This is a genomic window from Enterobacter sp. 168J2 (assembly GCF_034107265.1).
In the GTDB taxonomy this organism is placed as follows: domain Bacteria; phylum Pseudomonadota; class Gammaproteobacteria; order Enterobacterales; family Enterobacteriaceae; genus Enterobacter; species Enterobacter nematophilus.
In genome coordinates this window covers 57672-115342 of the sequence record NZ_JAWNEB010000011.1, presented here as the reverse complement: position 1 = coordinate 115342, position 57671 = coordinate 57672, and the positions used below count along the sequence as shown (strand labels likewise).

Below are 57671 nucleotides of genomic sequence, written 5' to 3'. Positions count from 1 at the left end.
CCATGGTCTGAAGCCAATCGTTGTTATCAACAAAGTTGACCGCCCTGGCGCGCGTCCTGACTGGGTTGTTGACCAGGTATTCGACCTGTTCGTTAACCTCGACGCGACCGACGAGCAGCTGGACTTCCCTATCGTTTACGCTTCTGCGCTGAACGGTATCGCAGGTCTGGACCACGAAGACATGGCTGAAGACATGACCCCGCTGTATCAGGCGATTGTTGACCGTGTTCCTGCGCCAAACGTTGACCTGGAAGGCACCCTGCAGATGCAGATCTCCCAGCTCGACTACAACAACTACGTTGGCGTTATCGGGATTGGCCGTATCAAGCGCGGTAAAGTGAAGCCTAACCAGCAGGTCACTATCATCGATAGCGAAGGCAAAACCCGTAACGGTAAAGTCGGTAAAGTACTGACTCACCTGGGTCTTGAGCGTATCGAGAGCGACATCGCTGAAGCGGGCGACATCATCGCAATCACCGGTCTGGGTGAACTGAACATCTCCGACACCATCTGCGATCCGCAGAACGTCGAAGCGCTGCCAGCCCTGTCCGTTGATGAACCAACCGTATCCATGTTCTTCAACGTCAACACCTCTCCGTTCTGTGGTAAAGAAGGTAAGTTCGTTACCTCGCGTCAGATCCTTGACCGCCTGAACAAAGAGCTGGTGCACAACGTTGCGCTGCGCGTTGAAGAAACCGAAGACGCTGATGCGTTCCGCGTATCCGGTCGTGGTGAGCTGCACCTGTCCGTTCTGATCGAAAACATGCGTCGTGAAGGTTTCGAGATGGCGGTTTCCCGTCCGAAAGTAATCTTCCGCGAAATCGACGGCCGTAAACAAGAGCCGTTCGAAAACGTAACGCTGGACGTAGAAGAGCAGCACCAGGGTTCTGTGATGCAGGCGCTGGGCGAGCGTAAAGGCGACCTGAAAAACATGAATCCAGACGGCAAAGGCCGCGTACGTCTCGACTACGTGATCCCAAGCCGTGGCCTGATCGGCTTCCGTTCAGAGTTCATGACCATGACTTCTGGTACGGGTCTGCTGTACTCCACCTTCAGCCACTACGACGATGTTCGTCCGGGCGAAGTGGGCCAGCGTAACAACGGCGTACTGATCTCCAACGGTCAGGGTAAAGCGGTTGCGTTTGCGCTGTTCGGTCTGCAGGATCGCGGCAAGCTGTTCCTGGGTCACGGTGCTGAAGTTTACGAAGGCCAGATCATCGGTATTCACAGTCGTTCTAACGACCTGACCGTAAACTGCCTGACCGGTAAGAAGCTGACCAACATGCGTGCGTCCGGTACTGACGAAGCAACGGTTCTGGTTCCACCGATCAAGATGACTCTGGAGCAGGCTCTGGAATTCATCGATGATGACGAACTGGTAGAAGTGACTCCACAGTCAATTCGTATCCGTAAACGTCACCTGACCGAGAACGATCGTAAACGTGCTATGCGCGGTGCGAAAGAAGACTAATACGGTCAATCCGTAATAAAAAAAGCCGCTGATCCCTCAGCGGCTTTTTTATTAGAACGAATACCGTAACCCCAGGCGGATCCGGTACTGCTCGCGGTTGTAGTCATTCCATCTGTCCAGCCACTGCAGTTCGAGGTACGGCAGCAAGTTTCTGTCGATCTTATAGCTGAATTTATTGGTAATTTCCCAGTGATGGTCTTTGCCATTCTTGCTGTGGTAATCATTCACCCGCTGGAAAAAGTGCGGCTCAAAGGTGTAGAAAAACGCATCCGTCACTTTGAAATTCCAGTAGTTGGCAAACTCGTGCGTGTCGTTCTTGTCCATCTGCCCGTTATAGTCCGGCGTATCGTAATTGTTATGGTTATAGCGATAGCGGAACGTCAGATTAAACCCGTCCGTAAATTTGTAGTTGGTATCTAAATATACCGCGCCACCGGACCCCGCGCTGCTGTCGTTAATCAACCCGCCGGGCTGGAAGGTGAGTTTGTCGGTCGGTTTAAAGAGCGGATACCACCCCTCTATTTCGTTATAGCTGTGCTTAAGCTCATCCCATTTGCCCACGTTATAGGCGTTGGTGAACATCAGCCCCGCGCCCATATCAAAGTTATAGCCCGCACGCAGGATCACCTCGTGCAGTTCAGAAGCCGTATTGTAGGCTTCGCGAGTTTCGACATAGGCCCCGGCAAAAACCGGGCAGGACACAGACGACACGATCAGTACAGTGATGATTCTTTTCATAATTTGTCCATGTATCAGGTACAGAAAGGCCTCCCTCCTGATAAACAGGAAGGACATAATGGCCGGATTTATAGTTATAAAGTGACTGCTGACGCTTTATTGTTGGTGGTTATCTCAGGGGTATTCGCGGTTTGTTTTTTCCGTTTTCCAATCTCCTCGATAATAAAGGCGAAGCGCGCTTCGTTGAGTTTATAAAACAGCCCCATGGTCACGGCGGCAACAATCGCCAGACCGCACGGCCAGAGGAAAATCAGCTGGCGCAACCCAAGCAGCGTGCCCGCGCTCTGCACCGCATGGGGAACGTAGCCGATCTGGGTCAGCATGATGCCGGGCAGGAAACCGGCGAGCGCGGCGGAGATTTTGCGCGAGAAGGTATAGCCGGTATAAACCGACCCTTCTGCGCGAATGCCGGTTTTCCACTCGCCGTAATCAACGGTATCCGGCACCAGCGCCCAGTTCAGGCTGTTTACAAATGCGGTGCCGAAAAAGGCCATGCAGGAAAAGAGCACGAACAGCAGGGAGCTGGTTCCCCAGAAGAAGTTCAGCACGTCGCCCACCGCCCACAGCGCCAGCCCGCCCAGATAGACCGGCTTCTTGCCAAAGCGCTTCACCGCGCCGGGCACCAGAAACACGCCAATCAGAATGCAGCCCATGCTGAAAAAGCCCATCCACGACAGTAAATGCAGGTCGTTCAGCACGTACTGGGTGTAATAGACCTGAATCGCCAGCTTGATGTTAAACGCGGCGAGAGTGCACAGGTTGGCGATGCACAGCACCAGCAGCGGCGGATTGCGAAAAATCGCGCAGAACGATTTCAGAATGCCGGGCTTATGGTGATCGGGCGTGATCTCCACGTAGCGCTCTTTTACCCCGCTGTAGCACCACCACATGCAGAACAGGCCGCCGGTGACGAACGCCAGCGCGGCCACCAGATAGCCGAGGGAGGGCTGGCTGACGAATAGCGCCTGGATAGGCATAAAGCCGACGGTGCAGAGCAACAGCCCCACCGTTGCGCCGCCCTGACGCCACGCCGCAAGCTGCGCGCGCTCGTTCGGGTTTTTGGTGATGGCCGGGACCATCGCACCGTAGGCGCAGTTCATCAGGCTATAGCAGAGGCCAAACATCATGAAGAGCACGGTGGCGAGAGCCGTTTTCACCGTCAGGCTAAAGTCGTTGGCCATAAACTGCGCCGTCGCAACCAGCGCCACCGGAACGGAGGCGTAAAGAATGAACGGCCTGAATTTTCCCCGCGCGCCGATGTTACGCCGGGAGTCCAGCAGCACGCCGGTCAGCATGTCGGTAAACGCGGTAAAAAACTTTGCCACCAGGAAAATAATGCCGCCATAGAACGCCGGCATGCCCAGTTCGTCGGTGTAAAACTTCAGCAAATACAGCGTGCCGATACACAGCATCAGGTTCGAGCCAAAATCGCCCATCCCGTAGGCGCACTTCTCTCGCAGGCTCAATTTCAGGGTTAACGGATCACTGTTATGTGTCATGGTCGATCCTCAGAGCGCCCAGCCGGGCGCTCTATCTCGTCATTTAGGCCGTACGTTTGCGCAGCTCGATCTCTTCAACAATGCGCACATACATCTTCTCGTTGAGGTTATAGAAGCAGCCCATCGCCACGATGGTGATGACCGCCAGCAGGCTCGGGTAGATAAATATCAGCTGCCGCAGCCCTTCAACCGTTCCGGCGGATTGCACCACGTTGGGCACATAGCCGATCTGGGTGAGCATGATCCCCGGGAAGAAGCCCGCCAGCGCCTGGGATACCTTCCTGAAGAAGGTAAAGCCGGTATAGACCGTCCCCTCGGAGCGCACGCCGGTGCGCCACTCGCCGTATTCCACGGTATCGGACACCAGCGCCCAGTTCAGGCTGTTCACAAACGCGGAGCCGAAGAACGCCAGGCAGGAGAACGCCACAAAGCTCACCGAGCCGCCGCCGAAGAAGTAGTTGAGCAGATCGCCCGCTACCCAAATCATCAGCCCGCTGATGTAGACCTTTTTCTTGCCGAAGCGCCGCACCGCGCCGGGCATCATAAAGACGCCGATAAAAATGCAGCCCATGCTGAAGAAGCCCATGTACGACAGCAGGATCGGGTCGTTCAGCACGTACTGCGTGTAGTAGACCTGAATGGCGAGCTTGACGTTAAAGGCACCCAGCGTGCAGAGGTTAGCGATGCACAGGATAAACAGCGGGCGGTTCCCGGCGATGGCGCGAAACGACTGCAGCAGCCCCGGCTTTTGCGCCGGATTTGCAGTCTGCGTCTCGACGTAACGCTCGGTCACGCCCTTATAGCACCACCACATAAAGAACAGCCCGAACAGCGAGAAGAGGGTGGCGGCAAAGATATAGCCGAGCTGGTCGTTGCCCTCGATCAGGTTCATCACCGGCACAAAGCCCACGGTACAGAGCAGCAGGCCCAGCGTGGCGCCGCCCTGACGCCAGGCGGCCAGCGAGGCGCGCTCGTCCGGGTTTTTGGTAATGGCCGGCACCATCGCGCCGTAGGAGCAGTTCATCATGCTGAAGAACAGGCCGTACAGCATAAACAGCACCGTCGCCATTACCGTTTTACCGGTGATTTCAAACGGCGTGCCGACGAAGTTGGCAATCGCCAGCAGCGTCACCGGAAACGCCGCGTACAATACGAACGGGCGGAATTTCCCTTTCGGGCCGATCTTGCGCCGGGAGTCGAGCATGATCCCGGTGCCCATGTCGGTGAAGGCGGTAAAAAACTTCGCAATCAGGAAGATGATCCCGCCGTAGGTGCCCGGCAGGCCCAGCACGTCGGTGTAGAACTTCAGCAGGTACAGCGTGCCGATATCCAGCAGGATGTTAGAGCCGAGGTCGCCCATCCCGTAGGCGAGTTTTTCTTTAAACGGCAGGCGCAGGGTTGCCGGATCGGAAGTATGTTGACTCATTATTGTTCTCCGTCTGCCCGCAGGTTTCCCTGCGGGCGAGCCTTATCAGATATGACGTAAGGTGCTAAACAGATCTGCCCATTCGCTGTGCTGGCGGTAGAAGACCGGCGGCTTGCCGAGCGGGGCATCAACGGTCACGTCACCGCCCTGGCAGATTTCCCCGGTCCACGCGTTGACCCAGCTGTCCTGCGGCAGATAGAGCGTCCAGTCGCGGCGCCCCTTTTCATGAACCGGCGCTACCAGCAGATCGCGGCCAAACAGATACTGATATTTCAGCGTGTAGGCGCGCGCGTCGTCTTCGTAGTGCAGGAACAGCGGGCGCATCACCGGCAGGCCGCTTTTCGCGTTCTGCGCGACGGCGGCTTTGATGTACGGCTTCAGGGTGGTGAAGACGGTGGTCATGCGCGCGAAGTGCGCGATGGTTTCCGCGTCGCCGTCGAACTGCCAGTTATCGCCAGGGCGGTTGCCCTCGTGGGTGCGCATCATCGGCGTAAAGGCGCTGAAGTCGCACCAGCGAAGCAGCAGCTCTTTGCTGCGCTTCATCTCGAAGAGCGTCGTATAGCCGCCAATGTCGCTGTGGTGCAGGCCGTGCCCGGTCATCGCCAGCGAAAGGGCCGCCGGTACGACGGACGCCAGACCGTCGTCCAGGCTCCAGTCGACGTTCTGATCCCCGGCCCACATCATCACCGAGTGCTTCTGGCTGCCGGTGTAGCCCGCGCGCATGAAGAACAGGATCTCCCCGAGCTTGCCGGTCTCCTCCAGCGCCTCGTAGTTACATTTCGCCCACAGGGCAGGCCAGGCGTTATGCATGATCTCCGCGCTAACGCCGTTGTGCAGGAAGGTGTCGGTCGGCAGGTATTCCCCGAAATCGGCCATCCAGCCGCCGCAGCCCAGCGCGATCAGGTTCTTTTTAATGACCTCTTTGTACCAGCCGTAGGCTTCCGGGTTGGTCAGGTCGATAACGCCCGCGTAGAACTCGCCGAACTCGACGTGGTAGTCCCTGCCGTCGGCGTCTTTGGTCAGATAGCCGCGCGTTGACGCCTCTTCGCATAAGTCGCGATCGCTGGCGACGTACGGGTTGATATAGGAGAGGAACTGCACGCCCTCCTGTTTCCACTGCGCGATACGTTCGTCAAGCTGCGGATAGAGCTCGCTGTTCCATTTCCAGTTCCACATCACGCGTTTGCCGAAGGAGGTCATGCGAATGCCGGACCAGTCCTGCGCCCAGATGCCGTTCACCTTCACGCCGCCCTGGCGCATAGCGTCGAGCTTCTGCTGGCACACCTCGGTGCCGCCCTGAATGCCCAGCGTCACGCCGTCGTAGACCCAGTCCGGCAGCTCTGGCTGGCGCCCCAGCAGGCCGGTGAGTTTTTCCAGCAGATCGACGTAGGTTTCCGCACATTCGAAGCGCAGCGTGGCGTTATCTTCCCAGAACGCCAGCTCGTGGAAGTCCGGCGCGCTGAAGTCGAAGTTCATGTAGCAGCTGTTATCCACGTGGCAGTAGTACTTCTGGGTGCTCACGAAGGTAGGCTGCGGGAAGAAGGTCCAGTAGTAGTCGCCGCCCGCGTTCTCTTTGCAGTCGGCCTGCCAGGTGACGTAGGTCTGCTTATTGCGACCCACGCCCTGCTCGCTGGTCCACAGCGGGAACGGCTTGCCGCGCAGATCGAAGTACGAGAACTGCTCGCCGCAGCCGTAGATATGATCTTCAGGCCGGGCCGCCAGCCGCAGCCAGATTCGGTTATGGCCGGGAGCATCATTTTTAAGCTTCAGCTCCAGACGGCCTTGTGCATCGACGCCCACCAGCAGCGTCGCGCTCACCGCATCGCCGCGGGTAAAGCGGATCGCCCAGCCCGCGCTTTGCTGCGTAACGGTCGCGTCCGTCAGGGCAATCTTTTCGTTGAGCTTGTCCTTAATGCTGAAATTGCCGCGAAACATCTCAATATCGGCCTCGCCTGCGCCGATCCACAGGCAGGGGGCATCCGCGGAGTGGGACAAAATCAGGCGGTTTTCCCAGCTGAGGGTGAAACCATTTTCATTATTTTTCAGATTTATATTGTGTAGGGTACGCATAAAAACTCCGTCTTTATTATTTGGCCAGGCTGTCCAGTAAACCAGCGGCTACGGCAGGGGCTAAGCCCGGCGCCAGCGGCAGGCGGGGGATCACCAGGCAGTGCAGCAGGTGGTAAATATCCTGCTTGCCGTCCCAGACTTTGGTGGTCACTTCGTTATTGGTGTCCAGCTCTTGCCACCAGGAACCGTTCTCGTAGTCCATCAGGTACTTGATGCAGTAATCCCACCACTTCTGATACCAGGCTTCGTACTGCGCCTCGCCGGTCACGGTGTAAAGCGCATATGCTGTGCCCATCGCCTCGACGATTGGCCAGCGCACGCGTTCGCGCACGATTGGCTTGCCGTCCCAGCCCACGGAGTAGACGAATCCGTCTGCCCCGTCGGGTGCCCAGGCGTCGCGGATAGTGGCGTGGAACAGCCCTTTCGCATCTTCCAGCAGCCACGCCGGCGGGGTTTCAAAGCGCGCTTCCAGGGCGGCGCGCAGGTGCAGCATCAGGCGGCCCCACTCGATCCAGTGCCCCGGCGTGCCGCCGTAGGCGCGGAAGCGGTGGGCAGGGTTATCGATGTTGTAGTCGCGGATCGGGTTCCAGCTGGCGTCGAAATGCTCGTTAACGCGGTACTCCCCGTTGCGCGCCACGTCGTGAATAATCACCGAGGCGATGCGCAGGGCACGGTCGAGCCATTTCCGGTCGTGGGTCACGTCATAGACGATCAGGAAGGCTTCCACGGCGTGCATGTTGGCGTTACCGCCGCGGTAATCTTCCGTTTTGCTGAAGGCCTCATCCCAGGACTCCAGGCACATCTGCTCCTGCTCGCTCCAGAAGTAGCGCTCAATCACCTCGATGGCATCGTCCAGCAGCCTGCGCGCCTCCGGGTGACCGGTGGTAACGGCGCTCGCCGCGCCCAGCAGCACGAAGAAGTGCTGATAGCCCTGCTTGGAGGCATCCATCACGCCCTCATCGTTAACGCAGGCGTACCAGCCGCCGTGCTGTTTGTCGCGCAGCGGGCCGTTCAGGGCATTGATGCCGTGCTCGACCAGGGCATACGCGCCGGGACGGCCCATGTTCGCCGCCACCGCGTACACGTGCAGCATGCGGGCGGTGATCCACAGATGGGTGCCCATATCGCTGCGAACCTGCCCGTTATTGCCCAGCCAGCCAAAGCCGGTCGGCACGGCGGCGTTTTTACCGAAATCGAGAATGCGATCGGTCTCTTGTTCGAGCCAGCGGTTATGGCTCAGGGTGTTAAACCATTTCATGTTTGGATCCTTTCTCAGCGGCGAGCCATCATTTCGTCGACGATCTCACCCAGACGCTGCAGTTTGGGTACAGATATATCGCGGAGCATCAGTTCGGTGTCCGGCAGGCCAATCACCGATGACCACACGGCGCGACCGGCTAAAAAGCCCGACGCACCCGCCTGCATCGCTACGCTCACGGCGCGCGGGAATAACTTTTCGTCCACGCCGGAGGAGAGGATCACCCACGGCATCGCGATGTTCTCGTTTAACCTTTGCGAGGCGGCCAGCAGCTCCTGCTGCGTGCCTTTGCCAAACAGCGGCATCTCCACTTTGTAGAGGTCGGCGCCGCTGTCGCCCAGCTCTTTCGCCGCGTCGATAATCGCCTGCTCGCGGTTAAACGCGGCGCCGCGACGCGGGGGACGCACCACCGGCTCGATAATGCTCAGCAGCCCGTTGTCGTGGCACAGGGTGTTGAACGCCTTCACCATCTCCAGACGCTGCTGCGGATCTTCATCGCTGCGCCACAGCACCAGCAGCTTCAGCGCCTTGCCGCCATCGCGTTTGACCGCCTGCGCGTCGATGTTCTTGTCGATCGCCACGCTGTCGACCGGAATACCGTTCCCCGGAATAAACTCGTCGGCGGCCACAATCATCGCGCAGCTTTCGGCAACGGCCTGCTGCTCCACGATCTGGCGATAGCAGAACTGCTGGTCGACGAGAATGGCAGAGGCGTACGGCGACAGAATCTTCGCCGCGTTAACCTTAAAATCCGTCAGGTGCTGGTCGGTTACCGGCACCGGCGCGCCTGCCGCGGCAAACATCAGGCGCATTGCTTCGCGCTGGTCCACGGCCAGCATCGCAAAACCGCCGGAAGGTCGGGTGATATCTTTCAGGGTGTACATCGTCATTCCTCAGTCCTTTCGTATCAGTGTGTTTTTTTCAGCCCGGCAGATGCGCGAACCTGTTCAAGAATGGCCGTCCAGTCTTCGCGCCCGCGCCCGGCGGCGCGTGCCTGGTTGTAAACTTCTCGGGAAGCCGCGCCGAGCGGCATCGGAACGTGGAGCTGGTTGGCCACGTCCAGAGCGATCCCCAGATCTTTATGCGCAAGGTCGATCATGAAGGCGGGAGAAAGATCCCCTTTTAGCACCTTGTTCGGCCATGAGGTGATAAAGTGGCCTTTACCCGCCGGCGTGCCGCTCATCACCTTCAGCGCCACGTCAAAGGAGAGGCCGAGCGCTTCACACAGTACCGCCGCCTCGGCGGAAAGCGCGTTCAGGGCGATGCTCATGTAGTTATTGATAAGCTTCACGCGGATGCCCATGCCCGGCCCGCCGGCGTTAATAAGCTCATTACCCATCGCCATTAATACGGGAGTGGCGCGCTCAACCTGCTGCGCCGTGCCACCCGCCAGCAGAAGCAACGTACCGGCGATGGCGTGGTCAGACGTGCGTCCGACGGGCACGTCCATCAGGCTAAAGCCGCGTTCAGCCATGTCGCGGATCAGCGCGTCGGTTTGTAGCGGGTGAATGGTGGACATATCTATCACCAGCGCGTCGGGGGATAGCCCCTCGCACACGCCGTACTTACCGAACAGCACGCTGCGCACCAGATCGCCGTTTGGCAGCATGGTGATGACGAATTCGGCGTCCGTGGCGGCCTGCGCGGGCGTTGCCGCCGCCTGTGCGCCGCTCTCCACCAGCGCCTGCACTGCCTGCGGGTTTACATCAAAGACGTTAAGCTGGTGGCCCTGTTTCAACAGATTCTTCGCCATTGGCGCGCCCATCTGTCCTAAACCGATAAATGCGATTGCTGACATGCCTCTCTCCTGTCACATCGTGTCAATTTTTGCGCGTTTGTAGTGTCTGTTTTTGATCGTATTTGTAATTTATAGTCAAAAAATTGACACGGGTCACTTTTTAAACATTTGATGAAATTAAAATGAAGACATCCGAAATCGCAGAAGGAATCACCATGACTCGCATCGTTTGTGTCGGCATAACCGTGCTGGATCGCATCTGGTATCTCGATGATTTACCTAAGGAAGGTGGGAAATATGTCGCGAAAGACTATACGGAAGTGGGCGGCGGCCCGGCGGCAACTGCGGCGGTGGCGGCGGCAAAACTGGGCGCGGAAGTGGATTTTATTGGCCGGGTGGGGGACGACGATACCGGCAGACGGCTGCTCGCGGAGCTGGAATCCCTGGGGGTGAATACCCGCTACACCCGCGTCTTTAAAGGCGCCCGATCGTCACAATCCGCGGTGCTGGTGGACGGCAGCGGAGAGCGCGTTATAGCGAACTACCCCAGCCCCGATCTCCCTGCCGCGGCAGACTGGCTGCGTGAAATCGACTTCTCGCAATGGGATATCGTGTTAGCAGACGTGCGCTGGCATGACGGGGCAAAGCAGGCGTTTACCCTCGCCCGTCAGCGGGGCGTGCCGACAGTACTAGATGCGGATGTCACCCCGCAGGATATCGCGGAGCTGATCGCCTTAAGTGACCACGCGGCCTTTTCCGCGCCGGGACTGCGTCGCCTTACGCAGCTGGACGAAACAGAAAATGCCCTGAGAAAAGCACAAACGCTCACAAATGGACATGTGTACGTCACGCAGGGGCGAGACGGCTGCTTCTGGCTGGAAAATGACGCGCTGTGCCATCAGCCCGGCTTTGAGGTGAACGTCACTGATACCACCGGCGCGGGCGATGTTTTCCACGGCGCGCTGGCGTTCAGCCTGGGACAGCATTCCACCGCCGCAGACGCCGTGCGTTTTGCCAGCGCCGTTGCAGCCCTGAAATGCACAAAGCCCGGCGGGCGCGCGGGTATACCCGACTGTGATCAAACCCGCTCTTTTTTGTCACTTTTTGTATAAAATGCGGGGCGTGATGGTTTTCAGAGGACAGCCCATGAGCCTTACCGAACTGACCGGCAACCCGCGTCACGATCAGCTGCTGACGCTGATTGCTGACCGCGGATATATGAACATTGACGAACTGGCACAGCTGCTGGACGTGTCGACGCAAACGGTGCGCCGGGATATCCGCAAGCTCAGCGAGCAGGGGCTGATCACGCGTCATCACGGCGGCGCGGGCAGGGCATCCAGCGTGGTGAACACGGCGTTCGAGCAGCGCGAAGTGTCGCTTACCGAAGAGAAGCGGGCGATAGCCGAGGCGATTGCGGACTATATTCCCGATGGCTCGACCATCTTTATTACTATCGGGACCACCGTGGAGCACGTTGCCCGGGCGCTGCTTAACCATAATCATCTGCGCATCATCACCAACAGCCTGCGGGTGGCGCATATTCTTTACAAGAACCCGCGCTTTGAAGTGATGGTGCCGGGCGGCACGCTGCGCCCGCACAACGGCGGCATTATCGGGCCTGCGGCAACCGCCTTCGTGTCTGGCTTCCGGGCAGATTACCTGGTGACCAGCATCGGGGCGATTGAGCACGACGGCGCGATGATGGAGTTTGACGTTAACGAAGCCAGCGTGGTGAAAACCATGATGGCCCACTCCCGCCACATTCTTTTAGCGGCCGATCATACGAAATATACCGCTTCTGCGGCCGTTGAGGTGGGTAACGTCTCGCAGGCTACTGCGCTCTTCACCGATGAGATGCCCGGCTCGGCGCTGCAAAATCATCTCAAATCCAGTAAGGTTGAAACGGTGCTGGCCTGTACCAGCGACGATATCGCCTGAAGCAAAAAAGCCGCTGATTTCTCAGCGGCTTTTTTGTTATTTGAAGCTGTATTTCACCCCCAGCATCCCCTGCGTATCGCGGTAGCCTTTGTCGCCTATCTGCTGAGCCACGTTGCCCCATACGCTAAGCTGCGGGGTAATCTGCCCCTCAACGCCCGTCTTTAACTCACCAATATTGCGCGTACCGCGCATCTCATTGCTGACGTCATCCATGCGAATGCGCGTGGTCTGGGTATTATGGATCCAGTTCGCCTCGATAAACGGCTGGAAGTTTCGTGATTTACCGTCATCCATCGCGTTATGTCCGCTGATGTAGGCCTTCACGCCGAGACGCGTCATCAGGTTCCCCTGGGTTTCGTCTTTCACCCGCGTACCGTTACGCTCGCGATGGTCGTCAGCCTGCACGTCCATCCAAACGGCCTGCGCCTTCGGCTGGATCCAGTAGCTGTTGCGACCGCTTTCTCCCACCTTAAGGCTATAGCCTGCTTCGACAGAGGCGGTCACGCCGCTGGAGCGATAATTCTCAGTGGCCTGATCCTGCCCCATGACCTTATTGTCAAACCAGTTATACAGCACCCAGCTATCTACGTAGGTGCCGCTTTTATCGGCTTCGTTTGCGTACCAGGTACCGTACAGACCTACGCTATAGCCATTCACTTCGCCACGTGAGTGGTATCCGGTCAGGCTGGAAGCGCTTCGGCTCTGGCTGTTACCGTAGCCTGCCATCAGGCCAAGATGCCAGCGGTCCAGGCCGTCGCTGCTCCACTGGGCGACATCGCCGCCCAGCTGCAGCACGTAACGGTTAGCTGTCGTTTTTAGCTGGCCGCTGCCGTCGTTGAAACGCGCATGCCCGCCGACGTTACGCATCCACAGGCTCGTCACTTTTTGCTCGCCGGTGAGCATGTCGGTGTACTGCGTTTCACCCAGACGATCGTGCAGGCGGGTCATAAACAGCGTATTTGCCGCATAGCTGTTTGCCTGATAGCTGCCAAATTCCGGACGATACTGATGCTCGCTTTTCGGCGGCGCAGGTGGCGGTACCGGTTCTTGCGGCGGAATCACCGGGTCGACGGGCGGATCTACCGGAACGACAGGCGGGTCGACGGGGTCAACAGGGGGATCCACCGGGTCAACAGGCGGGTCGACGGGGTCGACCGGTGGGTCTACCGGGTCAACTGGAGGATCTACCGGGTCGATCGGTGGGTCAACGGGTTCAGCCAGGCTGGTCAGGAACCAGTTCTTACCTTTCTGCACAACGTTATAGTCATAACCTCCCGCCACGATACGGCTGGCTTTTTCAAACGTACCTTCCGAGTTGCCGCCAACGCTGACAATTTCAATCCCTTCAACGGTTTGTGCGCCAGTACCGCCAATGTTATTCACTTCCACCTCGGTGTGACCGGAGGTGTTGCCTGCAACGATAAGTTTGTCCGTTTCTGAGGTATCGTCAAACAGCACGGTATTGAAAACCAGCTTGCCGCCGTTGCCGATGTAATCCTCGTTGACGGTCAGGGTCTGCCAGGCCGCGTCCTCAGCATGCTGGAAATTTATCGTGCCGCCCGCATTCAGGGTCAGGCTGGTCAGCGTTGAGCTGTCGCGCATATTCCAGACGGCGTCATTCATCGTAAGCGCGAGAGTACCGGTCCCGGCAGCGTTGCTCTCTATGTAAGACGCTCCGTTCCACAGCGAGCTGTTACCCATTGTCAGCGTAATGGTACTGTTTTGTGCCGGAAGGGTACTGGTGGCCGCGACGCCGCCTGCGGCGAGGATATCGCCGTTAAGGATGAATTTTCCGCCCGTGGAGGCATCAATAATTCCACCGTTGCTGGCGTTCAGGGCATAGCTACCGTTGTCGCGCTGGCCTGCGGTGGTAATGGTTGCCCCACCGTCGAGCGTTATCACGCCGCGTGACCAGGCATACATCCCGTGCGGCGCCTGGGCGGAACTGCTGGTTTTCTCGCTGCTGTTGACCGCAATGGTGACGTTATCTCCCACATTTACCGCTGCTGTGTACGCGTAGATACCATGCGCGCTGGCACCGTTGGTGGTGATGGTTGCACCTTCATCAAGAGTGATGGTTGACGAGCCGGTAGAATACACCCCGGAGGCACTGGCTGCGTCGGTGGTAATGGTCGCTTTTTTTCCCAGCTCGATTCTGGAGGCAGAACCCGCATACAGGCCGTAGGCCGAGGTACCGAACGTTTCGATGGTGGCCTCATCTCCCAGACGGACGGATGAGCCGCTCTGGTTAGTACGTATCCCCTCGGCGTAGGTACCCCGCGTTACAATATGCGCACGATCGCCGACGATAATGTTATTTTTAGCTTTCGAGGCGTCATTCAGCGCATAAGCGCTAATACCGCGACCGGTACTGCCGGTGGTTTCGATATAAAGATCGTCACCCACATAAATATTGGCGGAGCCGAGAGAGCCCTGACTGAAGGAGCTGTACCCGGCATTAATGCCATCGCCGCTTTGGCCATTAACGTAAATGTGGGTGCGGTCGCCGGTAATGATAAACACCGGGTTATTCGGCGTGTTCATACCATGGGTACGAATACCGTCGACATCTTTACCGTTATTGGCGGCCACTTTTGACTGGGTACGAATAGTCAGGTCGTCACCAAATATCACTCCCGGGCTGCCGGACGTGGAGTTCTGGATAACGGTCACGGAGTGCTCGAAGGCTTCCGCTCCCGGCCCTTCAAGGGTAATCCCATCCCCGTAGACTGGAATATTGCCCGGACTATACTGGTAGACATAGTTAGGATCGCTGGTATTTTTGCTAAAGTTCGCGTTGGCCGTTGCAGGAATCAGCGCCTGTATTTCCGCAGGCAAATCCGTTACTGCTCCGGTGGCAGGTAAATTAGCAAAATCGATAACTGCTGCATTCGCGGTAAATAGCGCTGACGAGAGTGCCAGCGAAATCGCAACGGCGACAGGTGAATGTTTCAATAAATATGGCATAACTGCCCCCTTTCTTTCAGGCGTAAAACATCCTCCACACCATTAAATGTGGGTATGTTAATAAATTGAAATTACAAAATAGAAACGAGTATTTTATGAATGCTGGTGCCTAGCTTCCTCTCTAATCGTATTTTATGAACATAAATTTTTTTCACATCAATGCTGGTTGTTTTTATTATCTCCTGGAGGCTCATTCCTGACATAAACCTTTTAAGTAAAGTGAATTCAACAGCGTTCAGGGTATTTCCTCGCCTATTGTTCACTCGCCTGCCGGAAAAAAGATGGTTAATTTTTTCATGCAATAAAGCATCATTGTCATCAGAATAAATAATTCCCTTTATTTCACTGCGGTGAGTGAAGAAGTAATGAGCCAACGCCTCCAGTTTACGGTCCGTGATAAGCACGATGTGCATGTTAGTCATCGCCAGATGGTCAATCCATTGCGGATCGACAAGCAGGCGCAGGTTGTACATCGAAAAATCTACAAAAATAAAGCCGCGTAATAAGTGATTTGTGTTTCCAGACAATATTTTATTTTCAACTGCAAGTTGCAGGAAATGATTTCCCACCGGCCAAACTGCGAAGGAGGCGCTGCCACAGTATTGTGAGCGCACTGTGTTATCCGGGAATAACTGACAGGACAATTCGCAGCTTATACAGCGGACAACCTTTTGCGACGATGTTATCATCCAGTCCACTCCAGTCTTATTTTCATTATCAATATTTCACTGCCTTTCAAATGTGTCAATCTTGAAACATATCCAGCAATCCTGACGTTTTTATGAGAAATAATGGCAGGGAATATAAATTCCTGGCGGTATCTATTCTTGCAGGCCGTAGACATAGCGACATAACATTGGTTGCCTGGTGTTATCCAGGAATATTCATTAAGCCATTAAGATTATTCGGCAAAAACAGCCCCGGAGGGAAATTCACTGAATAGCACTAATAGCTAAAGATTTGTCACCTCGATCTGCCTGAACGTCAGTCGTTTCTCAACGTGTGGCTCAATATAATTATTTAGCCTGGTGAAGTGTAATGAAATCTCATTATGTCATTTTAGCTGAGGCTCACCTAAGAAAATCGTCTTGTAACAGATTGAAAAATAATATGATGTTTCTAATCTTAGGTAGGGAGGTGTCGTGTCCTAATCCTTCTGACCTATACTGTTGTTAAATATACGTATGATTTTTGGGTGTGCGTGGTTAAATATTGTTATTGCAGAGGAAAGTAAAATTGTATCTCATTAACAAGGTAGTCGAGTACGACCCGGAAAATAAAACCCTGGTGAATCCTATTACCGGGCGCACGATACTATTACAGCTTCCTGCCAATCTCTGCTTTCTTTATCTCGTCACCCATCCTGGCGAAATAATTTCGCAAAATCAGTTAATGGTTGTGGGATGGGGTGAGCGTAACGACGTCACCACGCCGAATACCTTTTATCAGGCCATTTTGACCTTGCGCAATGCGCTGGCTGAGGTGGGTTTACCGCGCGATACGGTAAAAACGATTTCACGTCGCGGGCTGACGCTTTCCGAAGCCACCCAGGTTGACGTTTTTACCCCAACCGCTGAGCCGGTAATTGCCGATAAAGACGCGCCAGTAGCCGAGGGCAGTGCGATGAAGAAGCCGGCGTGGTTGATAATAGCCACCGCTGCGCTTTTACTTATCGCGCTTATTAACGGGGTCATATTATATAAACATCACCAGAACATGCCGTTTAGTCACTACATTCCACTTTCAACGGGCAGCACGACCAACGCCTGCCAACTCTTTTATGCCCCTAATGAACATATGCAGGACCAATACCTGCGCTTGTTAAAAAATTACCCTGGTCTGTGTGCCGGAAACCGATACGTTTTTCTCATCGGCTATAGTAAAACGGAGCGAATCGCGGCGTTTGTCTGTAATAACGATGCGCGACATGACGCGGCAGCGTTATGTACCACGCATTATTTTTGGGCACATGAGCAATGACGACACTCGGAAATCGTATTATTTTGCTGGCGGCGTTTCTGGGAGCTGCTATTACCAGCGGCTGGTTAGCGTATTCGCATTTTTCGAGTGCGCCGATACGCTGTACAGGTGATGTGGAGTGGACGATTGGTAAAAACCGATTTGTAGGTACGGTTTCCTGGCGAATGCAGCATCGGGAAGGAACCGCTGTCATTAACGGTAAACTGTTTGGTCACGTGGTTTCTGAAGTCAACCGTACCATCTATTTCCACTACAGCGATCACCAGAACGCGCGCGTATTAAATAACGATCGTATTGTTAAAACCTTCGCCGATAGTGCGGATGAGGCTGATATCAATGCAACGCTACCGGGCTTTTATCGTACGCCGGGAAGAGATCTGAGCCTGATGATTGATGAGTACCGTGGAGCGTGGCTTTTTGCCGCGTCGAACGTCCCTTCGCTGTACTGTCGTAAAAACGCGCCGTAAAAATCGATCGCGCACCTTAGATGGCACGCATAGTCAAATCTCGTGATTCCCGCTACAGTTATCTCTCCACGGCGAAAGGAGATAAACATGCTTTATATCTTTGACTTAGGAAACGTAATCGTCGATATCGATTTTAACCGGGTGCTGGGGGCCTGGAGCGACTTTAGCCGTGTGCCGCTGGCGACGTTAAAGCAGGATTTCGCGATGGGTGAAACCTTCCATCAGCATGAACGCGGCGAGATTAGCGATGAAGAGTTTGCTGAACGCTTCTGCCAGGAGATGGGGCTTTCGTTAAGCTACGAACAGTTTTCCCACGGCTGGCAGGCGGTATTCGTCGCGATCCGTCCGGAAGTGATCGACATTATGCACAAACTGCGCGAGCAGGGGCATCGGGTGGTTGTGCTGTCGAATACCAACCGTCTGCACACCACCTTCTGGCCAGAGGAATATCCAGAGGTTAAGGCGGCGGCAGATAAGATCTACCTTTCACAAGAGATGGGTATGCGTAAGCCGGAAGCGCGAATTTATCAGGCTGTTCTGCAGGCAGAGGGATTCACCGCGGCCGATGCGGTCTTTTTCGACGACAACGCCGATAATATAGAGGGAGCTAACCAGTTAGGCATCACGTCAATTCTGGTGACCGGAAAAGAGACGATACCGAACTACTTTGCGAAGCAGTTATGCTAAAAACCGTTCATCAAAAAGCCACGCATCATACTCGCCCGCTGAGGGCCTGGCTGAAGCTGCTCTGGCACCGCATTGATGAGGACAACATGACCACGCTGGCGGGTAATCTCGCCTACGTGTCGTTGCTCTCATTAGTGCCGCTGGTGGCGGTTATCTTTGCGCTCTTTTCTGCCTTCCCGATGTTTGCGGACGTCAGCCTGCAGCTTCGCCATTTCGTCTTCGCGAACTTCATCCCGGCCACCGGGGATGTTATCCAGAACTACATCGAGCAGTTTGTTGCCAACTCCAGCAAGATGACGGCGGTGGGGGCGTGCGGCCTTATCGTTACCGCGCTGCTGTTGATGTATTCCATCGACAGCGCGCTTAACACCATCTGGCGAAGCAAAAAAATCCGTCCTAAGGTCTATTCCTTTGCCGTCTACTGGATGATTTTAACGCTGGGGCCGTTGCTGGCCGGGGCGAGCCTGGCAATCAGTTCATATCTTCTCTCCTTGCGCTGGGCGAGCGATTTAAACAGCGTAATTGATAACGTGCTGCGTATTTTTCCGCTGATCCTGTCCTGGCTCTCGTTCTGGCTGCTCTATAGCGTCGTACCGACCACGCGCGTGCCTAACCGCGATGCGGTAGTGGGGGCGCTGGTGGCTGCAGTGCTCTTTGAACTGGGTAAAAAAGGGTTTGCCCTTTACATCACCATGTTCCCCTCTTATCAGCTGATTTACGGCGTGCTGGCGGTGATCCCCATTTTGTTTGTCTGGGTTTACTGGACCTGGTGTATCGTCTTGCTTGGCGCCGAAATAACTGTCACTCTCGGCGTATACCGCGAACTTAAAAAAGCAGCAGAAGCTGAAAAACAATTAGAAGCAGACCAACCATGATTGCATTGATACAGCGCGTAACCCGTGCCAGCGTCACCGTGGAGGGAGAGGTGACGGGTGAAATTGGCCCAGGACTTTTGGTGTTGTTAGGTGTCGAAAAGGAAGATGACGAACAAACAGCGAACCGCTTATGCGAGCGCGTGCTGGGCTACCGCATATTCAGCGATGCGGAAGGCAAGATGAACCTGAACGTCCAGCAGGCGGGCGGCAGCGTGCTGGTGGTTTCCCAGTTTACGCTGGCAGCGGATACCGAGCGCGGCATGCGCCCGAGCTTCTCTAAAGGCGCCGCGCCGGATCGTGCAGAAGCACTTTACGAATACTTTGTTGAGCGTTGTCGCCAACAGGAAATGAATACGCAAACCGGACGATTCGCTGCAGATATGCAGGTCTCGCTGGTGAACGATGGCCCCGTCACATTCTGGCTCCAGGTATGAGCCAACTGGCGGCGTGGCCGCGGGTAACAAGAGAGAGTACAGCTATGTATCACCTTCGAGTACCGCAAACGGAAGAAGAGTTAGAAGCGTATTACCAGTTCCGCTGGGAAATGCTGCGCAAGCCACTGCATCAGCCAAAAGGCTCTGAACGCGACGCCTGGGACGCGATGGCCCACCATCAGATGGTGATGGACGAAGAGGGCAACCTCGTCGCCGTTGGGCGACTGTATATCAACGCCGATAACGAAGCGTCGATTCGCTTTATGGCGGTTCACCCGTCAGTGCAGGACAAAGGGCTGGGGACGCTAATGGCGATGACGCTGGAGTCCGTCGCCCGTCAGGAAGGCGTTAAGCGTGTCACCTGTAGCGCCCGGGAAGATGCCGTAGAGTTTTTTGCCAAACTTGGTTTCGTTAACCAGGGTGAAATCACCGCTCCGCAAACCACGCCGATCCGCCACTTTTTGATGATCAAACCCATCGCCACGCTGGATGACATTCTCCACCGCGCGGACTGGTGCGGGCAGCTGCAGCAGGCCTGGTATGAACACATCCCGCTAAGTGAAAAAATGGGCGTGCGCATCCAGCAGTACACCGGACAAAAATTCATTACCACCATGCCGGAAATCGGCAATCAGAACCCTCACCACACCCTGTTTGCCGGCAGCCTGTTTTCCCTGGCGACGCTCACCGGCTGGGGGCTAATCTGGCTCATGCTGCGCGAGCGGCATCTCGGCGGCACCATTATTCTGGCCGATGCCCACATTCGCTATAGCGCACCGATAAGCGGCAAGCCGAGCGCGGTGGCGGACCTTGGCGCGCTGGGTGGTGACCTTGACCGTCTGGCGCGTGGCCGAAAAGCACGCGTGCAGATGCAGGTTGAGCTGTTCGGTGATGAAACGCCGGGCGCGGTGTTTGAAGGAACTTACATCGTTCTCCCTGCGAAGCCGTATGGCGCGTATGAAGAAGGGGGGAACGAGGAGGAGTAATCGCCTGTTCACTCTCGTCGGATGTGATGAATCCGCCATGCGATATCCCGGATAACGTCTCGCGCTGACTGGCTAATTCCACCAAGCTGGAAGAAGCCGTGGATGACACCCAGCCAGCGCTGAGCGGTACACGTCACCCCTTGTTCCGTGAGGCGTTGGAACAGCGCCTCTCCTTCATCGCGTAGTGGATCGTACTCAGCGGTAATGATATGGACAGCCGGCAGGCCGCTGAAGTCTTCTCGCCACTGCGGGCTAACTTCAGGGTGCTGACGGTCGGCTCCAGCCAGATATATTTCATAGCCGCTCAGCAGGGTATCGCGAGTAATCACGTAATCCATGCCGTTGAGGGTATAGCTTTCAAAACTGGCCGTGGCGTCGAGCATGGGGTAGATAAGGATAAGCTGCGCAGGTTGCCACAGCCCTTTAGCCTTAAGCCGCAGCGCCGTCACCAGCGCCAGATGTCCCCCCGCGCTGTCTCCACAAAGGGTGATCTGATTCCTATCCACGCCCAATTTGTCTGCATACTTCCAGATCAGATCCGCACCTTTTTCGGCATCGTCATGTGCGGCGGGGAAGGTATGCTCCGGTGCCAACCTGTACTGAACCGCAATCACCCGGCAATTGCCGTAGCAGGCTAACTGACGGAGTTGGTTATCATGGGTATCAAAGCCGCCGCTGATAAAGCATCCGCCGTGATAGTAGATGGCAGCAGGCAATATTTCAGGCGCATTGAGAGGTGAAAACACGCGAATGGTCATATTTTCAATAACAAGCGTTTTAATCTGGACGCGCGTTTCTGTCTTCCCGGCAAGACCTGTGCTGAGAACATACCCCGCTCGTCGTAACTCAATAGTCTGACGACGTGATGAGGGGCGACCTGCAGCGATAAATCCTTTAACAAACCGTTCAATACCCTTTTCCAGTGCCATGAAAACCCCCTTAAGCTGTATGGATGTACAGTTTTATAGCCTGGTTTGATTCAAAAGAAAACAAGAATATTGTCGAGGATTATAAGCTAGAAAGCGGCTCGCAAGGGTGAGTGTTGTTATAAGCTGCGCTGTTCTCGCTCCTTATCGAAGAGGGTGTTGATGGTGCCGTTTGCATTTTCCGTGTCGCAGGAGAGGGCGGCAGTGTCCTGCGTCTAATTTGCTTTATTACGCACCACAATACGCACCAGCGAGTTATTCTCCACCACGCTTTCCCCGGTCTGCGCCTATGCCAACGCAGATGCCGTGCTGTCGCCCGTCATTTCGCCAGGTTTGGCATACCGATTCTGATGGGCCTTCATTACAAGTTGTCATGTCAACACCATGCTGACGTGACCACATAACTTCACTCCGGTCATATCCCACAAATTTCTGAAGCGAAAGTGATCATTTTTTTAGCGAATTAGCAACCCATAACATTTAACCAACAAAGCTACCTATACTTACACTTAATTTGATTAACAAAAGAAAAAACCTTGATGAAAAAGACATTTGTATCCCTCTATAAAAAAAGAAAAAAAACTCCCCACATATATATAAAACCACCCCTGTTAGAAAAATTGACACTATGCTAAAAGCAATCAAAAAAAATAAAGGGAACATGAAATTTAGTGATTTCATTTACCACCTCCTGCTTTTTTCATTTTGTATTCTTTATATGTACCGCCAACTTCTGAAGATATACTATCTCCAATGTCGCCAATTGAACTGGGAACATTACTTGGCACCATTTCCTTTGAAATCCAGAAATCTCCTTTTATTTCAGTCAGCTGCATTAGCTCTGGGTTGAATTTCGGATCCCATCCAACTTTCCACCAGTTTGCACCAGAGTTTATTCATCACGAAAGGCCCTTACCGATACCATAGCCTGCGACAGAACCCACACCATTGATTAATGCGCCAGACAACGGGACTTTACCATCAATCCAGTTACCCAATGCCCCTCCGGCGGCATTCCAGCCCACAGTACCTACTGCGCCATAACCCCTACTGATTACGTTTACCCAGCCAGCAATAACTGCATTTGCCGGATCAATTGTGCCATCAAACCAATAACTTATACCTGCATTCGCTCCAGCCCCTAATGCCCAAAGTGCCAGTGCCTCCCCTGAGAGAAAAGCCGTTCCTCCAGATGCAATCGCCAGTGTGACAGCATCCCGCTCATTTATTGCTTTCTGACATGCCGCCCCGGACGGGTTATCGGCACATGACGCCATATCCGTTCCGTGTTGTCGTAACCACGCCGCCTGTGCATCTTCATTCCCGGCCATCAGGTTATTCTCCACCGTCGTCTTCCCGGCCTGCGCCCCTTCCACCGCAGATGCCGTGCTGTCGCCCGTCAGCCCGCCCGCGATGCCTGCGGCGAGGGTCGCCAGGGCGCTGATGGTCTGCTTTTCCCTTTCGCTCAGCGCACTAACATCCTTCCCGTACATCTCCAGCGCGAGCGTGCCCGCCAGCTCTCCGGCCGCAGCACCCGCTGAACCCGCAAGCGCGTCTTTCCCCTGCATTGTTGCCAGTGCGGCATTTGCCACCGCGTGGGCAGCGCCTTTTTCCATCCCGTCGTCCAGTCCGGACCGGTGACCGATAATCTCCGCCACGTACGGTGCGGCGGCTCCGGCCAGCGCGGTGGTCGTAACCACGCTGCCTGTGCATCTTCACTCCCGCCCATCAGGTTATTATCAACTATAATTTTTCGTTTTTATAATAAATATACCAGCATCCAATGCCAGCAATGATTGCTCCAAAAGAAAACCCTTTGATTATCCTAAAAAAGCCAGGGAGATACGTACCAAAGGGAATATCGCGAACAAAATAAAGATATATTTTTGCAGCTAAATATATAAAACAACTAAGTATAAAAGATGAAAACATAAAACTTAGCACAAGAAAAATCAGTAATGATAGCCATTTTAAAAATAACATTTTTATTGTTCTCCATTAACGGTATTTTTATTGGGATCAACTAAAACATTAAATCCTTCACCTGCACCACCACCAAAGAAAGTGCCTGTTATACCGGGGGTAGGATTCAAATGTGAGGGCTGGGACATTCCCACCCCAATATCATCCCACTGTAATACTTTCCATGTTGGGTTAATGAAATCATCTAAAGCAGGGGTAAGTATTTTATTACCTAAGCCATAACCGATAGCACCACCGACGCCACTAATAGTGCCATATAAGAATGGGTTTTTTCCATCGATAGAATTAGTTATAGCGCCACTGGCCGCATTTATTAACACAGTAGATTTGTAGCCAGTATTTCTGGTTAAAACTCCAGTCCAGTATGCTGCTATGACATTTTTAGGATCAACTGAACCGTTAAAACCAAAGTCGATAGCACTAACTGCGCCAGCAGTTATAGCTCCAGAAATAACCATCGCTTCAGGAAGAACACCTCCTGACATCACGGTTCCCATTGCAGCCACAGCCATTTGACAGGACATTGGCGTATTCCCACTACACGCCTCCTTAATCGCAGCCTGCTGCTCTTCCTGCCACTTATCTACCGTACCTGATTTATTCGCCTCTGCCGCAGCAAGTACATGCGCCAGCGAGTTATTCTCCACCGTCGTCTTCCCGGCCTGCGCCCCTGCCACCACAGATGCCGTGCTGTCGCCCGTCAGCCCGCCCGCGATGCCTGCGGCGAGGGTCGCCAGGGCGCTGATGGTCTGCTTTTCACTTTCGCTCAGCGCAGTAACATCTTTCCCGTACATCTCCAGCGCGAGCGTGCCTGCCAGCTCTCCGGCGGCGGCACCCGCTGCACCTGCAAGCGCATCTTTCCCCTGCACTGCCGCCAGTACGGCACTGGCCACCGCGTGGGCTGCGGCTTTTTCCATCCCGTCGTCCAGCCCGGACCGGTGACCGATAATCTCCGCCACGTACGGTGCAGCCGCTCCGGCCAGCGCGGCGGTCATATCTCCGCCCGCCAGCCCCTGAGCCGCAGCGGTGGCGGCCTGGATGGCCCGCTGGATGTCGCTGCCCGTGCCGGACTGTGCCTCCCCGTTCAGCTCGCCCTGCGTGCGGGCGATATCAGACACCTGGCTCCCGATGTCGCTGATAAGCTGCGCCTCGTCGAGCCTGCGCTGCTCTTTTTCCTTATCGAATATCGTATCGATGGTGCCGTTTGCATTTGCCGTATCGCGGGAGAGGGTGGCTATGTCCTGCACCTGATTCGCTTTATCACGGACAATCACCGTGCCATTTTCAACTGCAGCACGCGTGGTGCCTTCCGCGCTGCCGCTGCTGTCTGCCCCGCTCAGCATGCCGTTTGCCATATTCCCGGCAAACTGTCCCGCAATGCTGCCGCCGGTGCTGATGCCCGCGCTCTGGTGCTCCACGCTGTATTCGGCTGTGTTATGGATATCCCGCCAGCCGAGCGTGCCGGTGTCGAGGCGGTTTTTATCCGCCGTGGCCGCAGAGGCCATCACGCCGCCGTCCAGCTGGGTGTGGCCGCCCACCGTGACGTCAAACCCGCCGGAGCCTGCGAATATCCCGCTCTGCTCCCGTACGGAGGCAAAATCGCTCTCCATTTTATCGCGGCTGTAGCTGATGCCGCCCGAGCCGGTCATGGTGCCGAAGCTGAAGCTGCCGCCTGCGCTGACGTTCTTCTGGCTGCTGTCGTAGTGGTCGGTGTCCTGCTCGCTGGTAATGGTCAGATTACGCCCGATATCGGCCAGCACGCTCTCCCCGCTGACCTGCGCCCCGGTGAGATTCGCATCGCGGCCGCTGATAATCGTGAACGTATCCCCAGCGTTAACCGTGGTTTCGGTGTGGGTGAGGGTGGTGCCGTTTTCTTTGCCATAACCAGCGCTCACGCTGGCGGAAACGTTGATGCCGGCACCGCCGGAGCCAAAGCCAATCCCGATGCCCGCGCTGCCGCCGTGGCTCTCATTTTTGCCTTCAAGCGTTGAGGTGTTTTGTGCCGATATGAGGTTTACGTCGCGGCTGGCCTGAAGCAGCAGGTCGTTTCCGGCATCAAGCTGGCTGCCCTGCACCAGCACATCCCCGTCCGTCGCCACCACCGAAAGGTTATTTCCGGCGAAGAGGCTGCTGCCTTTCGCCGTGGTCTCCTTCATGGTCTGCGTCGATGTTGAGGACTGGCTGCCGTAAGAGAGGCTGATACCGACGGTGTTGTCGTTGCCCGCCTGGTTGCCGGTGGCCTGGTCGCTGAGAACCGCCTGCGCCCCCTGTCCCAGAGTCAATGCACCTTTTACCGCCTGCAGCGCGGCCAGCCGATCGTTATCGGTCTCCCGGGCCTGTTTCAGGATGCTCACGCTGGTGTTAAGCGCGCTGCCTGCGGAACCGGAGAGGGCGAGCGTCAGGCCGGAGGACTTCTGCTCCACGGTATGGCTCTGTGCGCTGCTGTTCGCGGCGGCGGTGATGCTGACATTTTTCCCGGCAAGCGTCATGTCCTGCCCGGCGATCAGGTCTGAGCCGTGCACCGTCAGGTCATTACCTGCGCTGAGTGAGACATTGCCGTTTACGGAGCCGACGGTGCTGCCGCGATGGGTCACCTCCTGCTCATTATCCGTTACCTTCAGGCTCTGGCTGCCGTAGCTGATACCGATGCCGCCCGTGCCGGAAAGGCCGGATTTTTTCTCCTGTCGCTGATGGTTCTCCTGGCCGTGCTCTTCTGCGGTGGTGACGGTCAGGTTGTTTCCGGCGGCGAGCCGGACATCGTTATCTCCGACAAAATCGCTACCCTGAACCCGTAAATCATGTCCCGCCTGCAGGGTGACGCTTTCGCCGCTGAACAGGGAACCCCGCGCCGTCTCGCTATTTACCACATCGTGCGTTGTCACGGTTTTTTTCGAGAACGCGCCGCTGCTGCCGGTGGACTGATGGTGTGATTCAAATTCGCTGCTGTCGATGGCGGCGGTGATGGACATGTCACGACCTGCGCTGACGGCAAGGCTACTGCCCGCTTCGACGGTCACGGCCTGAGCGCTAACGTCGCGGCCCGCCATCATCGAGACATTGCCCCCGCCAGCCACCTCGCTACCCACCTGCTGCGTGGTGGACTGCTTCAGCCAGTTATTTTTATCCCAGGTCAGGTTATCGCTGGCGGAAGTAGTCACGGTGGAGAGGTTCAGGTCACGTCCTGCGTTCAGCACCGTCTGGCTCTCGCTGCCGCTGTTAACAACCTGCGCCCCGGTCAGGTTGAGATCGCGCCCGGCGTTAAGCACAAGCTTGCCGTCATCGGCCTGAACGTAGATGCCCGCTACACGCTCAAGGGTGGTGCGCTCAAAGCTGTTTTTCCCGGCAGTGCTTTTGGCGCTACGGGTCGTGGTGGTGAGGTTGATATCCCGCCCGGCGGTTGCCAGCACTGAATTGTTACCTGAGATCGTGCCGCCGATGTTGTTAATATCCGTGCGGGCCAACAGGCTGACATCCGCACCGTGAATGGTGCCCGCGCGGTTGGTGAGGGAGTCTGCGCTCAGCTGAACCCTCTCCTTGCCGTGGATCGTGCCGCTATTGACCAGATCGCGGTTCAGGTTCATCACCACGTTCTGACCGCCCATCAGCGCGCCAGCGCCGTCAACGTCACCCGGCTGTACGCGAATATAAACCTGCGGCACCATCACCGTCTGCCAGCTTCCGTCCGCAAGCTGGACGCGGGTGTTGACCAGCCAAACCATATCTTCCGTCAGCAGACCCATCTGCTCGGCGGTGAGCGCTACTCCCGGAACAAGCTGATGCGCCTTGCCGGAGGCAATACCGGCATCCATTAGCGCCTTGAACTGCGTTTCGTCGTCACGGTGATCGCCCAGGTAACGCCCGCCGGTAAGCGCGATGACCTGCTCCCGCACCAGACGCTGCTCGTAATAGCCGTCGCCAAGACGCTTGTGCATGTTGTCATGGTCCAGCGCGAACGCGTCCTGCATATAGTCGCTGCCCAGCCACTCTTTATTGTTCGTGAACCGCGGGTCGGTCTCGATCAGGTAGCGGGCATCGGGTGCTGGCAGCGTGTTGAACAGGCTATTGTCCGGCAGGCGGATGTCAGGGGCGATTGCGCGGATCACGTCGCCCTCTGCTCCGCTGGCAGGGGTTTCAATCCATTTCCCTGCCGTATTGCCTGCAGGTAATACAGGAGCAAGCTTTTCCTGTTCCGGTGAAGCCTCGTCCACGCCGACGGACAGGCTACCCGTCCCACTGAGTGCGGCATCTGTTACGTGTGCGGTGGCGGGCGAAAGGGTCATGCCGCTGCCCTCGGCCTGGCTGTATCCTTCCATTTTCCCCGGCGACAGGGTGATAGACTGGATCACCACGGGCGGCAGATAGTCCGAGGTGCTTTTTCCCTGAGAGTCGCCGCCTTTTTTGGTTTTACGGCTGTAGTGTGTGACCGAGCCAGCATCTGTTATCCACCGGCTGCCTTCCGGCATGACGTTATCGACCGTATCGGCGAAAATACCGAGCGTCCCTCCCGCGACAATCTGGCTTTTGTCGTTCAGAACGTGGTCCGCGCTGATGGTCATTTGCCCGCCGGAGAGGATTTTGCCAGGGTCGCTCTCTGCGATGACCTCCTCTTCGACGGTGCGGGTGTAGCTGTATTCGTAAAAGTTGTCGTTGTTGGCGCCGGTATCGTCCGGCGTGTTGAGGTTCAGCAGGTCGTCGGACGAATTGTGGTCGACAAACACCCCTTCATCATCGGCGCTCCAGCGATTGGGCGACCCGCTGTGCTGGTATTCGTGGATCTGCTCCGTGGAGATCCACGCCACCTCGGTGCTGAAATGGTCGTTGATGTTATTAAGCTGGCTAACGGAGAGCGCCATATCACCAGCGGATTCAATGGTCGCGCTGTGGTTGTTCAGCGTTTGCGCCTGTCCGGTTGCAAAGCCGTTTTCATCCACGCGTCCACCGATGGCGAGCACGCCGTCGCTGTAAATCAGCGCGTGGTCACGGTTGTTGATCGTCCCTGCCCCGATGTCCACGCGCTGGCGTCCGGCAATGGTTGCTGCCGTACCGTCCTGGGCGAGGTTATTGAGCGTTGTCGCCTGAAGTGAAAGATGGTCGCCATAAAGTCTCCCCGTTCCGACGTTGGACAGCGTGTCAGCTTTGATCCATGTCTGGCTGCCGTCGATAAGACCGTAATTACTGAGTGAAGAGGAGACGGTCAGCCAGGTCGCTCCGGCGGCAATCTCACCGGACGCGGTATTGAGCAGGCTGGCGGCGCTGAGGTCAAGTTTTGCCCCTGCCAGCAGGTTACCGCTATTGGTCACGCTACCCGGCGTAGTGAATGTCATGCTGCCGTTGGCGATGACGTCGCCCGTATTGTTAAAGCTCTCCTGCGTGCGAACCATCATGTCGCCGAGCGAGAGGATCTGGCCATCGCCGGTCAGGGAGTCGGCTTCAAGCGTGACGTTCTCGCCGCCAATCAAGACGCCGTCTGTGTTGATGAGGCGCAGAGCCGCGCCGCTCAGCGACAGCGTGCCCGCGGCGGACAGTTCGCCCTGAGCGTTATTAAGGGTTTCGGCGTGCGTGATGTGCAGCGTATCGCCTGAAATCACGGTTCCCTGCGCGTTATCAAGCTGCTGGCTGACGATGGCCACATCCAGCCCCTCAATCCCTTTCTCGGCGGCCTGGGTGTTACGGTTGATCAGGCTGGCGGCGTTGAGCGTCACCGTTGCGCCGCTGCGCATCAGCCCAAGCGTATTGTCGATAACCCCCGAAACGGCGTTGACCATCAGGTTACCGAAGGATTGTATTTGCCCCTCGTGGTTATCAAGGCGTTCGAGATTTAACGCGATCGCCTGCTCGCTGACCACGCGCCCGCCAGCGCGGTTATCCAGCGACGCGGCGTGCAGCGTGATATCGCTCTTTGCGCCAATCGTGCCATTCTGGTTATTCAGGATGGCAGTCGCCAGCTGCATTGACGCCAGGCTGTAGAGCGTGCCTTGCTGGTTATCCAGCTGATATCCGTGTGTATCCAGGAAAATGCCGTTGCCCTGCATCACTCCCTGACGGTTATCGGTATCGCTGCGCGTTGCAAGCGTGAGCACGTCCAGCGCCACCAGCGTGCCAGCGATATTGCTAAAGCGGGTAGTGTCTAACGTCGCCTGTTTCCCCGCCAGCACAACTCCCGTATCGTTTTGCACATCGGCGGCCTGGATCGTTATGTTACCCTGGCTGACGAGCCCGCCGGTGTCGCCGCTTTCGCGGTTGCTGATGTGCTCAACGTCCAGCGTCAGATCGCCGCCGCTCTGCACCAGACCGCCACCGTCGTTATCCAGCCGTTGCGCCGTCAGCGTAACATCGCGTTGGGCGGCGATGAGCCCTCCCTGATTGACGATTTGCGCGGTTTCTATATGTGCGTCGTCACCCGAGACCAGCGTTCCCTGTGTATTCTCAAGCGTCCCGGTACGTGCATTAAGCGCTCCCGTCGCGCTGACCGTACCGAACCGGTTGTCAACGGAGAGCGCATCCAGCTGCAGGGTGGCTTCAGAGGCCAGTGTGCCGTTGCGGTTATCCACGCGGGTGGCCTGAATCGTGCTCTTTTGCGCACCGGCCAGCATGCCGTACTGGTTATCAATGGTGCTGGCACGAACGTCCAGCTCGCCAAAGCTGACGATGCCCCCCGTGGCGAGGGTGTCCTTGTTTGAAATCGCATTGCCGCGCGTGTTGATGGACATTGCCGAACCGGACTGGATAAGACCGGAATTATTATTCAAGGCACCGCTTTCGAGGGACAGCGTGGTGCGGGCGGCGATTTGTCCGCTGACGTTGGTAATCGGCTTAACGCTGGCGAGCGCGACGCGGCCCTTTTCCGCGCTAATAAGCCCGCTGTCATTGAACAGCTGGTCTGCCGTCACGCTAACGCTTTCTGCGGCGGCCAGAACACCTTCGCGGTTATCCGCCGCACCCGCGGTCTGTAACGACAAGCTACCCGCATCTGCCGCCAGGATCTGGCCTTTACGGTTATCCAGCGCGGCGGCACTAAGGGTTACAGCGGCGTTTGCGGCAATAGTACCGTCGCGGTTATCTATACCGTCCCGGTGGTTAAGTTCCAGCGTCTGCGTTCCGCTCTGGCTTATCTGGCCTTTCTGGTTTTGCAGCTTTTTCGCCGTGAGCGTGACGCGGTCGGCGGCAAGCAGGCCGCTGCTGTTATCGAGGGTGCCGTACGTGGTGACGCTGAGCCGGTCATTCGCGACGATTTGCGCGCTGGTGGTGCTGATATCGCCTTGTCCGGCATTGAGCGTAATGTTTTTTGCCTGCGTCAGGCTCCCGGAGGCATCAAGACCCAGCCCGGATGCGCTTACGTTTCCGCCCGCCGCGTTCAGGCCATGCATCTCAAGTTTTCCGCTGGCGTTGAGCGTTATGTCGCCGTCGCGGCCTAATGTGCCGTCCGGCTGTACGCCTGCGGCCAGCGTGCCGGTGCTGGCAATCGTGTTGCCTGTCAGGCTGACGTTACGCTGAGCCGCGATGGATCCGCTGTTTTGCATGGAAGCGCTGCCGGAGAGGGCAACGTCAGTGGAAGACCAGATTGCACCGCTGTTTTCGATACGGCCATCGGCTGAGAGAGTAACCATCCCGGCCTCTGCGCCAATATTGCCCGCATTACGCACGCCGACGCCTTTTTCCGTCCCGCGAAGGCGAATTTTGCCGGCGTACATGCCGCCCACCTGCGATACGTCCAGCGCCAGGCTGGGCTTTGCCGTGCCGTTATCCGCGAGCGCAGCGATCTGTTCATGAGCGGCATCCACGCTGTTTCGCCCGGTCGTAACGCGTAAATCCTGTGCATGAATGGCAGCATTTATCTGCACCGCTCGGCCAATGATATCGGTGTGGCTCTGCCCGGTAGCGTTCATTCCGTTACCGCTGATGTGGATTTCACCCTGCTCGACCCGGTAGCCCGTTATCTGACCGTTCTGCATTTGCGCCGTGCCTGTGGTGAGCGTGGCGCGCCCGGCGTTGATAAATCCGCAGCCGTTGCAGGTAATGCCCGACGGGCTGGCGATGACGACGTCCGCCTTTTGTCCTGCCACTTCGATAAAACCGTTAAGGTGGCTCGGATCGCGGGCGTTAACCTCGTTGAGGATAATTTTCGCTTCGCCTTTTGCCAGCCATGGGTTGGCTGCCACCATTCCGCCAAGCTGGGTGGCGGCATTTTTATGGGAGTTGTTAAGAACCACACCACTCTGGTCAACGTCGAACTGACTGAAGGTATTGCGGGAAACGCCGCCCGCTGAAGGGGTCTGGATATTCACCTGCGGCGTACCGTTGGCGGTGCTGATGATGGTAGGCTGCTGTTTATTGGGTGCAGATTTATCCGCCACAATCCCTGCGGCCTGTACCGTTACTGCTCCGCCTGCCAGCCACAGGCTGAGGCTAATCGCCCCGATACGGCAGATAAGCCGCTGGTGGCAATGTTGGATACCGGAAGAGGGCGCGCTGCCAGAACAGCCGCGAGCCAGCTCCGATACCACCATCAGCATGCCGCGAGCTTTGTTAAAGACGATACGGTAAAGGCGTTTGTTCATGTGAAAATCCTTTTATGTTTTATCCGTTCAGCGGGTGCGTCTTTTTCCAGTGCAGCAACGCGTCGCGCGTGACCCGTTTGCCGTAAAACGTTTTGATGCGGCGTCCTTTTTCTTCACCGCGATGCCAGAGAGAGCGGGCCATGTGATGCGGGAAAATCTCTTCGCGTAACAGGCGGAACATGTCCCGCGCGTGGCCAAAGGGAGCGATAAAGTCGCGAAACCACAGGCGATCGCCGCTGCACCAGTCTTCCTCCGGCAGAAAAATTGCGGCTTCGTTGAGGTAGCGGCGTTCAGCCTCTTCGTTCATCCACGCCCAGCTCAGAAAAAAGATCGGGCGACCTTCTTTTTCTACCAGTACGTACTGCTGGCGTTTGATGATGGGCAGAAGAACCACAGGCAGCACGTGCAGCGGCGCATCCCGGTGGTTGAAAGAGTGCATCCAGAGCCAGACCGATGCGCCCAGCGCTTCTGCTTCGTTAAGGGTTTCACCCAGCATGAACGGACAGTGGACCGTGAACTCGCCATATCGCATCGTCAGAGATCCATATTCAGGTTGAAGCCGAAGGTGGCCGGGCTGGTTTTGAAGCCCTCGGGGCGAGAAAATGGTACGCCTGCAAACAGGTCGAAGCCGACTTTCCAGAACGTGCCGCGTAGCCCGGCTGCGCCGCCGGCCAGATGATTTCCCGCCAGGTATTCCGTTCCGTTACCCGCCACTTCGCCGTAGTCGGCTGCCAGATAAAACTCGGTGCCTGGGAGAGGGGTTTGCCAGGAGAGATCGTTTCGCACCAGCCAGCCACGATCGGCATTCAGGGTGCGTTCGCCATCAAAGCCGCGCACTGTCCAGCGTCCGCCAATAGAGAATTGATCCTGCGAGGTCAGTGGAGTGGTGCTGGTCTGGCGCTGCCAGGCTATGTCGTAGCGGAAACGCTGGTCGATCAGCTCAAACGGCAGGCTCAGACGGGCATCCGTGCGAAGAATGCGCGTCAGCGCCGTGGCCTCATCGAAAACTTCTTCAGGCGCAGGCTGCGCGCCAAACCAGCGAGTACCGCGCTGATAGCTTATTCCCGCATCCAGCGTTGCCGGGCCGAAATAGTGACGGTGCGAAAGCCCTGCTTTCCAGGAGGAAACGTGGCGGCGTTGAACCTCAATTTCGGTGTCGCTGATGTAGTTTCGCGTTGTCCGGCTCTCAACGTCCCAGGTGAATGCGGTTTTTTGCGCGCTGTTGCGGTGCAGTACCCGGCTGATCTGGGCAGCCAGGCTCTGGCTCTTCCCGCTGTAGCGGTAATCACCGCTCAGTCCGGCGACCGTCTGGTGATAGTGGTAGTCGCTGCCGGTCAGGGAAAACCCCCACCAGCCAACCGGAACGGACCAGTGGGCGCTGAGGTTCTGGTTGCCTTTCTCCGGCCCGGTTTGCAGGTCGTGGTTAATGGAAAACCAGAAGAGATCGCTCAACGCCAGCGGGTTATCCAGTGAGAGGGTCAATCCACCCTGATAGCGCCCGGTTGATGACGAACCGGCGTCGTCAAGCGACAGGCCAAGCCGCCAGAACTTGCGCTGCTGGCGGGAAATGACAATATCGCTCTCGCCGGGCTGTTCGGCAGGAACAATCTCCATTTCCACCTGCACGGTGGGCAAACGCTGGAGGTTCTCAAGCCCTTGTTCAATGTCCCGTAAATCGAGCAGATTGCCGTCATGCGCCGGGAAGGCGCCGTAGAGCCAAATCCAGGGGCTGCTCTTGTCGGTTAAGGTGACGTGACGAATTTTTCCCGGTATCACGGCCAGTTTTAGATTGCCGCTTTTTATATCCTGAGCGGGGGCCAGCACGCGTGCGGTCGTCCAGCCGTGGGAAATCAGCCGGTTCTGAAGCGTGCTCATGAGGTGATTAATCCCTTTCGCGCCGAGGCATCTTCCCACCGCCCGATCCGCGAGGCGTTGCAGCGGAAGCCAGTGTGGCAATGCCTCCTGTCCCGCGAGCGTGACGTCGTGAATAACAAAACAGGGTGTCTCGGCTGGGAATGTCGTGGTGATGGCTTTTTCGGCGGGAGGCTGCAGGCGAACGTCCGGTGCCTGCGGCGTCAGCTGGGCTTCCAGAGCCTGCTGACGCTGTTGCTGAAGGATAAATTGCTCATCTGCCGGTGCGGCGACAGCCGCCGATGAAAGGCTGAGAACAGCGCAAATGAAAAAAGCGGTTCTGCCCGTCGTAAACAGTCGAAATTCCATTTCAACACTTTCCCTTACAAATAGTCATGTTTTGTTGCGAGGGATAGTGACGAAGTAATAGTGAGTTTTCTACGCGCAGCGCCTAAATAAAATCTGAAATGTCGCGCTATGGCAGGGGCTTGAGACGTGGGGAGGCGGATTTAAAAAAGCGGGAATTTACAGGCCGGGCAAGCGTGCGCCGCCCGGCACTGTCACAGGAGGCTACTCCCCTTCACCCGGGAACAGGAACGGGTTAATCGAGCTGCGGGCAAAGCCCTCTTGCTCCATCTTCGCGTCCAGAATCAGTGAGGCGAGATCGTCCGCCACCGCTTCGACTTTCGGGTCTTTTTCCTGATACAGAATCTTCAGGTAGGTTCCGCAGTCGCCGCAGCTTTCGGCTTTCACCGCCGCGTCTTCATTTTCCAGCGACCAGTAGTTGAGATCGCGGGTCTGCTCGCAGTTGCTGCACTTGATGCGCACCACGTGCCACTCGGTTTCACACAGGTTGCAGTGCAGGTAGCGCAGCCCCTGCGTGGTGCCAATCTGTACCATGCTGGAGACGGGCATTGAGCCGCACACCGGGCAGAACTGGCGCGCTTCGCCGTATTCGGCGCGGGCTTTACCGGGGATCAGGCTCGCCATTTGCGCCCAGTAGAGCGACAGCGCGGCCCAGATAAACGGCGCTTTATCGCTGCTGACCAGCGAGAAGTCGGACGCGAACAGCGCGCTCGCCATCTCTTCCAGCTCCTGATCGGAGGCTTTTTCCAGGTTCTCAATGACCGCCAGCGCCGTGCCGCTCATCTCCGGCTTCAGCTCGGCAATCAGCGAATGCAGCAGCTTATGCCAGTGCTTGTCGCGTGGCAGGACGTGTATGTCCAGCGGCGGCTTGCCCTGCGCGTTGGCTTCTTTGATGCGTGCGGTCAGGTCCATTTGCAGCGGGTGGTCGTACAGCACCACTTCCTGCGCGTGGGCGACCAGCGCGGCAAAACGCAGAAAATCGCCCAGCGGGTTGTTCTCTGCCAGCTCGCGCAGACGCTCTGCGCGGCGGTTGTAGAGGTTCTTGAGTCTGGGGAATAACAACGGCGGAATATACTCCGCCGTGCGTTTCTCGCTCGACCCCAGCTCATCTTGCGGGATTATGCGAATACTCATTCAGATGACTTTTCCTGTTTCTGGCGGACTTCACGGTACCAGCGCGGGTGATGTTTCTTCGCCCACGTACTGGTTACCCATCCTTCCACCATCGCGGTAATGGTGCCTTTCACCCAGAGGGCGGCGTAAATATGCACCATGATAACCACAATTAACGCCACTGCGGCAAATGAATGCAGCATCAGCGCAAATCGGATCACCGGGATTGAGAAAGCAGGCGCAAAGTACGGACGCCAGATGATCACGCCGCTCACCAGCAACAGGACCAGGAAGATAATCGCCGCCCAGAATACGCATTTCTGGCCGAAGTTATAACGCCCGGTATCACCTACTTCCTCGTTGACGACGATCTTACGAATATTCTTCGCCCAAAAGATATCATCCCGATTGATTAGGTTATGGTGCCAGTAGCGGAAAAACATGATGATAAACGAGGCAAACATCACCACACCCACGAATGGGTGAAGGATGCGCGCCAGCTGCGGCGTGCCCAGCACCTGCATCAGCCAGTTGAAGGAGGGGAAGAAGAACCCCAGCCCGCTTATCGCCGCCAGCATGAAGCAGAAGGCGGTGACCCAGTGGTTGATGCGTTCCGGTGCGGTGTAGCGCACGATGGTGTCACGTTTTCTCATTTGCGCACCTCGTCTTTCTCTTCATGCAGGTTGTCGTCTTCCTCTTCCGCGCGGTTCGGACCAACGCCGACGTAGTGGAAGATGCTCGCTGCGAAGGTGGCAGCAAAACCTACCGCTGCCAGCGGTTTCCAGATGCCTTTCCAGAACTTCACGGTGGCGCTGATTTCCGGGTTCTCCGGCAGGCCGTGATACAGGTTCGGCTTGTCGGCGTGGTGCAATACGTACATGACGTGCGTACCGCCAACCCCGGCCGGATCGTACAGGCCCGCGTTGTCGTAACCGCGGGTTTTCAGCTCGCCTACGCGCTCTGCCGCCAGCGTTTTCATATCCTCTTTAGAGCCAAAGTGGATGGCGCCGGTTGGGCAGGTCTTCACGCATGCAGGCTCCTGGCCCACGTTAACGCGGTCAACGCACAGCGTACATTTGTAGACGCGGTTGTCTTCCGGGTTCATGCGCGGCACGTCGAACGGACAGCCGGCGATGCAGTAGCCGCAGCCGATGCACTGCTCGGACTGGAAGTCGACGATGCCGTTGGCATACTGAATGATAGCCCCTTCTGACGGACATGCCTTCAGGCAGCCCGGATCCGCACAGTGCATACAGCCGTCTTTGCGGATCAGCCATTCCAGCTTGTCGTTCTGCTCCACTTCCGAGAAACGCATCACCGTCCAGGACTTGGCGGTCAGGTCCGCCGGGTTGTCGTACACCCCGACGTTGTGACCCACTTCGTCACGGATGTCGTTCCACTCTGAACAGGCTACCTGACAGGCTTTACAGCCGATACAGGTGGTCACGTCGATAAGCTTCGCCACTTCCTGCTGGTGGTCCCGCGCCTGAGGCGCGGGCGTGAAACCGTTAGTCGCGGAACGACGGATAATGTCTTGAGATTGATAAGCCATAAGTCGTCTCCGTTACACCTTTTCCACGTTCACGAGGAAGGCCTTAAACTCCGGCGTTTGCGTGTTCGCATCGCCGACAAACGGCGTCAGGGTGTTCGCAATGAACCCTTTCTTCGCCACGCCCTCATAGCCCCAGTGAATCGGAATACCGATGGTATCTACCTGCTGACCGTGAACGTTCAGCGTGCGAATGCGCTTGGTCACCACCGCCTTGGCCTTGATGTAGCCGCGGTTGGAAGAGACTTTCACGGTATCGCCATGGGCAATGCCGAGCTTGTTCGCCAGCTTCTCGCCGATCTCCACAAACTGTTCCGGCTGCGCGATGGCGTTAAGCAGCGCGTGCTTGGTCCAGTAGTGGAAGTGTTCGGTCAGACGATAAGTGGTGCCCACGTACGGGAACTTGTCCTTTTTACCCAGCGCTTCAAAGTCACCCTTGAAGATACGGGCTGCCGGGTTAGAGACCACGTTCGGGTGCAGCGGGTTGGTGCCCAGCGGCGTTTCAAACGGCTCGTAGTGTTCCGGGAACGGCCCTTCCGCCATCTTGTCGATAGCAAACAGGCGCCCCATCCCTTCAGGCTGCATGATAAACGGCCCGACGTCGCTGCCCGGTGCGGCGGTGCTGTAGTCCGGAATATCCACGCCGCCCCATTTCGCGCCGTCCCACTTCAGAAGCTGACGCTTCGGATCCCACGGGTTGCCCTGCGGGTCAGCGGAGGCACGGTTATAGAGGATGCGGCGGTTAAGCGGCCACGCCCATGCCCAGCCCAGCGTATTGCCAAGGCCCGACGGGTCGGCATTATCGCGGTTGGCCATCTGGTTGCCTTTCGGCGTCCAGCTACCGGCAAAGATCCAGCAGCCGCTTGACGTGGTACCGTCATCGCGCAGGTGTGCGAAGGTACTGAGCTGATCGCCTTTCTTCGCCAGAACCGCGCCGGTAGCCGGGTCGATAACGTCCGCCAGCGCCTTGCCGTTGCTCTCCATCGCCACTTCTTCCGGCGCAGGGTTTTCCGGCGTCGAGTAGTTCCACGTCATGTTCAGCACAGGCTCAGGGTTCGCGCCGCCTTCTGCCGCGTACATCTTACGCAGGCGTAAGAAAATACCGGCCAGGATCTCGCCGTCGTTCATGGCGATGCCCGGGGCGTCCGCGCCTTTCCAGTGCCACTGCAGCCAGCGGCCGGAGTTAACGATAGAACCGTTCTCTTCCGCGAAGCAGGTGGACGGCAGGCGGAACACTTCGGTCTGAATCTTCGACGGATCGACGTCGTTCGATTCGCCATGGTTCTGCCAGAAGGTCGAGGTCTCGGTGTTGAGCGGGTCAATCGTGACCAGGAACTTCAGCTTCGACAGAGATTCGACAACCTTGTTCTTGTTCGGGAACGACGCCACCGGGTTAAAGCCCTGGCAGATATAGCCGTTGACCTGGCCCTGGTGCATCATCTCAAAGTACTGGAGAACGTCGTAACCTTTGTCCCACTTCGGCAGCCAGTCAAAGCCCCAGCTGTTTTCCGCCGTCGCTTTGTCGCCGTAGAAGGCTTTCATCAGCGAGACGAAGAACTTCGGATAGTTGCCCCAGTAGTTCACCTGGCCTTCGAGCAGCGGTTTTGGCGTGCTGGCCGTCAGGTAGGTCTGCAGGTCAGGCTGTTTCTCGCTTGGCAGGTTCATGTAGCCCGTCAGGCTCTGGGACAGCAGGCCGAGGTCGGTCAGACCCTGAATGTTGGAGTGACCGCGCAGGGCGTTCACGCCGCCGCCTGCCATCCCCATGTTGCCGAGCAGCAGCTGCACCATTGCCATGGTACGGATGTTCTGCGCGCCGATGGAGTGCTGCGTCCAGCCGAGCGCATACAGGAACGACGCGGTTTTGTCCTTCGCGCTGGTCTCCGCGATCAGCTCGCAGACCTTCAGGAAGTCCGCCTTCGGCGTGCCGCAGATGTTCTCAACAACGTCCGGCGTGTAGCGGGAAACGTGCTCTTTCAGCAGGTTCCACACGCAGCGCGGGTGTTGCAGAGTGGTATCGCGCTTCGCAAAGCCTTTCTCATCCAGCTCGTAGTTCCAGCTGGTTTTGTCGTACTTGCGTTTTTCCGCGTCATAACCGCTGAACAGGCCATCTTCGAAGTGGTAATCCTCACGCACGATCAGGCTGGCGTTGGTATAGGCTTCGGTGTACTCGCGGTTATATTTTTCGTTAGTCATCAGGTACAGCAGTACGCCCGACAGGAAAGTGATGTCAGTACCTGAACGAATAGGGGTGTAGAAATCCGCCACTGACGCAGTACGCGTAAAGCGGGGATCGATCACAATCAGTTTCGCACCGTTGTGGATTTTGGCTTCCATCGCCCAGCGGAACCCGACAGGGTGCGCTTCAGCGGCGTTACCGCCCATCACCACAATGAGGTTGGCGTTCTTGATGTCGACCCAGTGGTTGGTCATCGCACCGCGACCAAATGTTGGAGCAAGACTTGCTACCGTTGGTCCGTGTCAGACACGCGCCTGGTTGTCGACCGCGAGCATACCGAGTGCGCGCGTGAATTTCTGGGTTAAATAGCCGGTTTCGTTGCTGGAGGCAGAAGCACACAGCATCCCGGTGGAGAGCCAGCGGTTAACCGTAACGCCGTCGGCGTTCTTCTCAATAAAGTTGGCATCGCGGTCTTCTTTAATATGTTTTGCGATGCGGTCAAACGCCTCTTCCCAGCTGATTTGCTGCCATTTGTCGGAGCCAGGCGCGCGATATTCCGGGAATTTCAGACGGCTTTCGGAGTGGATAAAGTCCACCAGACCGGCCCCTTTCGGGCACAGCGCGCCGCGGTTGACCGGATGGTCCGGGTCGCCTTCGATATGGAAAATAGACGCTTTGGCGTTTTTCGCACCGTCGCCGAGGCTATACATTAACAGCCCACAGCCGACGGAGCAGTACGTACAGGTGTTACGGGTTTCGCGGGTACGCAGCAGTTTGTACTGCCGCGTTTCCGCCAGCGCTACGCCAGGCGCAAAGCCCAGTGCCGCTGCCGTGGTGCCTGCCATACCGCCAGCGCAGATCTTAAAGAACTGCCTTCTGCTGACCTGCATGGGTCACTCCTTGTTCGACATTGCTTATATATGTAGTTTTAACTTCGCGGTTGAGAATTGACCGCAAAGGAGAAAAATTTGCGTTAATCCCTCATTTCTCCGAGGGATATCATCAGAATACCACAATGTCGGTATACCTGTTCCAACGGCGTTAATACAAAGTGAACGTATTATCACTGTGTTGATTATAAAGTGTGATACTGATCACACTATTAGCTCTGCATGTTAAAGGGGTGTAGCGGGGGCCGGGTTGCACCTCTTCTTAATGAGTAGGAGAATGAGTGTCGAAAAGTTGATCCATACTATGCGTAAGGCCTGTGGTTTATGCTGCAATAGCAGGCTTACTTCCGTGGTTGTTCAGGAATACCGCTGTGTCTAAACAAAACCGTGCTACCCGCTCATCGCCACTGCCTGCGGGCATTGTGGAACTGTCGGTACGCAGACCGCCCCACATTACCCATGCCACGCCCGATTTTCTGGCTGAAGAAGTGCCCGTTGCCCTCGTTTACAACGGTATTTCGCACGTGGTGATGATGGCTTCACCCAAAGATCTCGAACTGTTCGCCATTGGTTTTTCCCTTTCGGAAGGCATCATTGCGCACCCGCAGGAGATCTACGGTATGGACGTGGTGCAGGCGTGTAACGGTCTTGAAGTGCAAATCGAACTCTCCAGCCGCCGCTTTATGGGGCTGAAAGAGCGCCGCCGCGCGCTGGCCGGGCGCACCGGCTGTGGCGTCTGTGGCGTTGAGCAGCTTAATGATATTGGCAAGCCCGTCGCGCCACTGCCGTTTACCCAGACCTTCAATCTGGCGCATCTCGACCGTGCGCTTGAGCACCTCAACGACGTTCAGCCCATCGGCCAGCTGAGCGGCTGCACGCATGCGGCGGCGTGGGTGTTACCGTCGGGTGATATTGCCGGAGGGCATGAAGACGTGGGCCGCCACGTCGCGCTGGATAAGCTGCTGGGGCGCCGGGCGCGTGAAAGTGACGTCTGGCAGCAGGGCGCCGCGCTTGTATCCAGCCGCGCCAGCTATGAGATGGTGCAGAAGTCCGCCATGTGCGGCGTGGAGATCCTGTTTGCGGTGTCGGCGGCAACCACGCTGGCGGTAGAAGTCGCGGAGCGCTGCAACCTGACGCTGGTGGGTTTCTGCAAGCCGGGCAGGGCGACGATTTATACCCATCCGCAGCGGTTAATAGTTAATCAGTAATTTTGAATGATAATAGCAAATCCTTCCGCTTTTAGTTGTTCAGGATGAGGGCTAGTATTTACCTCATCAAGGCACGGTGCCTTACCTAAACAACTTAATGAAAGGGTTTATATTATGAAAAGCATCAAAACTTTTGTCGCTGTAATCGCTCTGGCTGCTTCATTTGGTTCTTTCGCTGCACAGACTGTTACTGCAACCGCGTCCACCATTGATGGCGCAGAAGCGAAAATCGCGGCTCAGGCTCAGGAAGCGGGCGCGTCTTCTTACAAGATTACCCAGGCGTTTTCCGGCAACCGTGTACACATGACCGCTGAACTGAACAAATAAGTTATGCTGCCGCTGTCCCTGCTCTTCGGAGTCGGGACAGGTTTACTTTCTGCTGTTCCTTCCCCGAATCTCCCGCATATCTTCCAGGGTATTCCTGATTAACGAAACAATAACTGTAAAAGTTTCTCCTCTTTAGTTACTTTTGTTTGAAATTAAGCAATTCCATACACATTTCAAATATAAGGTCAGACCAGCCTTCTTCATATATTTATCAAAATAATGCATTGTGTTTTTTTGATGCTGTATTACCGGTTTCACATTCAATGCAAATATGATTGATCTTGAGTTTTAAGGAATTCCTCAGGCGTAAATCCTAAAAGGATTTTGAAGCATTGATCGAGTTTATCTGTGATGCTATTTTCCAAAAACAAGCTGTTTTACGTAATAACACCAGGCCAGATATTAATTATCTGGTTTATTTTGTATTTCACTTATATAAGGAAATTAAATGAACGCGATGTTTAAAAAAGGGATGCTGGCGTCCGTGCTGGCTGTAGCAGCGTCTTCTGCAATGGCGGCATCCAGCATTGATATTCAGGTTACAGGTAAAATTGTTCCGGCTTCCTGTACGCCAACATTTACAAGCGGTGGTGGTATTGCTGATTACGGCACCATGAAAGTAGCTTCACTGAATTCCACGAAGGCAACGGCGCTGGCTGATGTGAAAATCATCCCTATTTCTATTACCTGTGAAGATGCGACCCGTATTGGCGTAACGTTTAACGATGCGCATGCTGACTCTGCGCCTACTGGGGACGTTCCTGTCGCTTTCATTGACCTGGACTTTGAAACATCAGCACGAAACACGGCGGGTTTAGGGATGTATAACGGCAAGAAAATTGGTGCCTATTCATTAGGTATTCAATCTGAAGCCGGTACGGTAACGAACGATGCGGGCGATAATCTCTACCCGATTTTCTCTAAGGACGGCGCCTCGTGGGGGAGTAAATCAGGTTTCCGCTATCTGCAAATCGCGACTGACAAGAGTGAAATTTATTCCTTCAGTGACGTTCCTTCTGGTCAACCTGTCGCACAAACTAAGGTTAACTTTAACGTTGGCGTCGCAGCACAGATCAACCCAACCAATGATTTAAATATTACGGATGAAGCCACGCTGGATGGTTTAACCAACGTTGAGCTGGTTTATCTGTAATTTGAGTTTTCACAAAATCATTTAGTCATAAACCGCAGGTTAATATTTTCTATGCGGTAGCTATTTAATTTGAATAAGGAAATGAAATGAACGCAATGTTTAAAAAAGGGATGCTGGCATCCGTGCTGGCTGTAGCGGCGTCTTCTGCAATGGCGGCATCCAGTATTGATATTCAGGTAACGGGTAAAATTGTTCCTGCTTCCTGTACACCAGCCTTTGTTAGCGGTGGTGGTGTTGCTGATTTCGGTACGATGAAAGCGGCTGATTTGAATTCTACAGCGCAAACAAAACTGGCAGACTTGAAAGTAATCCCTATTTCGATTACCTGTGAATCCGCTACGCGTGTAGGTGTTACGTTTAATGATGCCCATGCTGACTCTGCGCCAACTGTTGATGTAACCACGAACTTCGCTGCACCAGATTTACAGCTTGATCCTCCATATACTGCCGGGCTGGGCATGTACAACAGCAAGCCAATCGGCGCCTATTCCATGGGTATTGATAAAAGAGCAGGTGCAGCGACTAACGCTGACGGTGATAACCTTTATCCGTTATTTTCATCAAACAATGGTGAAGTCTGGGGTAAAAAAGGTCTTGATTACATCCCTGTTAAAACAGACAAGAGCGAAGTATATGCATTTAGCGATGTACAGGGCGACTTAATGCCTTCTGCACAAACTCAATTTAACTTTAATGTGGCTGTGTCTGCGATCATCAACCCAACTAACGATCTCAATATTATCGACGAAGCTACGCTGGACGGTTTAACCAACGTTGAGCTGGTTTATCTGTAATAGCATCAAATTAAACACTCCACATCCGTGGAGTGTTATTTCAATATTAATGGACTAATATTATGCTGCTTTTAAAAAGAACGCTGATTTGCGCTTGCCTCTTAGCCTCGTTTAATACGCTGGCCGCCGGAATGGTGCCAGAAACGTCGCTGCTGATTGTGAAAGAAGACGAGCAGGGTGCCAGCATGGACGTCAAAAACACGGATGCTGACGCGCAGCTGCTGTATACCAAACTGGTCGACTTGCCAGATGACCCAAAACCCAGCCTGATTGTGACGCAGCCGGTGGTGCGCGTGGACGCGGGCAAAACCCAGCGTGTGCGCTTTGTGCTGAAAAACAGCGCCGAACCGCTGAAGGTGGAGCATTTAAAACGCGTTATCTTCACCGCTATTCCGCAGCGCGAAAAAAATAAAGTCAAAGTAACCTTTAGCCAGAACCTCCCCGTGATTATTCGCCCGGCAGGGCTGGCGCTCAATCTGGAGCCCTGGAAAGATCTGACCTGGCAGGTAAATAACGGTAGCGTGATTGTCGAGAATAAAACGCCTTACGTTGTGCGCATGGAGCAAAAAGCAAAATTATTGCCATCAGGTTCCCTTGCTCAGTTCCCTAAACCCTATATATTGCCCGGCGAGAAAATAACGCTCAGCATTAGAGGGAAAATAGCGCCTTCAGATAAGAAAATTGAAATATTACCGGCAACGCGTTATGGCTACAAAGCGCAGAGTTATGTTGCCGAGCTGAAATAATAGCAAAAATATAACAACACATGGAGTAGTTATGTTAACGGTTTCCTGTAAAAAGGGAATGCTGGCGTTTTGCCTTTCGGCGCTGGCTTTTAGCATTCGTGCGGAAATAAACCCTACCGCAAACGAGCCGATGGAACTGGCGAGAGCGATATTCGATGCAGACGCATTAAAAAACCAGGGCCTTGACCCTGCGATTGCTGAATACTACTCCATGGCACCGCGTTTTACGCCCGGCTACCATAACGTAACCGTGAATATTAACGGGAATAAGCGAACGCTGATGCCGGTGAAGTTTGATGAGGAAGGTACGCCCTGTATTGATGACGAGTTTCTGGAAAATGCGGGTCTGATTAAAAAAACCAGACGCGGTGATTGCCCAAAAATTCATCAATACTGGTCCGGCTCGACGATTCAGTCTTCCCCGGATATCGAAGAGATATCGGTCGTGGTTCCACCGGAAGCGCTGGATCCTGATTTCGGACGCCAGTTCGCGGAAGTTCAGGGTGGCCGTGCGGCAATGCTGAATTATTCCATGTTCGGCACCCATAACCAGTATGACGATGAAAACGCCGACCGTTTCCAGTCCACCTTCGAAATGGGCTTTAACGCCGGGGACTGGATTGTGCGCAGCACGCAGTTCATCAGCGACGGCAGCGATCAGAGCTTTGATGTCGATTCCTCTTATACCTACGCCCAGCGCACCTTTGCCGATTATGGCGTGATGGTGCAGGGCGGCCAGATTAACGTGGCCAGCAGTCGCTTCAGTATTCCGTCTATCTATGGGGTACAGATGATGCCGGATAACGCCCTCCAGCCGCAGGGCGGTACGGGCGTGGAAGTAAGCGGTATCGCCCGCAACCCTCAGGCGCGTGTGGATATCCGCCAGGGCGGACAGTTGATTTACTCGACGCTGGTCCCTGCCGGGCCGTTTAACCTGGATGACGTACCGCTGGCTAACCTCAACACCGACCTGAACGTAACGGTGACCGAGACAGACGGCAGCGAAAACCGTTTTACCGTGTCGGCGAGTACTTTCCGCAGCAATCACGTGGGCCGCGCACCGGGCTTTACCATGGCGGTAGGCCGTGTTGAAGACGACATGGGTTCGCGCTTCGAAAAGCCGTGGGTGGTGTCTGCCAATAACGGCTGGTCCATCAACAAGCGCGTAAATTTCCTCGCCGGAATGGTGATGGCGGATAACCACTATTACGGTTTCTCCGGCAACCTGGATACCGTCCCGGTGCAGAACCTGTATGCCTCACTCGGTTTTCTGGCGTCGATAGATAACCAGTCGCAAACGGACGGCAACAAAACGACGCTCGACCTGGGGTATTCTCTGCCATGGGGGATCGGCATTTCGATGGGCGGCAGCTACGGCACGCCGGATTACCGCGAGATGACGGAGCTGTACGGTGACGACGACGATATATCGCAAACCAAATATGACACCAGCGTGGGTATCAACTGGTCTAACAGCACGCTCGGCCGTTTCTCTCTCAGCTACTACCGCAATGAGAGCTGGAACAGCGAATACGACAGCCGCCGCTTTATTACGTCATGGTCACAGACCTTTAAATACTTCAACGTGAGCGTGAACTGGGAGTCTGACGTCAGCCGTCACGACGACAGCGATAACGACATGCTCTATGTGAACGTGTCGATCCCACTGGGACGTACGGGCGTAAATACCAGCTCCTGGTATCGTGAGAGTGAAGGGAATAGTTCCTGGGGCACGCGCGCAATGGGATCGCTCAACGATACGAACCAGTATATGGTTGGCGTCTCTCAGGATCATGATCGGAACACCACCAGTTGGGATACTTCGCTGAACAGCAATCTGCGTTACACCAACCTGGCGCTGGCGGCGGGTGGCGATAACGACAGCAACACGAACTATTCTGCGGCCCTGAGCGGCGGGATTGTGGCACATGGCGATGGTGTGACCTTCTCGCCTTACCGCGTGGCGGATACGTATGCCATCGCCAAACTGGATAAACCGGTGGCAGGCATTGAGATAGGTACCGCGCGTGGCCCGGTATGGACGGACAAATGGGGCCAGGCCGTAATCCCTTCTCTGTCACCGTTCCGCGAAAGCACTATTGAGGTCAACACGGAAAGTCTGCCGGGCAACCTCGATGTGCGAAACGGCAGGACAGCGATCAAGGCTTCTCACGGAGCCGTAGCGAAGTGGGAGTTTGCGACGTTAAGCCAGCGCCGCGTGCTGCTGGCTATCAGCCGCCCGGACGGTACGCCGCTACCGGAAGGTGTCTCCATTGTGGACGAAGCGGGTGAGTACGTCACGACGGCACCAGAAGATGGCGTGATCTTCCTTAACGATATCTCCGCCAGCCAGCAGCTCTACGCGAAGCTCGATAAGGGGCGTTGTAAGCTGACGTATACCCTACCAGAAACGGAGCCGAATAAATTCTATGAAGAGGTGACAGGGAAATGTCTCTAAATAACGTTCAGAAGTACGCGCTGACGATTGCGTTACTCTGCGGGGTGTCAGGGATGCCGACGCTAGCGCACGCCGATGATGGTCAGTGTGAAATGATGTCTGCGGTAAAGACGGTCGACTATGGTCGCTACCGTAAAGAGGATATGCAAAAGGGATCGGCCGAGCATGTCGGCAAAGTCTATAACGGCTATGGCTCGGTCACGCGGGAGTTCCAGGTCTCGGTACTGTGTCCGGATACGCGCAAAATGCGCGTCTCTATCAGCGGGGCAGCCCGGCAGAATCTGGCGTATCGGTTTACGGAGAGCGGTGCGATGAAGATCGCGTTTAAGGATGGGCGGGTAGACGGCAACGCGGTGCAGCTGGCCGCGGTCGATATCGGGGCGATTGCCGTTCAGGGTGGGGCATCCCAGGTGACGCTGCCGCCCGAGAAAGCGCTGGCGGCTGTTAACGGCACGGAAGTGGCGGGCCAGCAGTTCACCGTGACCATGATGGTCACGACCTATCTTTCAGAAAAAGCGTTCAGCGTGACCAATGCCACGGACTTTACCGAGACGCTGACGCTAAACGCTGACACCCTTCCTGCGCAATAAACCCTCTGATGCCCGGCAGACGCGTTCTGTCGGGCATTTCTCCTAGTGGATCCCCGCCAGGCGCAGCAGCGCCGTTACCACCGCCGCCGCGACGATCACCACAATTAACGGCATTTTGCGCCAGGCAAGAAACACCGCAAACGCCACGCCCAGCACGCGCGCCATCCCCGCGAAGTGTTCCCCTTCATAAAAGGTGGTCGCCAGCGCGACGGAAAACAGCAATACCGTTGCCGCATCCGAAAGCAGCGCCTGAGACCGTTCAGAGAGCGCCAGCCGGTTGCCCAGCTTTGCCCCGCCGAGCCGCATCAGGTAGGTTCCGGCAGAAAGAATGGCGATGCCGAGAATAAAAAACGTCATGTTTCCCATTATTTTTTCCTCGCAGCGAGACCGAGTAACGAGAGCAGCACCGGCAAGCCCACCGGGGCAAACGGCACGGCAGCCAGTGAAAGCGCAGCGCCGCTGCAGGCGCGGATCAGGGTGGTACGGTTTTTAAACGCGGGTACCACTAACGCCAGTAAAATTGCCGGGAATACCGCATCCAGCCCGATGGTTTCCGGGTCCGGCAGCAGTTTGCCGACCATGGCTCCCAGCAGCGCCCCCACCGGCCAGACGATCGCCACGCCTAAGCCGCATAGCCAGTAGGCCGCTTTACGCTGCTCGGGCGTTTTTTGCGACAGGCCAAACACCACGCTTTCGTCGTTCATGATGTGACAGCCGAGATAGCTCAACCCCCGTTTGCCCACCAGTTCACGCACCGTCACGCCAAACGGCACGTGGCGCGCGTTGACCAGCAAACCGGCCGCTGCTGCCGCCAGCGGGTTACCTCCGCTTGCCACAATGCCGATAAACATAAATTCCGATGCGCCCGCCAGCACGGTGAGGGAGAGGACAAACGGCACCCAGAGCGGGAAACCATAGGCCATCGCCAGTGAGCCGTAGGACATCCCAACCACCCCAACCGCGAGGCAAACCAGGATGATTGCTTTTATCGTGTCGCCTTTCAGGCAAGAGAGGGGATTCTTCATACCATTTTAGCCATATCGAACGTATTTCCATTATAATGAACGCATCAAAAACGTTTTACAAGACGAACGAATCGTTCGTTATAGAGAAATAGAGGCCGTTTCTATGACGCAGCCAATCAGCGTGATCGCCAAAAGCCTGGTGCGAGAACGCCTGCGAACCGGGCTTTCGCTGGCGGAAATTGCCCGCCGTGCCGGGATCGCTAAATCCACGCTTTCTCAGCTGGAATCCGGCAACGGTAACCCGAGCCTGGAAACGCTGTGGTCGCTTTGCGTGGCGCTGGATATTCCTTTTGCCCGCTTGCTGGAGCCGCAGCAGCCGACCACGCAGGTGATCCGCCGTGGTGAAGGCACAAAAGTGGTTGCCGGACAGGCTAACTACGAGGCGATTCTGCTGGCGGCATGTCCGCCGGGCGCGCGACGCGACGTATACCTCCTGCTTACCCAGCCGGGCGCAGACCGCATTTCCCAGCCGCATCCGCCGGGGTCCGTTGAACATATTATTGTGACGCAGGGGCGCGCGTTAGTCGGCCTGATCGACGCGGCGGAAGAACTCGGTCCGGGAGATTACATCTGTTATCCCGCCGATTTGCCGCATATCTTTAAGGCGCTGGAGCCGGATACGCACGCGCTGCTGGTGGCAGAACAAAACTAACAGAGATACGGAAACTCATGTCGCTTAACGCCATTGCGAAAGAACTGGGGCTGTCAGTCACCACCGTTAGCCGCGCCTTCAACGGATATGATGACGTCTCCGCCGAGACGCGCGCCCGCGTGGAAGCAGAGGCCCAGCGCCGTGGAGGTGATTGCCCTGAAGATGCTGCACGCGCTGGAGGTGCCGTTCCTGCTGGTGGGCTGCTTCGTGCTGGTGATTACGATGGTGTCGGCGTTTACGCTGAGCAGCAGGCAGGAGATTGCCGCCGCCGCGGGGGCTGCAGCGTTAACGCATCAGTCCAGGTAAAAGACCTCTTTAAGTTCCGCACTCACCGGGCTGTTGTCCGGGTTCGACGGCATTACATCACGCATGTGTTTCCACCAGCGCTGGCAGACGTCGGTATTCGCGACCGCGTTCCAGCGCTCCTCCGATTCAATCTCCACCGTTGCAAACAGCAGGCTGCGCTCTTTGTCGAGATAAATGGCGTAGCGGTGCGCGCCGTGGTCTTTCAGCACCGCTTCCAGCTCTGGCCAGATAGGGCTATGGCGACGCGCGTACTCCTCGTGGGCGTCCGGGTTGACCTGCATAACAAACGCTTTACGAATCATAATGCCTCCAGATACAGCTCGCGGACCTCATCGCGGCAGGCGGCTTCGTCGCGCATCCCGCGCGTGTCGACGCCCATCGCCTGTTGCGTTACGCGTATAAATCCAGGGCCGACTGCATCGGGGTAACGCCAAAACGTTTGCCCAGCGCGATCAGCTCTTCCCGGGTGATGGTCTGCTTCATGCCGCCCATGGAATAGACCTTCACCAGTACTTCCGCGGATTTCTCGGCGGTGTCGATCAGACCGAAGGTTTCATCCAGCGTCGGTCCGCTGCCGAACACGCCGTGGAACGGCCACAGTACCAGCGAGTGTTTTTGCATAGCCGCTGCGGTGGCCTCGCCGATTTCGTCCGTACCCGGCACCATCCACGGCAGAATACCGACGCCGTCCGGGAAGACCACCAGGCATTCGGTACTGCCTTCCCAGAGCTTGCGGGTGATGTAGTCGGTGCTGTTTTCCAGCACGTAGGTCAGGGCAATCAGGTTGGTTGCGTGGCAGTGCATGATGACGCGGTCTTTGCCGTGGGTCGCCGTGATGCGCTCGCAGTGAGAAAGGAAATGCGCTGGCAGTTCTGACGTCGGCACCGCTTCATCCGTCAGCCCCCAAAGAATGTGGTAGCCCGCGCCGTCGCTGTCTACCCTCACGACGCCGAGATTGGCCTGCGGGTCGAGCTGGACGTTACGAAAGAACTTGCCGGAGCCGGTGACGATAAACGGCGTGTTCGCGAGCAGCGGCATCGGCTGACTCAGCGCAATATAGCGCGGTTTTTGATGGAAATCGGCGGCGTACGGCTCAATGTCGGCATCGTCCAGACGCAGCGTCAGGTTGCCGCCGTTGCGCTCGTCCCAGCCTTTTAGCCAGGCATCAGAGGTGGCTTTGATCATGCCCTGGACGAACCAGGAAGTCGTGATGGTCTGCATAGTTTTCTTTTCCAGTTATCGTGGTGAGGGGCCAGTTACCCGCGCTTTCTCAATACGTCTTTCTCATACGCCCGCACGTTCTCCAGCCATTGGCTGCCCGCAGGCGCGTCGTTACGCTGGCAGTACATCTCCCACACCGCCTGCCACGGCAGGGATTTTTGCTCCTCCAGCAGCGCCAGGCGCGCGGTGTAGTCGCCGTTTGCTTCCAGCTGTTTCAGCGCGGCAGTCGGCTCCAGCAGAGCGCGAAGCAGCGCTTTCTTCATGTTGCGGGTGCCGATAACCCACGCCGCGATGCGGTTGATGGAGGCGTCGAAGAAGTCGAGGCCGATATGGACGCGGTCGAACAGGTCGTGGCGGACGATCTCGCTGGCAATGGCCTGCGTTTCGTCATCCAGCAGCACCACGTGGTCGCTGTCCCAGCGCACCGGACGGCTGACGTGCAGCAGCAGGCGCGGCACGTAGAGCATGGCGGCGGAGATTTTGTCGGAGATCGCCTCGGTCGGGTGGAAGTGGCCGGCATCCAGGCACAGGGCGGTCTGGCGGCTGGTGGCGTAACCCATGTAGAACTCATTCGAGCCGACGGTGTAGCTTTCTGCGCCAATGCCGAACAGCTTGCTCTCCACGGCGTCGATGTGGTGCGCCGGGTCCAGTTTTTCGCTGATGGCTTCATCCAGTGCTGCCAGCAGGCGCTGGCGCGGGGCGAGGCGGTCAATGGTGATGTCCTTCATGCCGTCGGGGATCCAGATGTTCATCACTGACGGCGTGCCAAGCTGTTCACCAAAATAAGCCGAGACGCGGCGGCTGGCCTTCACGTGGTCGATCCAGAACTGACGGATTTCATCGTTGGCATGGGAGAGGGTAAAGCCGTCCGCGCTGAGCGGGTGCGAGAAGCAGGAGGGGTTGAAGTCCAGCCCCAGCCCGTTGGCTTTCGCCCATTCAACCCAGTGCTTAAAGTGTTCCGGTTTAATCTCGTTACGCGCGACCGGCTCGTCGGACTCAAGATAAATGGCGTGCAGGTTCAGGCGTTTTGGCCCGGGGATGAGGCTCAGCGCCAGTTCCAGATCCGCACGCAGTTCGGTGGCATTACGCGCTTTGCCTGGGTAATTACCCGTTGCCTGAATGCCACCCGTCAGCGAGCCGCCAGGATCCTCGAACCCGGCGACGTCGTCGCCCTGCCAGCAATGCATGGAGACCGGCAGACGGTCGAGCTGGCGCAGTGCCGCTTCGACATCCACGCCGACGGCGGCGAAACGCTGTTTAGCCAGGTCCCAGGCTTGTTCAAGTTGAGTGGTCATGCACAAAGCTCCTTAGTCAGGCGTTTTTGCTGAAACTGCGCCCGGTAGCGGGCAATTTCATGGCAGGTATTGGGGATGAAAGTAGTCAGGCGGGTATTCGCGGTGACCACCGAACGGAATTCATCGACGTCTGAAAGTTCGTCCAGGGTCATCAGCTGAATACCAATGTTACCGAGCGTTGAGGCCTCCACCGGACCCGCCACCACGGTGATGCCGCAGGCATCGGCGCAGAGCTGGTTCAACAGCTGGTTCTGGCAGCCGCCGCCCACGATATGCAGCTGGCTGAACGGCTTGCCGCGAAGGTTTGCCAGCTCGCTCAGCACATCCGCGTAGAGCAGGGCCAGGCTGTCAAAAATACAGCGCGCCAGCTCGGCAGGACGGGAAGGGACCGGCTGTCCGGCTTCGAAACAGGCGGACTGGATTTCGGCGCTCATATGCACCGGGTTAATAAAGCGGTCGTCGTTCGGGTTGATCAGGAACGTACAGGCCTTCAGCGTTTCGGTTTCTGCGAGAAGCGCAGGCAGGTCGAAAATATGCTGCTCTTTCAGCATCCGCTGGAGCAGCCAGAGTCCCATGATGTTCTTCAGCACGCGGTAGCGCCCTTCGGCACCGCCTTCATTAGTGATGTTCGCCGCCATCGCGGCGTCGCTGGTGTACGGCGTTTTGCTCTCAAAGCCCATTAGCGACCAGGTGCCGGAAGAGAGATAGGCCGCGTCTCTGCTGGCCAGCGGGGATGCAATCACCGCGCTGGCGGTATCGTGACTGGCGACGGCAACAACAGGGATGGGGTTCCCCTGCGGGCAAAGCCACTGCCCGATCGCATTACCCGGATGGGTCGGCGTGCCGAACCAGGAAGGCGGAGCGCCCGTCCAGGCCAGCAGGTGTTCATCCCAGCTATCGGTGTTGATGTTGATCAGCTGCGTGGTGGTGGCGTTGGTGTATTCCCAGTTCATGTTGCCGGTCAGCCGGTAGCTTAAGTAGTCCGGGATCAGCAGCGCATGCGCCACCTTTTTCACCAGCTCCGGCTGCTGCTCGACCAGCGCGCGCAGCTGATACAGCGTGTTAAACGGCAGAAACTGAATGCCGCTGCGGCCATAGATGTTGTCTTTGCCAAGCTGGGCGATGGCGTGCGCCATTAGACCGTCCGTGCGGCTGTCGCGGTAGGAGACGGGCAGGCCAACGCGATTGCCGTTGCGGTCCAGCAGCACGTAATCAACGCCCCAGGTATCAATGCCGATGCTGTCGATGAGGATCCCGCTATCGCAGACTTTTTTGAGCCCGGTGCGGATCTCTGCCTCAAGTCCGTCAATGTCCCAGGTATTAAAACCGTCCTGTTTTTGCAGGCAGTTCGCAAAACGATGCATTTCGCGAAGCGAAAGGGTGCGCTGGGTGCAGTCCCAGGTGGCGAGCATTACGCGACCGCTGGATGCACCTAAATCGACAGCGACACAATGGCGAAAGGTCATGGTCTAATCCTTCTGGAAATCATTAGCGCTGAGTGTAAAAAAGGGAAGAAAAGACCACCTTCTCGCCACGGACAGCCCCCATTCCGCGCTGGCAAGAAAGCAAAGATGAACGTGAGGGAGTTCACACTTTCCCCTTGAAGCGCGCCGTTCAGCCAGTGTGACGCTGACCGCAATTCCGGATCTTTCCGCCTTTTTCTTGAAAAACAGGCAGGTTTTGCGGCGTTTGCTGCCGAAAATTTAAGGTGAGTATGAGAGGCCTTATTTACTATTTTGAGAACTTTTCTCATTGGTGGGGGCCGTTATGACCGTACTACACAGCGTGGACTTTTTTCCGGCGGGTGGTTCGCCTGTAGCGATTGAACCGCGGCTCCCGCAGGCTGCTTTCCCTGAGCATCATCATGATTTTCATGAAATTGTTATTGTTGAACATGGCACGGGCATCCACGTCTTTAACGGTCAGCCCTACACCATCAGCGGGGGCACCGTCTGCTTCGTGCGCGACCACGATCGGCATCTGTATGAGCATACCGACAACCTGTGCCTGACGAACGTGCTCTACCGGTCGCCTGACGCGTTCCAGTTTCTTGCGGGGCTTCATCAGCTACTGCCGCAGGAGAAGGAGGGGCATTATCCGTCCCACTGGCGCGTGAACCAGGCCACGCTGCAGCAGGTTCGCCAGATCTTGCTCCAGATGGAGCAAAGCCAGGACGGACAGGATATGCACGCGATGGCCACGCGCGAGATGCTGTTTATGCAGCTGCTGGTGGCGTTACGCCGTAGTAACCCGGTGGAGGGGGAGAGTAGCGAAGCCCGTCTGAACCAGCTGATGATCTGGCTGGAGGAACATTTTGCCGAGGACATCTGCTGGGAAGCGCTGGCGAGTCATTTTTCGCTGTCGCTTCGCACCCTGCACCGTCAGCTTAAGCAGCAAACCGGGCAGACGCCCCAGCGCTACCTTAACCGTCTGCGCCTGATAAAAGCGCGCCACCTGCTGCGCCACAGCGATGACAGCGTCACGGACATCGCCTTTCGCTGCGGTTTCGGCGACAGTAACCACTTTTCGACGCTGTTTCGCCGGGAATTCAGCTGGTCTCCGCGTGATATTCGCCAGGGAAAGGACACCTCACTGCAGTAACGCGAGCCCAGTCAACGTTTTGCTGTCGTAAAGCGGGTAATAATGTCAGGTTTTCGCCGTTGAGGTGGTGATGTGGCCGCGCCGTTAATTCTTCGCAAAGATGACTTTTTTGCCTCCGCTGAACAAGCCGTTGCGGTGGCGGATCGCTACCCGCAAAACGTCTTTGCTGAACATACGCACGAATTTTATGAGCTGGTGCTGGTGTGGCGCGGCAACGGTCTGCACATTCTCAACGATCGGCCTTACCGCATTACCCGGGGGGATCTGTTTTACATTCGCGCCGAAGATAAACACGCCTACGCCTCGGTCAATGACCTGGTCTTACAGAACGTTATCTACTGTCCCGATCGGCTCAAACTTAACGTCGACTGGGCCGCGTGTATCCCCGGCTTTAACGGTGCGAAAGGTTCACCGCACTGGCGCTTAAGCAGCAGTGGTATGACCGCTATCCGTCAGGCAATTTCTCTGCTTGAACAGGAGAGCGCTAAAACCGATCCGCTGGTTAACCCGATGTCAGAGATCCTCTTCGCGCAGCTGGTCATGATGCTTAAACGCTATCGCTACGCGACGGATAACCTCTCCGCCACGCAGCAGGAAACGCGACTTGATAAGCTGATTGCCACACTGGCGGCCAGCCTGAATAAAAGCTTTGTGCTGGAAAAGTTCTGCGAGCAGGAGCAGTGCAGCGAGCGTGCCCTGCGCCAGCAGTTCCGTACCCAGACGGGCATGACGGTAAATCACTATTTGCGCCAGCTGCGTATTTGCCACGCCCAGTATCTGCTCCAGCATACGGAGCTCATGGTCAGTGACGTGGCAATGCGCTGCGGCTTTGAGGACAGTAACTACTTTTCGGTGGTCTTTAACCGCGAGGTGGGGATGACGCCGGTGCAGTGGCGTCATCACAGTCGAAGGGCGGCGTAATCAGTTCGCCATACCGAGGCCTACAATGTTGGCCGCAATGATAATCACCACGCAGCCCAGGCTCAGAACGCCCACTGGTCGACGTCCGGCGTTGTTCCACTCCTTCAGTACCAGCCCAACCAGCCCGCCGCACAGCACGTAGAAGCTCATGTGCAGCATCCAGCTCATATAGTCGTATTGCGCCGGAATGCTGGCGTGCCCCCAGGCGTAGAAAAAGAACTGCAGGTACCACATCAGGCCGCCGAGCGTCGAAAGGAGTACGTTGGCGATGATGACCCGTTTTGCCAGCGAGAAGTCGGCTTTTAGCGACAAACTCTCAACTTTTGCCAGGCGAATAACGCAGAAGCCGAGGTTTACCAGCGCACCGCCGCCCATGATCACCACGTAGCTGGGCAGCGCCACGTACAGCGGGTCGACGCCCAGGGCGGCGGCGGCCTCATGCATCGGTTTTGCGGCGTTCATGGCAAACGACATGCCGGCGGAGAAGATGCCGCACATGACCGCCAGCAGCAGACCTTTTTTGAGGTTAAAGTCCTCGGCTTTAATGCCCATCTTGCGCTCTTTCAACTGGCCCGCGCGGGTCACGATCCCGACGCCGATAACCGCGACCAGCACGCCCAGCAGCGTCATTCTGCCGCCTTCGGTATTAAGCAACACGTCGAGGTTACCGTTGAGGACGGGCGTCATCAGGGTGCCGACAATTAGCGTGATGCCAATCGCGATGCCGATCCCCATCGACATGCCGAGATAACGCATGGTGAGGCCGTAGTTGATATTGCCTATGCCCCACATGGCACCAAACAGAAATACCGGCAGCAGGGTGGAGGCGTTAAAGGAGGAGAAGTAGCCCCAGAAATCCGGGAGTAGCATGGCGCTGATGGCCCAGGGAAGCAGGATCCAGGAGACCACGCCGCCAACGGACCACATGGTTTCCCACGACCACCCTTTCACCTTTTTGAACGGGGCATAGAAACAGGCTGCACTGGCTGCGCCTATCAAATGCCAGAAGATACCCATCGTAATCGCATGATTCATGTTTACGTCCTCATCGTTTTTATCGATCAATGGCTTCCCACCGACCCGACGAGTGTAAAAATTAAGCAGAATGGCCACCTTCGGGAGGCTGCCGCACTTTGGTTTTGAATGGCAATCAACGCGTTAAACGGGTGAGCAGATTCACATTTTCGCGCTTCATCAGAAAACGAATAACCTTATAAAAACTACGGCATTGATAATCATTTTCAATATCATTTAATTAACTATAATGAACCAACTGCTTACGCGGCATTAACAGCTGTGCCGCCCGACAATAATGGAGAGGATTATGAGTTATACACTGCCATCCCTGCCGTATGCCTACGACGCACTGGAACCGCATTTCGACAAGCAGACGATGGAAATCCATCACACTAAACACCACCAGACCTATGTGAACAACGCGAACGCAGCGCTGGAAAGCCTGCCAGAGTTCGCTAACCTGCCTGTTGAAGAGCTGATCACCAAACTGGACCAGCTGCCGGCAGACAAGAAAACCGTGCTGCGTAACAACGCTGGCGGTCACGCTAACCACAGCCTGTTCTGGAAAGGCCTGAAAACCGGTACCACCCTGCAGGGCGACCTGAAAGCGGCTATCGAGCGCGACTTCGGTTCCGTTGACAACTTCAAAGCGGAATTCGAAAAAGCTGCTGCAACCCGTTTCGGCTCTGGCTGGGCGTGGCTGGTTCTGAAAGGCGACAAGCTGGCGGTGGTTTCTACTGCTAACCAGGACTCCCCGCTGATGGGTGAAGCGATCTCTGGCGCATCCGGCTTCCCAATCCTGGGTCTGGACGTGTGGGAACACGCTTACTACCTGAAGTTCCAGAACCGTCGCCCTGACTACATCAAAGCGTTCTGGGATGTAGTGAACTGGGACGAAGCAGCAGCGCGTTTCGCCGCTAAAAAATAAGGTTGCATTGACGCCTGTGAGAAGCGAGTCTGATGACTCGCTTTTTTTGTATCTGAAGGAGTTGAGATGCATTACCCGGTGAATGTTTTTACAGGCAAGGTAAGGGAGTACGACGGCAGCCGCCCGAGCGCCATCGCTAAAATTCAGGTCGACGGGGAGCTGACGTTAACCGACCTCGGGCTGGCGGGTGACGAGCAGGCCGAAAAGAAAATCCACGGCGGGCCGGAGCGCGCGCTGTGCCACTATCCGCGCGAGCACTATCAGCACTGGAAAGCGGAATTCCCCGAGCAGGCGGACCTCTTCGTCGCGCCCGCGTTTGGCGAAAATCTCTCGACCGAAGGGCTGACGGAGAAAAACGTCTTTATCGGCGATATCTACCGCTGGGGTGACGCCCTGATTCAGGTGACGCAGCCACGCTCGCCGTGCTTCAAGCTCAACTACCATTTCGGGATTCAGGATATGTCGGCCCAGCTGCAAAAC

The 57671-nt window shown here is 56.3% G+C and carries 46 protein-coding genes and 3 pseudogenes (2 of these 49 cut by a window edge); 23 read left to right on the top strand and 26 right to left on the bottom strand.

Going from position 1 to position 57671, the window contains the following annotated elements:
- Positions 1-1471 carry the 3' portion of a ribosome-dependent GTPase TypA gene (typA, locus tag USG84_RS20745; RefSeq protein ID WP_028014891.1) on the top strand. It extends 353 nt beyond the left edge of the window, so the window shows 1471 of its 1824 coding nt (coding positions 354-1824); its start codon lies off the left edge, out of view; the stop codon is at positions 1469-1471.
- 51 nt (positions 1472-1522) lie between these two features.
- Here typA and ompL read toward each other — a convergent pair whose 3' ends face one another.
- The 7 genes from ompL to yihU form a co-directional block, all read right to left on the bottom strand.
- Positions 1523-2209 carry a porin OmpL gene (ompL, locus tag USG84_RS20740; protein ID WP_151412553.1) on the bottom strand — a complete coding sequence of 229 codons (687 nt, stop codon included), beginning with the start codon at positions 2207-2209 and terminating at the stop codon, positions 1523-1525.
- Positions 2210-2283: 74 nt separating this feature from the next.
- A complete protein-coding gene (locus USG84_RS20735; protein ID WP_151412552.1) occupies positions 2284-3708 on the bottom strand; it encodes an MFS transporter in 1425 nt (474 codons plus the stop codon).
- A 43-nt stretch (positions 3709-3751) separates the two neighbouring features.
- Complete coding sequence (locus USG84_RS20730; RefSeq protein WP_151412551.1) at positions 3752-5134, bottom strand: MFS transporter; 1383 nt, start codon at positions 5132-5134, stop codon at positions 3752-3754.
- Between the two features lie 45 nt (positions 5135-5179).
- A complete protein-coding gene (locus USG84_RS20725) occupies positions 5180-7204 on the bottom strand; it encodes an alpha-glucosidase (protein ID WP_253543452.1) in 2025 nt (674 codons plus the stop codon).
- A 16-nt stretch (positions 7205-7220) separates the two neighbouring features.
- Positions 7221-8462: a sulfoquinovose isomerase gene (yihS, locus tag USG84_RS20720; protein WP_320727841.1), complete on the bottom strand. Its 1242-nt coding sequence runs from the start codon at positions 8460-8462 to the stop codon at positions 7221-7223.
- A gap of 14 nt (positions 8463-8476) precedes the next feature.
- Positions 8477-9352, bottom strand: coding sequence for a sulfofructosephosphate aldolase (yihT, locus tag USG84_RS20715; RefSeq protein WP_253543450.1), 876 nt, complete (start codon positions 9350-9352; stop codon positions 8477-8479).
- Between the two features lie 17 nt (positions 9353-9369).
- On the bottom strand, positions 9370-10260 hold the full coding sequence (yihU, locus tag USG84_RS20710; RefSeq protein WP_253543449.1) for a sulfolactaldehyde 3-reductase: 891 nt from the start codon (positions 10258-10260) through the stop codon (positions 9370-9372).
- Between the two features lie 155 nt (positions 10261-10415).
- Here yihU and USG84_RS20705 point away from each other — a divergent pair, with 155 nt between their 5' ends.
- Positions 10416-11312 (top strand): sugar kinase, encoded by an 897-nt coding sequence (locus tag USG84_RS20705; protein ID WP_253543448.1) that lies wholly within the window; start codon positions 10416-10418, stop codon positions 11310-11312.
- Positions 11313-11346: 34 nt separating this feature from the next.
- Positions 11347-12141 (top strand): DeoR/GlpR family DNA-binding transcription regulator, encoded by a 795-nt coding sequence (locus USG84_RS20700; RefSeq protein ID WP_151412561.1) that lies wholly within the window; start codon positions 11347-11349, stop codon positions 12139-12141.
- A gap of 36 nt (positions 12142-12177) precedes the next feature.
- Here the strand turns inward: USG84_RS20700 and USG84_RS20695 are convergent, their stop codons facing one another.
- Both USG84_RS20695 and USG84_RS20690 read right to left on the bottom strand, forming a co-directional pair.
- Complete coding sequence (locus USG84_RS20695) at positions 12178-15108, bottom strand: autotransporter outer membrane beta-barrel domain-containing protein (RefSeq protein WP_151412550.1); 2931 nt, start codon at positions 15106-15108, stop codon at positions 12178-12180.
- 71 nt (positions 15109-15179) lie between these two features.
- The gene (locus tag USG84_RS20690; RefSeq protein WP_151412560.1) at positions 15180-15797 is read right to left on the bottom strand and encodes a helix-turn-helix transcriptional regulator; all 618 of its coding nucleotides are present in this window, start codon (positions 15795-15797) and stop codon (positions 15180-15182) included.
- Positions 15798-16344: 547 nt separating this feature from the next.
- Between USG84_RS20690 and USG84_RS20685 the strand changes: the two genes are divergently transcribed.
- From USG84_RS20685 to fabY, 6 genes are all read left to right on the top strand, one after another.
- Positions 16345-17088, top strand: coding sequence for a winged helix-turn-helix domain-containing protein (locus USG84_RS20685; protein ID WP_151412549.1), 744 nt, complete (start codon positions 16345-16347; stop codon positions 17086-17088).
- Complete coding sequence (locus USG84_RS20680) at positions 17085-17555, top strand: hypothetical protein (protein ID WP_151412548.1); 471 nt, start codon at positions 17085-17087, stop codon at positions 17553-17555. The genes USG84_RS20685 and USG84_RS20680 overlap by 4 nt, the downstream gene beginning before the upstream one ends.
- Positions 17556-17642: 87 nt before the next feature.
- A complete protein-coding gene (yihX, locus tag USG84_RS20675; RefSeq protein ID WP_045260234.1) occupies positions 17643-18242 on the top strand; it encodes a glucose-1-phosphatase in 600 nt (199 codons plus the stop codon).
- Complete coding sequence (locus USG84_RS20670; RefSeq protein WP_045260235.1) at positions 18236-19117, top strand: virulence factor BrkB family protein; 882 nt, start codon at positions 18236-18238, stop codon at positions 19115-19117. The genes yihX and USG84_RS20670 overlap by 7 nt, the downstream gene beginning before the upstream one ends.
- Positions 19114-19551 (top strand): D-aminoacyl-tRNA deacylase, encoded by a 438-nt coding sequence (dtd, locus tag USG84_RS20665; RefSeq protein WP_253543446.1) that lies wholly within the window; start codon positions 19114-19116, stop codon positions 19549-19551. Before USG84_RS20670 ends, dtd begins: the two co-directional genes overlap by 4 nt.
- Positions 19552-19595: 44 nt before the next feature.
- Entirely contained in the window at positions 19596-20537 is a 942-nt protein-coding gene (gene fabY, locus USG84_RS20660) for a fatty acid biosynthesis protein FabY (protein ID WP_023331628.1), read from the top strand.
- An 8-nt stretch (positions 20538-20545) separates the two neighbouring features.
- Here the strand turns inward: fabY and USG84_RS20655 are convergent, their stop codons facing one another.
- From USG84_RS20655 to fdnG, 10 genes and pseudogenes are all read right to left on the bottom strand, one after another.
- Complete coding sequence (locus USG84_RS20655; protein WP_151412546.1) at positions 20546-21466, bottom strand: alpha/beta hydrolase; 921 nt, start codon at positions 21464-21466, stop codon at positions 20546-20548.
- A gap of 674 nt (positions 21467-22140) precedes the next feature.
- On the bottom strand, positions 22141-22299 hold the full coding sequence (locus tag USG84_RS20650; RefSeq protein ID WP_316330806.1) for a hypothetical protein: 159 nt from the start codon (positions 22297-22299) through the stop codon (positions 22141-22143).
- 492 nt (positions 22300-22791) lie between these two features.
- Positions 22792-23154: pseudogene (locus USG84_RS24100) on the bottom strand (VENN motif pre-toxin domain-containing protein); the annotation flags it as partial.
- Between the two features lie 294 nt (positions 23155-23448).
- Entirely contained in the window at positions 23449-32004 is an 8556-nt protein-coding gene (locus USG84_RS20640; protein WP_320738439.1) for a hemagglutinin repeat-containing protein, read from the bottom strand.
- A gap of 19 nt (positions 32005-32023) precedes the next feature.
- Positions 32024-32536, bottom strand: coding sequence for a toxin-activating lysine-acyltransferase (locus USG84_RS20635; RefSeq protein WP_151412541.1), 513 nt, complete (start codon positions 32534-32536; stop codon positions 32024-32026).
- 2 nt (positions 32537-32538) lie between these two features.
- A complete protein-coding gene (locus tag USG84_RS20630) occupies positions 32539-34224 on the bottom strand; it encodes a ShlB/FhaC/HecB family hemolysin secretion/activation protein (RefSeq protein ID WP_151412540.1) in 1686 nt (561 codons plus the stop codon).
- A 201-nt stretch (positions 34225-34425) separates the two neighbouring features.
- Complete coding sequence (gene fdhE, locus USG84_RS20625) at positions 34426-35355, bottom strand: formate dehydrogenase accessory protein FdhE (protein ID WP_061096528.1); 930 nt, start codon at positions 35353-35355, stop codon at positions 34426-34428.
- Positions 35352-35987, bottom strand: a complete 636-nt coding sequence (gene fdoI / locus USG84_RS20620) for a formate dehydrogenase cytochrome b556 subunit (protein ID WP_010436852.1) — start codon at positions 35985-35987, stop codon at positions 35352-35354. The genes fdhE and fdoI overlap by 4 nt, the downstream gene beginning before the upstream one ends.
- The gene (gene fdxH, locus USG84_RS20615; RefSeq protein WP_003861960.1) at positions 35984-36886 is read right to left on the bottom strand and encodes a formate dehydrogenase subunit beta; all 903 of its coding nucleotides are present in this window, start codon (positions 36884-36886) and stop codon (positions 35984-35986) included. The genes fdoI and fdxH overlap by 4 nt, the downstream gene beginning before the upstream one ends.
- Before the next feature lie 12 nt (positions 36887-36898).
- Positions 36899-39949, bottom strand: coding sequence for a formate dehydrogenase-N subunit alpha (gene fdnG / locus USG84_RS20610; RefSeq protein WP_266179929.1), 3051 nt, complete (start codon positions 39947-39949; stop codon positions 36899-36901).
- 371 nt (positions 39950-40320) lie between these two features.
- On the opposite strand from fdnG, the gene fdhD reads away from it, so the two are divergent.
- The 7 genes from fdhD to USG84_RS20575 all read left to right on the top strand — a co-directional run bounded on the left by fdhD (position 40321) and on the right by USG84_RS20575 (position 47225).
- Complete coding sequence (gene fdhD, locus USG84_RS20605) at positions 40321-41157, top strand: formate dehydrogenase accessory sulfurtransferase FdhD (protein WP_253543443.1); 837 nt, start codon at positions 40321-40323, stop codon at positions 41155-41157.
- Between the two features lie 114 nt (positions 41158-41271).
- Complete coding sequence (locus USG84_RS20600; RefSeq protein WP_021242795.1) at positions 41272-41484, top strand: DUF1471 domain-containing protein; 213 nt, start codon at positions 41272-41274, stop codon at positions 41482-41484.
- 448 nt (positions 41485-41932) lie between these two features.
- The gene (locus USG84_RS20595; protein ID WP_151412539.1) at positions 41933-42637 is read left to right on the top strand and encodes a DUF1120 domain-containing protein; all 705 of its coding nucleotides are present in this window, start codon (positions 41933-41935) and stop codon (positions 42635-42637) included.
- A gap of 86 nt (positions 42638-42723) precedes the next feature.
- Positions 42724-43431: a DUF1120 domain-containing protein gene (locus USG84_RS20590; protein WP_151412538.1), complete on the top strand. Its 708-nt coding sequence runs from the start codon at positions 42724-42726 to the stop codon at positions 43429-43431.
- A 62-nt stretch (positions 43432-43493) separates the two neighbouring features.
- Positions 43494-44177, top strand: coding sequence for a fimbria/pilus chaperone family protein (locus USG84_RS20585; RefSeq protein ID WP_151412537.1), 684 nt, complete (start codon positions 43494-43496; stop codon positions 44175-44177).
- Positions 44178-44208: 31 nt separating this feature from the next.
- Positions 44209-46635: a fimbrial biogenesis usher protein gene (locus USG84_RS20580; protein WP_151412536.1), complete on the top strand. Its 2427-nt coding sequence runs from the start codon at positions 44209-44211 to the stop codon at positions 46633-46635.
- Positions 46626-47225, top strand: coding sequence for a hypothetical protein (locus USG84_RS20575; protein ID WP_151412535.1), 600 nt, complete (start codon positions 46626-46628; stop codon positions 47223-47225). The genes USG84_RS20580 and USG84_RS20575 overlap by 10 nt, the downstream gene beginning before the upstream one ends.
- Positions 47226-47267: 42 nt before the next feature.
- On the opposite strand, the gene USG84_RS20570 is transcribed toward USG84_RS20575, so the two are convergent.
- Together USG84_RS20570 and USG84_RS20565 are read right to left on the bottom strand one after the other, a co-directional pair.
- Positions 47268-47591: an AzlD domain-containing protein gene (locus USG84_RS20570; RefSeq protein ID WP_151412534.1), complete on the bottom strand. Its 324-nt coding sequence runs from the start codon at positions 47589-47591 to the stop codon at positions 47268-47270.
- On the bottom strand, positions 47591-48250 hold the full coding sequence (locus USG84_RS20565) for an AzlC family ABC transporter permease (protein ID WP_253543441.1): 660 nt from the start codon (positions 48248-48250) through the stop codon (positions 47591-47593). The genes USG84_RS20570 and USG84_RS20565 overlap by 1 nt, the downstream gene beginning before the upstream one ends.
- Before the next feature lie 103 nt (positions 48251-48353).
- On the opposite strand from USG84_RS20565, the gene USG84_RS20560 reads away from it, so the two are divergent.
- The 3 genes and pseudogenes from USG84_RS20560 to USG84_RS20550 form a co-directional block, all read left to right on the top strand.
- Positions 48354-48902, top strand: a complete 549-nt coding sequence (locus USG84_RS20560) for a helix-turn-helix domain-containing protein (RefSeq protein WP_033146956.1) — start codon at positions 48354-48356, stop codon at positions 48900-48902.
- A 17-nt stretch (positions 48903-48919) separates the two neighbouring features.
- Positions 48920-48982, top strand: a pseudogene (locus tag USG84_RS24095) (hypothetical protein); the annotation flags it as partial.
- 55 nt (positions 48983-49037) lie between these two features.
- Positions 49038-49208 (top strand): annotated as a pseudogene (locus tag USG84_RS20550) (MFS transporter); the annotation flags it as partial.
- Here USG84_RS20550 and rhaM read toward each other — a convergent pair.
- The 4 genes from rhaM to rhaB all read right to left on the bottom strand — a co-directional run bounded on the left by rhaM (position 49196) and on the right by rhaB (position 53190).
- Positions 49196-49510 (bottom strand): L-rhamnose mutarotase, encoded by a 315-nt coding sequence (rhaM, locus tag USG84_RS20545; protein WP_151412533.1) that lies wholly within the window; start codon positions 49508-49510, stop codon positions 49196-49198. The pseudogene USG84_RS20550 and the gene rhaM sit on opposite strands and share 13 nt — an antisense overlap.
- Before the next feature lie 88 nt (positions 49511-49598).
- On the bottom strand, positions 49599-50429 hold the full coding sequence (gene rhaD, locus USG84_RS20540; RefSeq protein WP_151412532.1) for a rhamnulose-1-phosphate aldolase: 831 nt from the start codon (positions 50427-50429) through the stop codon (positions 49599-49601).
- A 35-nt stretch (positions 50430-50464) separates the two neighbouring features.
- Positions 50465-51724 (bottom strand): L-rhamnose isomerase, encoded by a 1260-nt coding sequence (gene rhaA, locus USG84_RS20535; protein ID WP_151412531.1) that lies wholly within the window; start codon positions 51722-51724, stop codon positions 50465-50467.
- Positions 51721-53190, bottom strand: a complete 1470-nt coding sequence (gene rhaB / locus USG84_RS20530) for a rhamnulokinase (protein WP_151412530.1) — start codon at positions 53188-53190, stop codon at positions 51721-51723. The genes rhaA and rhaB overlap by 4 nt, the downstream gene beginning before the upstream one ends.
- Before the next feature lie 301 nt (positions 53191-53491).
- Here rhaB and rhaS point away from each other — a divergent pair, with 301 nt between their 5' ends.
- Positions 53492-54325 (top strand): HTH-type transcriptional activator RhaS, encoded by an 834-nt coding sequence (rhaS, locus tag USG84_RS20525; RefSeq protein ID WP_266179917.1) that lies wholly within the window; start codon positions 53492-53494, stop codon positions 54323-54325.
- A 72-nt stretch (positions 54326-54397) separates the two neighbouring features.
- Positions 54398-55246 (top strand): HTH-type transcriptional activator RhaR, encoded by an 849-nt coding sequence (gene rhaR, locus USG84_RS20520; RefSeq protein ID WP_061096508.1) that lies wholly within the window; start codon positions 54398-54400, stop codon positions 55244-55246.
- Here rhaR and rhaT read toward each other — a convergent pair whose 3' ends face one another.
- Positions 55247-56281: an L-rhamnose/proton symporter RhaT gene (gene rhaT, locus USG84_RS20515; protein ID WP_253543439.1), complete on the bottom strand. Its 1035-nt coding sequence runs from the start codon at positions 56279-56281 to the stop codon at positions 55247-55249. It lies immediately after the preceding gene.
- Between the two features lie 289 nt (positions 56282-56570).
- Between rhaT and sodA the strand changes: the two genes are divergently transcribed.
- Positions 56571-57191, top strand: a complete 621-nt coding sequence (gene sodA, locus USG84_RS20510; RefSeq protein WP_003861999.1) for a superoxide dismutase [Mn] — start codon at positions 56571-56573, stop codon at positions 57189-57191.
- Positions 57192-57257: 66 nt separating this feature from the next.
- Positions 57258-57671: the 5' portion of a 6-hydroxyaminopurine reductase gene (yiiM, locus tag USG84_RS20505; protein ID WP_151412529.1), read on the top strand. 261 nt of this gene lie beyond the right edge of the window; 414 of the gene's 675 nt are visible here — the first part of the coding sequence; its start codon is at positions 57258-57260; the stop codon falls past the right edge of the window.

What these genes read in the sequence shown, in the direction of transcription:
- yihT (WP_253543450.1), bottom strand. Translation starts at nt 9,352, where the DNA reads ATGACGATGTACACCCTGAAAGATATCACCCGACCTTCCGGCGGTTTT.
- USG84_RS20570 (WP_151412534.1), bottom strand. Translation starts at nt 47,591, where the DNA reads ATGGGAAACATGACGTTTTTTATTCTCGGCATCGCCATTCTTTCTGCC.
- USG84_RS20640 (WP_320738439.1), bottom strand. Translation starts at nt 32,004, where the DNA reads ATGAACAAACGCCTTTACCGTATCGTCTTTAACAAAGCTCGCGGCATG.
- USG84_RS20560 (WP_033146956.1), top strand. Translation starts at nt 48,354, where the DNA reads ATGACGCAGCCAATCAGCGTGATCGCCAAAAGCCTGGTGCGAGAACGC.
- USG84_RS20680 (WP_151412548.1), top strand. Translation starts at nt 17,085, where the DNA reads ATGACGACACTCGGAAATCGTATTATTTTGCTGGCGGCGTTTCTGGGA.
- USG84_RS20730 (WP_151412551.1), bottom strand. Translation starts at nt 5,134, where the DNA reads ATGAGTCAACATACTTCCGATCCGGCAACCCTGCGCCTGCCGTTTAAA.
- USG84_RS20585 (WP_151412537.1), top strand. Translation starts at nt 43,494, where the DNA reads ATGCTGCTTTTAAAAAGAACGCTGATTTGCGCTTGCCTCTTAGCCTCG.
- fdhE (WP_061096528.1), bottom strand. Translation starts at nt 35,355, where the DNA reads ATGAGTATTCGCATAATCCCGCAAGATGAGCTGGGGTCGAGCGAGAAA.
- sodA (WP_003861999.1), top strand. Translation starts at nt 56,571, where the DNA reads ATGAGTTATACACTGCCATCCCTGCCGTATGCCTACGACGCACTGGAA.
- rhaS (WP_266179917.1), top strand. Translation starts at nt 53,492, where the DNA reads ATGACCGTACTACACAGCGTGGACTTTTTTCCGGCGGGTGGTTCGCCT.
- rhaB (WP_151412530.1), bottom strand. Translation starts at nt 53,190, where the DNA reads ATGACCTTTCGCCATTGTGTCGCTGTCGATTTAGGTGCATCCAGCGGT.
- USG84_RS20725 (WP_253543452.1), bottom strand. Translation starts at nt 7,204, where the DNA reads ATGCGTACCCTACACAATATAAATCTGAAAAATAATGAAAATGGTTTC.
- USG84_RS20630 (WP_151412540.1), bottom strand. Translation starts at nt 34,224, where the DNA reads ATGGAATTTCGACTGTTTACGACGGGCAGAACCGCTTTTTTCATTTGC.
- USG84_RS20670 (WP_045260235.1), top strand. Translation starts at nt 18,236, where the DNA reads ATGCTAAAAACCGTTCATCAAAAAGCCACGCATCATACTCGCCCGCTG.
- ompL (WP_151412553.1), bottom strand. Translation starts at nt 2,209, where the DNA reads ATGAAAAGAATCATCACTGTACTGATCGTGTCGTCTGTGTCCTGCCCG.
- yihX (WP_045260234.1), top strand. Translation starts at nt 17,643, where the DNA reads ATGCTTTATATCTTTGACTTAGGAAACGTAATCGTCGATATCGATTTT.
- USG84_RS20600 (WP_021242795.1), top strand. Translation starts at nt 41,272, where the DNA reads ATGAAAAGCATCAAAACTTTTGTCGCTGTAATCGCTCTGGCTGCTTCA.
- fdxH (WP_003861960.1), bottom strand. Translation starts at nt 36,886, where the DNA reads ATGGCTTATCAATCTCAAGACATTATCCGTCGTTCCGCGACTAACGGT.
- dtd (WP_253543446.1), top strand. Translation starts at nt 19,114, where the DNA reads ATGATTGCATTGATACAGCGCGTAACCCGTGCCAGCGTCACCGTGGAG.
- USG84_RS20700 (WP_151412561.1), top strand. Translation starts at nt 11,347, where the DNA reads ATGAGCCTTACCGAACTGACCGGCAACCCGCGTCACGATCAGCTGCTG.
- USG84_RS20690 (WP_151412560.1), bottom strand. Translation starts at nt 15,797, where the DNA reads ATGATAACATCGTCGCAAAAGGTTGTCCGCTGTATAAGCTGCGAATTG.
- USG84_RS20735 (WP_151412552.1), bottom strand. Translation starts at nt 3,708, where the DNA reads ATGACACATAACAGTGATCCGTTAACCCTGAAATTGAGCCTGCGAGAG.
- fabY (WP_023331628.1), top strand. Translation starts at nt 19,596, where the DNA reads ATGTATCACCTTCGAGTACCGCAAACGGAAGAAGAGTTAGAAGCGTAT.
- USG84_RS20650 (WP_316330806.1), bottom strand. Translation starts at nt 22,299, where the DNA reads ATGCAGCTGACTGAAATAAAAGGAGATTTCTGGATTTCAAAGGAAATG.
- USG84_RS20705 (WP_253543448.1), top strand. Translation starts at nt 10,416, where the DNA reads ATGACTCGCATCGTTTGTGTCGGCATAACCGTGCTGGATCGCATCTGG.
- USG84_RS20595 (WP_151412539.1), top strand. Translation starts at nt 41,933, where the DNA reads ATGAACGCGATGTTTAAAAAAGGGATGCTGGCGTCCGTGCTGGCTGTA.
- USG84_RS20655 (WP_151412546.1), bottom strand. Translation starts at nt 21,466, where the DNA reads ATGGCACTGGAAAAGGGTATTGAACGGTTTGTTAAAGGATTTATCGCT.
- USG84_RS20575 (WP_151412535.1), top strand. Translation starts at nt 46,626, where the DNA reads ATGTCTCTAAATAACGTTCAGAAGTACGCGCTGACGATTGCGTTACTC.
- rhaA (WP_151412531.1), bottom strand. Translation starts at nt 51,724, where the DNA reads ATGACCACTCAACTTGAACAAGCCTGGGACCTGGCTAAACAGCGTTTC.
- rhaD (WP_151412532.1), bottom strand. Translation starts at nt 50,429, where the DNA reads ATGCAGACCATCACGACTTCCTGGTTCGTCCAGGGCATGATCAAAGCC.
- fdoI (WP_010436852.1), bottom strand. Translation starts at nt 35,987, where the DNA reads ATGAGAAAACGTGACACCATCGTGCGCTACACCGCACCGGAACGCATC.
- USG84_RS20580 (WP_151412536.1), top strand. Translation starts at nt 44,209, where the DNA reads ATGTTAACGGTTTCCTGTAAAAAGGGAATGCTGGCGTTTTGCCTTTCG.
- USG84_RS20695 (WP_151412550.1), bottom strand. Translation starts at nt 15,108, where the DNA reads ATGCCATATTTATTGAAACATTCACCTGTCGCCGTTGCGATTTCGCTG.
- rhaM (WP_151412533.1), bottom strand. Translation starts at nt 49,510, where the DNA reads ATGATTCGTAAAGCGTTTGTTATGCAGGTCAACCCGGACGCCCACGAG.
- yihU (WP_253543449.1), bottom strand. Translation starts at nt 10,260, where the DNA reads ATGTCAGCAATCGCATTTATCGGTTTAGGACAGATGGGCGCGCCAATG.
- rhaT (WP_253543439.1), bottom strand. Translation starts at nt 56,281, where the DNA reads ATGAATCATGCGATTACGATGGGTATCTTCTGGCATTTGATAGGCGCA.
- USG84_RS20565 (WP_253543441.1), bottom strand. Translation starts at nt 48,250, where the DNA reads ATGAAGAATCCCCTCTCTTGCCTGAAAGGCGACACGATAAAAGCAATC.
- USG84_RS20590 (WP_151412538.1), top strand. Translation starts at nt 42,724, where the DNA reads ATGAACGCAATGTTTAAAAAAGGGATGCTGGCATCCGTGCTGGCTGTA.
- yihS (WP_320727841.1), bottom strand. Translation starts at nt 8,462, where the DNA reads ATGAAATGGTTTAACACCCTGAGCCATAACCGCTGGCTCGAACAAGAG.
- USG84_RS20635 (WP_151412541.1), bottom strand. Translation starts at nt 32,536, where the DNA reads ATGCGATATGGCGAGTTCACGGTCCACTGTCCGTTCATGCTGGGTGAA.